Source organism: Sphingomonas metalli (assembly GCF_014641735.1).
In the GTDB taxonomy this organism is placed as follows: Bacteria; Pseudomonadota; Alphaproteobacteria; order Sphingomonadales; family Sphingomonadaceae; genus Sphingomonas; species Sphingomonas metalli.
Map to the genome: position 1 here is coordinate 813,124 of NZ_BMIH01000001.1, position 54,340 is coordinate 867,463.

Here is a 54,340-nt window from a genome sequence, read left to right on the forward strand (position 1 = left end):
TGCGCCTGACGCCGGAAGGCGCCGCGCTGGAGGCGGCCTTGTTCGACGAGATCCGCCAGCGCATGTCGGCCGCCTATGTGGCCGCCGGCCCGGATGCGGTCGCGGGCTATTGGGCAGTCTTGGAGGGGATGATTCCCCAGTCGGAACGCTCGCAGGTCGTCTCGCTGCGCGACTGAAGCCCGGGCGCCGCCAACGAAAAAGGGGCGCCCGACCAGACGCCCCTTCCGCTCCGCAGCGAAGGCTTATTTGCCGCGCAGCGTGTTGATCACCGCGATGCCGAGCACGCCGCCCAGCGCCGCGGCGGCGAAGGGCCGCTCGTGGATGAACTGGCGCGCATAGTCGATCACCGGGCGGATCGTGCCTTCGACCGCATCGCGGGCCTCGCCGAAGCCCTTCTGCACCTTGCCGTCGAGCTGGTCGGCCTTGCCCTCGCCCTGCAGCGATTTGTCGCCAAGCGCGGCGCCGAGACCTTCCTTCAGCTTGCCGCCGAGATCGGTGGTGGTGCCGGTGAGCGTATCGGTGTTCATCGATAATCTCCTTCGTTGAAGGTGTCGGTGGAATGGATCACGGGCGAAACGTCGCTGGCGCGCGTCGTATCCGTGGCCGGGGTGGTGGCGGCGGTCGCGTCGCGGTCGAGCAGCCTTGCCACCGCGCGGCGGGCCGGCTCGCGCCCGCCCAGCCCGAAGGCGAGGGCGAAGGCGACCGCGACCGCGCCGAGCAGCAGCCCGAACGCCATGGTGATGATGTCGTCGGCCAGGCCCATGAAGCGCAGGCCGATGGCGGTGCCCAGGATGATGATCGCGATCCGTACCGCCGGCGCGGCGATGCGGGTGCCCGGCTGGCCGCTGCTCGCGATCGCCCGTCCGATCAGCCGGGCGATGACCACCGCGGCGAAGATGATGATCGCGCCGAACACCACCTGGCCGAACAGCGCCAGCACCTCGGCCATGATGCGCGAGCCATAGGCGAAATTGAGCTGGCGGAACGCCTCCATCAGGCCGAAGATCAGGATCGCGACGAAAACGCCGGTCCCCGCGACCTTCGACGGCGTGGCCGGCGTACCGGCCGCGCTCGCGGTCTGCTGCCAGATGCCGGTCGCCCCGATCGCCCGGTCGAACCCGGTGGTCGCGAGGAACTGGCTGAGCAGTCGCGCGGCGAAGCGGCCGATCGCATAGGCGACCGCGATGATCAGCCCTGCGGCAATGACGTGCGGGATCGCGTCGAGGATGATCCGCAGCATGGCGGTGGCCGGCTGCGAGATCGCGGCGATGTTGAGCGTGTCGAGCGCCGCGATCGCGACCGGGATGATGATCAGGGCGAAGACGATCGCGCCCAGGGTGCGCGACAGCATCGTCGGGTCGGCCGGGCTGTCGCCGCCGATCCGCGCCGAGAAGCGCTCGACATGGCTGGCGGTGACCACCGCCTCGACCGCCTTGCGCGCGACCTTGGCGAGGACATAGCCCAGGAAGAAGATCAGGCTGGCGCCGATGATGTGCGGCACCGCCTGGCCGAAGCCGCGCAGCATCTCGCCGAGCGGACCGGTCGCGCCGGCCAGCCCCAGCGGCTGGGTGGCGAGGAACAGCGCGATCAGCAGCACGACCCAATAGGCCGCGTCGCCCACCTGCGCGCCGATCGTGTCCGGATGGCGGGCGTCGAGCCCCGGCGCATTGGCATGGGCGGCCAGCGGCGTGCGGTTGACGAGCTTCGCCACGCCCCATTTGGCGCCGCGCGCGATCAGCCAGCCGATTCCGAGAATCACCAGCGCCGCGACGATCCGCGGCCCCCATTGCTCGACATAGAGGAGCAGCTGGCTCCCGAATTCGCGGGTGTTCGACACGACGGTGTCGCCCGCATAGGTCACGTCATCCATGATCTGATCTGGTCCCTGTTGGTAGATCGGGTGCGGCCGTCCGGGTCGCACCCGCGCGAATGTTCACAATGCGGGAGGCGTGCCGGTGATGATGCCGCAGCCCGCGGCCGCCTTGGCGACCTCGATCGGCACCTTGGGATCCTTGACCTGCCCGGCGACGCGGATGAAGTCGCTCGCGGTCAGCCGGCCGGGCGTCGTGTCGCCTTCGCGCGCCGCCCGGGCGGCGCGGCCGAGCTGCTGGAGCTGCCCGATGGACAGGTTCGCCTCCAGCCGATCGCCGACGCATTGCGACTGGTCCGGCTGGAAGCCATAGCCCTCGAGGGCGCCGGCGATCCGGGCCGAGGGGTTGACGCACCCGCTGGTGGCCGCACCGAGCATCAACGCCGCCATCGCGGCCACCTTACCAGTCGTCACTGCGCATCTCCCTGTTCGAGGAGACATGAACCCGTGGCGCAGCATGGATTTCCTGGTATTTTTGCACCAAAAAGCGCCGAACTTGCACTGTATCCGACGGGATTTCGTGGTCGAGGACTTGCCGCTCGGCTGCACAGTCCCGGCGGATTGGCCGCAAATGTGCCGAGCGGCGTTGTTCCGGCGCGCCGACCTTTGGCGAGACCGACAAGAACAGGTGCCGATGCCGACACTCGAGATGATCCTGCTGCTGATCGCCGCCTCGCTGCTGCTGACGCTGGCCGCGAACCGGCTGCGCGTGCCGCCGGCGGTCATGCTGGTGCTGGGCGGCATGGCCCTCGCCTTCATCCCCGGCCTGCCGACGGTCGAGCTGGAGCCCGAACTGGCGCTTGCCCTGTTCCTACCGCCGCTGCTCCAGGCGAGCGCGCTGCGCACCGACTGGGGCGAGTTCCGGTCGAACATCGTCTTCATCATCCTGCTCGCCTTCGGCGCGGTGCTCTTCACCGCGGCGGCGGTGGCCGTCGTCGCGCGCGAGCTGATCCCGGGGCTCGGCTGGCCGGCGGCGGTGACGCTGGGCGCGATCGTCGCCCCGCCGGATGCGGTCGCGGCGACCTCGGTCCTCAAGCGGTTCAAGCTGCCCAAGCGGATCGTCGCGGTGCTCGAAGGCGAGAGCCTGATCAACGACGCGTCGGCGCTGGTCCTCTACCGGATCGCCGTCGCCGCGACGCTGGCGGGAGCCTTCCGGCTCGACGGTTTGCTCGCCTCCTTCCTGCTCCCCGCCGTCCTCGGCATAGGCGTCGGCCTGGCCGCGGGCATGGCCGCGAACTGGGCCATGCTGCATCTGGAAGATCGTTTCCTGGAAATCGTCGCCTCCTTCCTCGCGGCCTTTCTCAGCTACCTGGCCGCGGAATGGCTGGGGGGATCGGGCGTGCTGGGGGCGGTGGCCTGCGGCGGTCTGATCGGACGCGCGCAGCTGAAACTCGCGGCGCGCACCCGGCTGGAGACGAACAGCGCCTGGGAGCTGGTCGAGTTCGTGCTGTCGAGCCTCGTCTTCCTGATCGTCGGCCTGCAATTGCGCGGCATCGTCAGCCGGCTCACGGATTACCCGACGACCGAGCTGCTGGTGCTCGCGGGGGCGGTATCGGCGGTGCTGATCGTCTCGCGCTTCGCCTGGGTCTTCCTCACCTTCTATCCGGCCTCCGCGCTGGTCGCGGTGATCCGCGGGGGCAGCTTCACCCCGCCCCTCAGCTATCCGACGATCATCTCATGGTCGGGCATGCGCGGCGTCGTCAGCCTTGCGGCCGCGCTGGCGCTGCCCGCGGCCTTTGCGGAGCGCGACATCATCATCTTCCTCGCCTTCTGCGCGATCTTCTCGACGCTGGTGGTGCAGGGCACGACGCTCAAGCTGCTGATCGGCTGGTTCGACATCCGCGACCCCGCCATCGCGGCGGTCACGCCCGAGACCGTCGCGGCGCGCGAGATGGTCGCCGCGGCGATCGCCGGGGTCATACCGGGCGCGGACGGCGTCGATGCGGCGGTGGCGCGATACCGCCAGCGCCAGGCGGCCTCGATCGGCGACGCCCTGGCCGACCGCGCGCTGCTCGAAGCCTTTCTCGACGCCAAGCTGCGCGCGATCCATCAGGCACGCGAGGGGCTGAAGGCGCAGCGCAGCGATCTCGACGGCGAGACCCTGGCGACGCTGACGCAGGAGCTGGATCTGGAGGAGGAGCAGATCCGCCTGGCGATGAGCCGGACCACCGAAGACGCGGTCTAGGACCCTAGCGCCGCGCGGCTGCCGCCATCTCGGCGTTGCGCCGCGCCGACGCGGCCAGCGTCCGCGCCATCAGCTCGACCAGCGCGTGATCGGCATCGAGCACGTTCAGCCCTTCGCGCGTCGAGCCGCCGGGGCTCGCCACCCGGTCGGCGAGGGTCGCCGGCGAGGCTTCGGCATCCCGCGCCATCGCCGCCGATCCGTCGAGCGTCGCCAGCGCCAGCCGCAGCGCCTGGTCCGCCGGCAGGCCCAGCCGCACCCCGGCCTCGGCCAGCGCATCGGCGAAGCGGAAGACGAAGCCCGGGCCGCAGCCCGCCAGCGCGGTGACCGCGCCGAATGCCTCCTCGTCCGCCACCCATTCCACCAGCCCCAGCGGCGCGGCCAGCGCCTCGGCGACGGCACGCGCCTCCCGATCGGCGCTGCTGGTGTAGAGCGCCGTCACGCCGCGGCCGATCGCGACCGGCAGGTTGGGCATCGCGCGCACGATCGCCCGCGCGCCCGGCATCCGCACCGCGAGCGCCGCTTCCTCGACCCCCGCCAGGATCGAGACGAGCAGCGCCGGGCGCAGATGCGCGACGTCGATCTGGTCGATCTGCTGCGGCTTGAGCGCGAGCACCAGCGTGGCCGGCTCCTCGTCGGCCGGCAGCGCGGTCTGCGAGCGGACGCCCGGCAAGGGCTCGCGGCCCGACCGCGTGATCACCGTGACCCGTGCGGGATCGAGCCCGGCCGCGACCCAGCGCCGCAGCATCGCGCCGCCCATATTGCCGCACCCGATCATCCAGAGCGGCCCGGCGGGAAAGCTCATGCCTCGCCCTGCGTCTCGACCAGCGCGGCGGCCAGCGCCTCGCGCGGCGACTTGCCGCCCCACAGCACGAACTGGAACACCGGATAGAAGCGCTCGCACTCCTCGATCGCGGATTCGACCAGCAGCTCCGCACCGCCGAGCGACAGGATCCGGTCCTCGTCGCCATCGATCATCGCCGCATGGCGGAACAGGAGGATGCCGGAGGACGACCACAGCTCGAAATGGCCGATCCACAGCTGCTCGTTGACCAGCCCGATCGCCTCGTAGATCGCCGCGCGCCGGTCTTCGGGCACCTTGATGTCCGGAAAGGCGAGGAACTGCAGCACGCTGTCTTCCTCGCGCCAGAGCGCACGCAGCTCATAGGTCGCCCAGCTGCCCTTGACCGAGGCGACGATCTCCTCGTCCTGCCGCTCATGGTCCCAGCCATGTGCGGCATAATAGGATTCGAGCATGTCGATCGGGGCGGCGTCTTCCTGATCGGGATCGTGGGGGTCGAGTATGGCCATGGCTCCTTTTCGCACAGGACGCGACCATGCGAAAGTTTCGGCGAAACGGCGGACGCGACGGGGCAGCGATACTGCGCCCCTTGGCGCGACGTCAGGCGGCCGGGGCGCTCCCGGCGTTCGCCTTCGCCTCCAGGGCATCCAGCCGCGCCCGCAGCGCGTCCGCCTCGTCGCGGGCGGCGACCGCCATCGCCTTTACCGTCTCGAACTCGTCGCGGCTGACGAAGTCGAGCCCGCCGACCCATTCGCGCACCCGCTCGCGCGCACCGGCCTCGGCCTCGCGGCCCATCCCTGCGACGGTGCCGGCGAAGCCGTTGATGACCTTGGCGATGTCGTCGAGGATGCGGTTGTCGGTCTGCATGGGATGTCCGTTCGAAGTCTCTTTTACAGCATCTGGGACGTGCGCGAGGGCGGCGCAACCCCTTGCCCGCCCGGATTGAGCTGGCCGATTGACCAGGTCAGCACCCCGGCGAAGCTGATCCAGACGAGATAGGGCACCATCAGCCACGCCGCCGCGCGGCGCACCCGGCCGAACAGCACGGTCGCGACGATCCCGGTCGCCAGCATCGCACCGATCAGCGCCAGCGCCGCGTCGATCTTGTGTGCGCCGAAGAACAGCGGCGTCCAGGCCAGCGACAGCGCGAAGGCGAGCACGAACATGCCGACGGCCGGCCACCGCCCCCGCGCGCCGCGCGCATGCAGCACGATGGCGAGCGCCAGGCCCAGCAGCACGTACAGCGTCGTCCATACGACCGGGAACACCCAGTCGGGCGGGTTCACCGACGGCTTGGCGAGCGACAGGTACCAGCCATTCTCGCTGCCGGCGGCGACCGAGCGGCCCGAGGCGAAACCCAGAAGCAGGATCAGCGGCACGGTGACGACCGCCCACCGCAGGAACGACATCCTGAGCTGACCCTTCGACGCCAATTCCGCCACAGTTGCTCCCATCGTCATGCGCCCGGCCAGCGGGCGGCGCATCTCTGCCCGAACACCTGCAACGCGGCAACGGCCAGCATGGCCGCAAAACGGGACAGGTGGAGCAACTTTATGCTGCTGCCGCTTCCGATCGGGACATTTTTGCGGCGGCGGGATCGTTGCACGGGCGGGTTCGCCATGCCGGCGAAACCTCTGCAAGCGTCGCTCCGTCATGCCGGACCTGTTCCGGCACTCACGGCACTGCAAGCGCCCGCGCCGGTGACCGCGCGGAACGGCGGATCCTGGAACTCGTCCGGGATCACCGTCGAACATCGGGCAACATCGCGACGTTCGCAGAAGCTTCGCGACGGCGACGGAAGGGGCAGGTAAGACGCCCCGCCAGTGCCGCCTTTGCCGCCCTCAATACACCACCACGCTCCGGATGCTCTCGCCCGCGTGCATCAGGTCGAAGCCCTTGTTGATCTCGTCGAGGCTGAGGCGATGCGTGATCATCGGGTCGATTGCGATCAGCCCGTCCATATACCAGTCGACGATCTTCGGCACGTCGGTCCGCCCGCGTGCGCCGCCGAACGCAGTGCCCTTCCAGACGCGCCCGGTGACGAGCTGGAAGGGGCGGGTCGCGATCTCCTTGCCCGCCTCGGCGACGCCGATGATGATCGACTCGCCCCAGCCGCGATGCGCCGCCTCCAGCGCCTGCCGCATCACCACGGTATTGCCCGTGCAGTCGAACGTATAGTCGCCGCCGCCATCGGTCAGCGCGACCAGATGCGGCACGATCTCCCCCACATCCTTCGGGTTGACGAAGTCGGTCATGCCGAAGCGGCGGCCCCATTCCTCGCGATCGGGGTTGATGTCGACGCCGATGATGCGGTGCGCGCCCGCCAGCCTGGCACCCTGGATCACGTTGAGCCCGATCCCGCCCAGCCCGAACACGATCACCGTCGCGCCCGGCTCCACCTTGGCCGTGTTGACCACCGCCCCCACGCCGGTGGTGACGCCGCATCCGATATAGCAGCTGGTGTCGAACGGCGCGTCGGGGCGGATCTTCGCCACCGCGATCTCGGGCAGCACGGTGAAGTTCGAGAAGGTCGAGCAGCCCATATAGTGGAAGATCGGCTGCCCCTTGTAGCTGAAGCGGCTGGTGCCGTCGGGCATCAGCCCCTTGCCCTGCGTGGCGCGGATCGCGGTGCACAGGTTGGTCTTCTGGCTGAGGCACGACTTACACTGGCGGCATTCGGGCGTGTAGAGCGGGATGACATGGTCGCCCGGCACGACGCTGGTCACGCCCGCGCCCACCTCGCGCACCACGCCGCAGCCCTCGTGCCCGAGCACGCTGGGGAACAGCCCCTCGGAGTCGAAGCCGTCGAGCGTATAGGCGTCGGTGTGGCAGATGCCGGTCGCCATGATCTCGACCAGCACCTCGCCGGCCTTCGGACCTTCGAGGTCGAGTTCGACGATCTCGAGCGGTTGTTTCGCCTCGAATGCAACGGCGGCGCGGGTCTTCATCGGGATTGTCCTTGTCCGGATTTGCGTCGGTCGCCCGATAACCGGGGCACGACGGCGGCTTCAACCGGCCAGCACCGCGGAACGATCCGGGTGCTGACCCATTGTGCATCGCAGCAATCGTCTATTATGTGTCCATGCCTTCTGTTGCGGGGCGGCGTTCGGTGGCACGATCGCGCGAAAAGGAGCTTCCATGCGGCGCGTCTCGGATACCATCGCCCGGCTGGCGGCCGCGCATCAGCCCGCCTCGTCCCTGCCCGACGGGGCCGACCGGCTGACGGACCTGACCGAATTCGGCAGCGATCCGGGCCAGTTGCGTGGCCTCTGCTACGTCCCCGCCGGGCTGGAGGACGGCGCGGCTCTGGTCGTGGCGCTGCACGGCTGCACCCAGACCGCCGCGGGCTACGACCATGGCACCGGCTGGTCGGCTCTGGCCGACCGGGCCGGATTCGCGCTGCTGGTGCCCGAGCAGCGTCAGGCGAACAACGCCAATCGCTGCTTCAACTGGTTCGAGCCCGGCGACATGGCGCGGCTGGGCGGCGAGCCCGAATCGATCGCGCAGATGGTCCAGGCGATGCTGGTCCGCCACCGGCTCGATCCGGCGCGGGTCTTCATCACCGGCCTGTCGGCGGGCGGGGCCATGACCGCGGTGATGCTGGCGACCTGGCCCGAACTGTTCGCCGCGGGTGCGATCATCGGCGGCCTCCCCTATCGCGCCGCCAGCGGCGTGCCGCAGGCGCTCGACCGGATGCGCGGCCATGGCTGGAGCGACGATGCCGCTGCCGCCGCCGCCGTGCGCGCCGCCCCGGGCCACGATCCCGCGCGCTGGCCGCGCGTCGCGATCTGGCACGGCACCGACGACCGCACCGTGGTCGACGGCAATATGGAGCGGCTGGCGGCGCAATGGCGGACCGTCCACGGCCTGCCCCTCGCACCGAACCATAGCGAGCATGGCCGCAACTGGCATCATCGCCGCTGGGAGGATGCGTCGGGTGAGCCGCTGGTCGAGACCTGGAGCGTCGAGGGCATGGGCCATGGCGTCCCGATCGACCCGAACGGCACCGACCGGCTGGGCGCGGCCGGGCCGTTCATGCTCGACGTCGGCATCGCAAGCAGCGCGATCATCGCGCGCGGCTGGGGGCTCGCGCCCCTTGCCGCGACCGCGCCCGCCCCGCGCAAACCAACGGCCGCGCCGCCGCCTCCTCGGCCGGCCGCCGCGGCCCAGGGACTGCAGGACGTTATCGAGAAGGCCCTGCGCGCCGCCGGCCTGATGCGGTAGCCGGCCGCTCCGGTGCGGGACCGCACGGAGCCTTTTCCGACACAAGACATTGATCCACCGTCCAGGTCGATAGTCGGACGGTGCCGTCAGGGCTTTTCCTGTTCGCGCGAACGCGCGACAAGGAACGCCTTCGCAAAGGAATTCGTGACATGATGGAGGAGAGCGATGGTGCTCAGGTGTCCCGCCGCGGCGTGCTCGCGGGCGGCGCGGCGACGGTCGCGGTAAGCGGCATGGACGCCGGCGAGGCGGAGGCGCAGCGGCGCGCGGCGGCGACGATCCCGCAGCCGACGACGATGCCGGTGACGCTGGAGGTCAACGGCAAGCGGCGGACGCTGGAGCTCGACACCCGCACCACCCTGCTCGATGCGCTGCGCGAGCATCTGCACCTGACTGGCAGCAAGAAGGGCTGCGACCATGGCCAGTGCGGCGCGTGCACGGTGCTGGTCGACGGCAAGCGGATCAACAGCTGCCTGTCGCTCGCGGTTATGCACGAGGGCGATTCGATCACCACGATCGAGGGGCTCGGCCGGCCGGGCGCGCTGCACCCGATGCAGGCCGCCTTCGTCAAGCATGACGGCTATCAGTGCGGCTATTGCACCCCCGGCCAGATCTGTTCCGCGGTGGCGGTGCTGGGCGAGATCAAGGCGGGCGTTCCCAGCCACGTCACCACGGACATCGCCGGCAAGCCCCCGCTGTCGGCGGGCGAGATGCGCGAGCGGATGAGCGGCAATATCTGCCGCTGCGGCGCCTATTCCAACATCATCGAGGCGATGAGCGACGTCGCCGGTCTTCCGTCGGAAGGGGTCGACGCATGAAGCCCTTCACCTACGAACGCGCTACGACCCCGGCCGACGCGGCCCGCGCGGCGCTGCGCACGCCCGGCGCGAAGTTCATCGCCGGGGGCACCAACCTGCTCGACCTGATGAAGCTCGAGATCGAGGTGCCGCGCCACCTGATCGACGTCAACGGCACCGGGCTCGACCGGATCGAGGCGACGCCGCAGGGCGGCCTGCGGATCGGCGCGCTCGTGTCCAACACCGATTGCGCCAGCGACGCGCGTGTCCGCCGCGACTATGCGGTGCTCAGCCGCGCCATCGTCGCGGGGGCGAGCGGCCAGTTGCGCAACAAGGCCACCACCGCGGGCAACCTCCTCCAGCGGACGCGTTGTCCCTATTTCTACGACACCAACCAGGCGTGCAACAAGCGGCGGCCCGGCTCGGGTTGCGCGGCGATCGGCGGGTACAGCCGCCAGCTGGCGGTGATCGGGTCGAGCGAGGCCTGCATCGCCACCTATCCCGGCGACATGGCCGTCGCGCTGCGCGTCCTCGATGCCACGGTCGAGACGGTGAAGGCGGACGGCACGACCCGCGCCATTCCGATGGCCGAGTTCCACCGCCTGCCCGGCACCACTCCGCATGTCGAGACCGCGCTGGTGCCCGGCGAATTCATCACCGCCGTCACCCTGCCCGCCCCGCTCGGCGGCCAGCATGTCTATCGCAAGGTGCGCGACCGCGCCTCCTATGCCTTTGCACTCGTCTCGGTCGCGGCAGTGATCCAGCCCGACGGGCGCGGCCGGGCCGCGATCGGCGGCATCGCGCACAAGCCCTGGCGGGTCGAGGCCGCCGAAGCGGCGATGCCCCGCGGCAGCAAGGCGGTCGCCGACCATATGCTCGCCGGCGCGAGGCCGACGCGCGACAATGCGTTCAAGGTGCCGCTGGTCGAGCGCACGCTCGCCGCGGCGATGGCAGAGGCGAAGGCCGGGAAGGCAGCGGCATGAAGTTCGATACGCCCGCGGGCACCAATCCGATCGACCAGCTCAAGGTGGTCGGCCGCCCGACCCCGCGGATCGACGGGCCGCTCAAGACCAGCGGCACCGCGCCCTATGCCTATGAACGGCACGACGTCGCGCCCAATGCCGCCTATGGCTATGTCGTCGGCGCCGGCATCGCCAAGGGCCGCATCCGCAGCATCGACCTCGCCGAGGCGAAGGCCGCGCCGGGCGTGCTCGCGATCGTCACCGCGGACAATGCCGGCAAGCTCGGCAAGGGGCGGATGAACACCGCCAGGCTGCTCGGCGGGCCGGAGATCGAGCATTATCACCAGGCGGTCGCGGTCGTGGTCGCCGAGACCTTCGAACAGGCGCGCGCCGCCGCCAACCTCATCCGCATCGACTATGCCCGCGCCAAGGGGCGGTTCGACCTCGATAGCGCGCTCAAGGCCGCGCCGCTCAAGGGCGACAGCAGCGGCGAGGGCAGCAGCGCCCCGCCGATCGACCGGGTCGGCGACTTCGACGCCGCCTTCGCCGCCGCGCCGGTGAAGCTCGACGCGCGCTACACCACGCCCGACCAGAGCCACATGATGATGGAGCCGCACGCCTCCACCGCGGCATGGGACGGCGACCGGCTGACGCTCTGGACCTCGAACCAGATGATCGCCTGGGGCAAGGGCGATGTCGCGCGCACGCTCAACATCCCGGCAGAGAATGTCCGCCTCGTCTCGCCCTATGTCGGCGGCGGGTTCGGTGGAAAGCTGTTCGTCCGCGCCGACGCGATCATGGCGGCGCTGGGCGCCAAGGCGGCCGGACGCCCGGTCAAGGTCGCGCTGACCCGGCCGATGATGCCCAACAACACCACGCATCGCCCGGCGACGGTGCAGCGCATCCGCATCGGCTGCGGGCGCGACGGCCGGATCACCGCGATCGCGCATGAAAGCGGCTCGGGCGACCTGCCCGGCGGCGGGCCGGAGACGGCGGTGTCGCAGACCAAGCTCCTCTATGCCGGCGCCAACCGGCTGACCGCGATGCGGCTCGCCGTGCTCGACCTGCCCGAGGGCAATGCGATGCGCGCGCCGGGCGAGGCGCCCGGGCTGATGGCGCTCGAAGTCGCGATGGACGAGATGGCGGAGAAGCTGGGCATGGACCCGGTCGAGTTCCGCATCCGCAACGATACGCAGGTCGATCCGGAAAAGCCCGATCGCAAATTCTCGCAGCGCCAGCTGGTCGAATGCCTGCGCCTCGGCGCCACCCGTTTCGGCTGGGACAGGCGGCAGGCGAAGCCGGGCCAGGTGCGCGACGGCCAGTGGCTGATCGGCATGGGCGTCGCGGCGGGCTTCCGCAACAATCTGCTGATGAAGTCCGCCGCGCGGGTCGGCATCGACCGCAAGGGCGTGGTGACGGTCGCGACCGACATGACCGACATCGGCACCGGCACCTATACGATCATCGCCCAGACCGCGGCGGAGACGATGGGCGTGCCGCTCGACAAGGTCGTCGTGCTGCTCGGCGACAGCGACTTTCCCGCATCCGCCGGGTCGGGCGGGCAATGGGGCGCCAACAACTCGACCGCCGGCGTCTATGCCGCCTGCATGAAGCTGCGCGAGAGCGTCGCGCAGCGGCTCGGCTTCAACTCGGGCGACGTGACGTTCGAGGGCGGCAAGGTGCGCAGCGGCAACCGCAGCGTGTCGCTGGCCGAGGCGGCGGGCGAGAACGGCCTCTCGGCGGAAGACGGAATCGAATATGGCGATCTCGCCAAGCGCTACCAGCAGTCGACCTTCGCCGGCCATTTCGTCGAGGTCGGCGTCGACCGCTGGACCGGCGAGGTGCGTGTCCGCCGCATGCTCGCGGTCTGCGCGGCCGGGCGCATCCTCAACCCGATCGCCGCGCGCAGCCAGGTCATCGGCGCGATGACGATGGGCGTCGGCGCCGCGCTGATGGAAGAGCTGGCGGTCGACACCCGCTTCGGCTTCTTCGTCAATCACGACCTCGCCGGCTACGAAGTGCCGGTCCATGCCGACATCCCGCATCAGGAGGTGATCTTCCTCGACGAGACGGACCCGATCTCCTCGCCGATGAAGGCCAAGGGCGTCGGCGAACTGGGTCTGTGCGGGGTCGGCGGCGCGATCGCCAACGCCATCTACAACGCCACCGGCGTGCGCATCCGCGACTATCCGATCACGCTCGACAAGCATCTGGCAAAGCTCGCTGCGATTCAGACGCAGGTCTGATCAATGAAGATGCTTGGACCGCCGAGAACTTGCTAACGTTAACAGCAGTTCGCATTCGCGCAAGGGACGGGTTTTCATGACGAAAGCGCGTCCCTTTCCGTATCCGACCCAAACACCGCAATTGTCACTGTGCCATTTTGACGTTCGCACGGGCCGACGTCCGGTTGCCGCCCGCGAAGCTGGTAGTTAGATACTATAGCAGTTCGCCGATCCTCGTCGGCGTCGCATGAAGCGCTAAGGGATGTTACTGCTGCCAATGTTTGCGGACGATCGGACCTTTCCCGGCCGTAAGACCCTGCGTTTCGGAGACTCGATCCGGCAATTAGATGTTCACCATAACTATTCGGGCGTCCGGCAGAACATGAGGAATTTCGGTAACCGTACGGAAACCTCGAACGCTATTGTCGACGACGAGGTCGGCGAGCATCGCGGGCCCGGCAGCCTGCGGGCGCAATGTCATCGCGACGAGCGGAAAGCCGCTGGATGATGCCGGGCGCGGCGGTGCACATCCTTGATCGGGACGCCGCCTTCTTCGGGGTGCTGGCCGACATTCTGGCCCCGCATGGGGTGAAAACCATCGTGTTCCCGCCGGAATCGGATCTGGATCGGGTCGCGACGCCCGCTGCCGAATGCATCGTCGTCGAGACCGGACTGGCGGACTTCGACGGCGTCGCGGCGATCCGGCGCCTCGTTGCGCCCCCCGCCGCGATGACCGTCGTGGCGACCGCACGGAACGCGGCGGTCGAACAGGCCGTCGCCAGTCTCAAGGCGGGCGCCATCGATTTCGTGCCCAAGCCGGATGACGGCGAACGCTGGGCGAGTTCCATCCTTCGTGCGATCGAGCAGGGGCGTGCCCGGCGCCGCCATCAGATCGCGATTCGCAAGGCGTGCGCCGCCGTCGCCTTGCTGCCGCCGCGCGAGCAGCAGGTACTCACCGCGATGATCGACGGCCTGTCGAACAAGGAGGCAGCGACGCGCATGGCCATCTCCGTCCGCACCGTCGAGATCCACCGGGCGCGGGTGATGGACAAGCTGGAAGCGCCCTCGCTCGCCATGGCGATCCGCATGGGCATCGCGGCAGGCCTGACCCCGGTTCTCATATGAATCATTAACTTAGCGTGCGATTAGGCAATCTTACGTATATCACCATTTCGGACTTACCGGTAACAGTGTAGACATTATGCTGTATAACCGCGAGCACCGAGCCGAAGCCGCCACCCGCCATCCGGCGTTTCCACGCGTGGGCAAATGGTCGTTGCAGTCGCTGAACGCCACAGCGCCCACGCCCGATCCGGCCTCCGGCTTCGGCATCCTCTGGCCCGATCAGGCGATCGAGGTCACCCAGGCGGGCCGCACCGCATCGCTGCGCGCCGGGGACCTGACGATCATCGACCGCTCGCACCCGGTCGAGATCCGGCGCGATGGCCCGTGGAGCGCCTCCCTCCTCGATCTCGGCGATCGCCGCGTCGGATCGCGCGTCGACGATCGCCTCCGCTTCGTCTGCGTGGCCCTCGACGGATCGACCGATCTGGCCCAGGCGGTGAAGCGGCTGTGGTTGCTGCTGGTCGATATCGGGCGGCTCGACCTGGGGCGTCGCGACACCGGCGACGAACTGATCGAAGCGCAACTGGCCGAGGTCATGACGGAGCTCGCCACCCGGCTGGCGGCGCAGGTCATCGATCCCCGGATCACCAGCCACGACGCCGCGATGATCGATCGCGCCCAGCTGCTCATCGCCGCGAACCTCGCCGATCCCCGCTTCGGGGTGGCCGAGCTGGCGGTGCAGATGCGCGTCTCCCCGCGCCACCTGTCCTCGCTCTTCGCCCGGCTCGGCACGACGACGTCGCAGGCGATCCTCGACGCGCGCATCGTGCAGGCCCGGCGGATGCTGACCGACCCGGTCAATGCCCGTCGCCAGATCGCCAGCATCGCACTGGCCTGCGGCTTCGACGACCAGAGCTACTTCGCGCGCTGCTTCCGCAAGGCGAGCGGGGTGACGCCCCGCGCCTATCGCGGCGGCCGCGGCCAATGATGATCGACTAGTTTCGTAGTTTCCGGATCATACTTTAAGACAAACCTGCCAGTTCTTTCTTCCTTTCGTTCTCCTTTACCTTTTCACGCCGAAGACCCGGTGGTGACGAAATCCCGGACCCGATCGCTAAGGCCCGGTTCGACAAGGAGAAGACGACGTGATCGGCTGGTTTGAAAAGGATGCTCCGATCCGCACCAAGTTCAGGGTGCTGTTCATCACCTATTCGGTTCTGTCGGCGTCTTCGCTGGCCGCGGTCGCGCTGGCCGGCACGGGCGCCCCGACGCCCGCCCTCGCGCTCGCCGCCACGGCCACCGTCCTGACGGTGATCGTCGCCGCGGTCAGCGCCCGGCTCATCACCAGCGGCTATGTCGCGACCGTGGTCCGCATGGAGGCGCTCGCCGCCGGCGACCTCCACGCCCCGATCGGCTATGGCGACTATCGGGACTGTGTCGGGCGGATGGCGCGGGCGATGCAGGTCTTCCGCGACAATGCGGAGCGCGTCGCCACCGCCGGCTCCACCCAGCAGCTCGTGGTCACCGCGCTCGGCATGGGCCTCGGCAAGCTCGCCCAGGGCGACCTGACCGGCCATATCGAGGAACCCTTCCCGAGCGAGTATGAGCCGCTGCGCCTCGACTACAACATGGCCTTGCGGGCGCTGAACGACGCGCTGGCCGCGGTCACCCGCTCGACGGCGAGCATCCGCACCGCCTCGTCGGAGATCAGCGCCGCGTCGGACGACCTGTCGCACCGGACCGAGCAACAGGCCGCCAGCCTCGAAGAGACGGCCGCGTCGATGGACCAGATCACCTCCACGGTGAAGCAGACCGCCGAAAGCGCGGCGCGGGTCAACGCCGTCGTCGGCGAGACCAAGCACGATGCCGAGGAGAGCGGCCGGGTCGTCCGCGACGCCGTCACCGCCATGGGCGGGATCGAACGGTCGAGCCAGGAGATTTCCGAGATCATCTCGGTGATCGACGGCATCGCCTTCCAGACCAACCTCCTCGCCCTCAATGCGGGGGTCGAGGCGGCGCGGGCGGGTGACGCCGGCAAGGGCTTCGCGGTCGTCGCCTCAGAGGTACGGGCGCTCGCCCAGCGTTCGGCCGACGCCGCCAAGGACGTCAAGACCCGCATCCTCGCCAGCTCCGAGCAGGTCGAGAACGGTGTCGAACTGGTCGGCGAGACCGGCAAGTCGCTGGAGCGCATCGTGGGCCGGATCGGCGAGATCAGCACGCTCGTCTCGCAGATCGCCGAATCCGCGCGCCAGCAGGCGTCCGGGCTTCAGGAAGTCCACACCGCCGTCGGCGAAATGGACAATGTGACGCAGCAGAATGCCGCGATGGTCGAGGAATCGACCGCCGCCGCGCGCAGCCTGGCCAGCGAGGCGGACGATCTGGCGCGCCATGTCGCCAAGTTCAGCCTCGCCGGCGAGGAGGCGGGCGCCGCGCTCCTCTCCGCGCCCCGTCCGGTCGCCCTGGCCGCGCCTGCCAAGATCGTCGCCCGTCCGCGCCCCCAGACCCGCGGCGCGCTCGCCCTCGCGGTCGAGCCGGACGAGGACGACTGGTCCAAATTCTGATGCGCCCCGCCGGGCCGGCGCGGCAGCGCCCCGCCGCCCGGCAGACCGAAGAGTTGATGTGAGGACATGCCGATGAACGCCATCGTGCTGCCGGCCGTGATCGACCTCGCGGCCGTCCACAGCCTCGCCGCCACGCTGCGCGGCGAGCCGGGTTCGATCCTGCTCGACGGCACGGCGGTCGAGCGGATCGGCGGGGCGGGCATCCAGCTGCTGCTGAGCGCCCATGCCACCGCCGCCGCCGCCGGCCATGTCGCCATGGTCGAACGGCCCAGCGAGGCCCTCGCCGCCGCGATCGCCACCGCCGGTGCCGGCATCCTCCTCGCCCCCGATCGCTGAAGGTAGAGCGACCATGGAACTCGACGAGATCCTCGCGATCTTCTTCCAGGAATGTGAGGAAGGACTGGCGCAGGTCGAGGCGAACCTCGCCACCGCCCGGGACACCGGTCCCGATGGCGAGACGATCAACACCATCTTTCGCGCGGTGCATTCGATCAAGGGCGGCGCCGGCGCGTTCGGCTTCGAGGCGCTGCAGGGCTTCTCGCATCATCTGGAGACGGTGCTCGACCTGATCCGCACCGGCGAGCGCACCGCCGACGCCGCGCTGACCGACCTGCTCTTCGCCGCGTTCGACGTGCTCAGCGACCATGTCGCCAGCGCGCAAAGCGGCGGCACGCCGCCGGCCGATACCGCGGTGCTGGCCCGGCTGGAGGCGGTCACCCATGGCGCGCCTGCGCCGGCTGCGGAGCCGGAGGCCGTGGACGAGGTCACGCCCGCGGTCGCCGACACGGCACCCGACGAAGAACCCATGGATTTCGACCTCGACGCGCTGCTCGCGTCGATCGACCTGCCGGCCGCGGGGGCGCCGGCAGGTCCACCCGATTGGCTGGTGCGCTTCAAGCCCGCGCGCGGCGCGTTCGACAATGGCGGCGATCCCCTGCCGCTGCTGCGCGAGCTGGAGCGGCTGGGCGGCCGTGCCGTGTCGGTCGACCTCGGCGAGCTGCCGATGCTCGACGCGCTGGTGGTCGACGAATGCTGGATCGCCTGGACCTATCGCCTGCCGGGCGAGGTGGCGCGCACCGATATCGAGGCGGTGTTCGACTTCGTGATCGACCAGTGCACGCTCGCCATTCAGAGCGAAGAGGATGCCGAGACGGCCCCCCCGCCGGCCGCCCCCGCCGTGGCATCGACCCCCGAGCCCGAGGCGGACCTACCGCCCGAAGCGGCCGCACCCGCCGCACCGCCGTCCGTCGTGCCGGCCGAGCCGCTGGCCGACCCCGTCGTGCCGCCGTCGCCGGTCGCCGCCGCCGAGCCCGCCGCGCGGGAACCGGCGGCCGCCGCGAACGCCGGCTCGGCGACCATCCGCGTCGAGCTCGACAAGCTCGACCGGCTCGTCAACCTGGTCGGCGAGCTGGTCATCACCCAGGCGATGCTGTCGCAGCGGCTGTCGATGCACGGCGTCGGCGCGATCGACGAGCTGTCCGACCTCGATCACCTGACCCGCGAACTGCAGGACAGCGCGATGTCGATCCGCGCGCAGCCGGTGAAGTCGGTGTTCAGCCGCGTGCCCCGCATCATCCGCGAACTGGAGGCCGGCACCGGCAAGCGCGTGCGGCTGGAGGTCGAGGGCGAGATGACCGAGGTCGACAAGACCGTGGTCGAGCGGATCGGCGAGCCGCTGACCCACATGATCCGCAATGCCGTCGACCACGGCCTCGAAAGCCCCGACGAGCGCGTCGCGATCGGCAAGCCGGCCGAGGGCGTGGTGCGGCTGTCGGCCGAGCATCGCTCCGGCCGGATCGTCATCTCCGTGTCCGATGACGGGCGCGGGATCGACCGGGCACGGGTGCGCGCCAAGGCGGTGGAGCGCGGCATCGTCGCGCCCGACGCGCACCTGACCGACGAGGACATCGACAATCTGATCTTCGCGCCCGGCTTCACGACCGCGGCGACGGTGTCGAACATCTCGGGCCGCGGCGTCGGCATGGACGTGGTGCGCAAGAATGTGCAGGCGCTGGGCGGCCGGATCGGCATATCCTCGCGCTTCGGCAAGGGGTCGACCTTCGCGCTCACCCTGCCGCTGACGCTCGCCATCCTCGACGGCATGGTCGTCAGCGTCGGCACCCAGACCTATGTCATCCCGCTCGCCCATGTGGTGGAGAGCCTGCGCCCCGAATCGCGCGAGGTTCGTGCCTTCGGTCCGGGCGAAGGCGTGCTCGACGTGCGCGGCACCTATCTGCCGATCCTGTCGATCGGCCGCCTGCTCGGCATCCCCGACGCCTGCACCGACCCGTCCAGCGCGGTGCTGGTCGTGGTCGAGACCGACACGGGCCAGTCGATCCTGATGGTCGACGGCATCCAGGACCAGCGCCAGGTGGTGGTGAAGAGCCTGGAGGCCAATTACGCCCCCGTCACCGGCCTGTCCGGCGCGACGGTGCTGGGCGACGGCCGCGTGGCGCTGATCCTCGACGTCGAGACGCTGGTCGCCCGCCAGCGGGCCGCCTCGCGCGATCTGGCGGCATGAGCAGCGCCGCCGCCCCGGTCGGCGACTATACGCTCGACACGGCCGAGTTCCAGGCGATCGCACGGATGACGTATGCGCATTCGGGCATCACCCTGCCCGACGGCAAGCGCAACCTCGTCTATTCGCGCCTGACCAAGCAGATCCGCCGGCGCGGGCTGCCCGGCTTCCCCGCCTATGTCGAGCTGATGCGCAACGATCCGGAGGTGCGCCGCGAGGCGATCTTCGCGCTCACCACCAATCACACCAAGCTGTTCCGCGAGAACCATCATTTCGAACATTTCGCGGCCGAGCTGCGCCCGCGCCTGATCGATGCGGCCGAACGCGGCCTGCCGGTGCGGCTCTGGTCCTCCGCCAGTTCGAGCGGCGAGGAGCCCTATTCGCTGGCGATGACGCTGCTCGGGACCGAGCGGAGCGCCGGCGCGCGCCTCGCCACGCGGGACGTCGCGATCCTCGCGACCGATCTTACGCCACACGTGCTCGGCATCGCCAAGGCGGGGCGCTACCCGGCCGAGATGGCGCGCGACATTCCGGAGCGCTACCGCCGCAGCTGGACGCGGATAGAGGGCGGCGAGCTGGTCATGGCGCCCGAGCTCCGGCGGATCGTCAGCAATCGCCAGCTCAACCTGCTCGATCCCTGGCCGATGCGCGGCAAGTTCGACGCGATCTTCTGTCGCAACGTCATGATCTATTTCGACGAGCCGACCAAGGAGCGGCTGATCGAACGCTTCGCCGAGCTGCTCGCGCCGGGCAGCTACCTCTATATCGGCCATTCGGAACGCGTGATCGGCCCGGCCGCGGCGCTGTTCGAGCCGGCCGGCAACACCATCTACCGGAGGCGCGGATGACCCGTCCCGTCCGCGTGCTGGTCGTCGACGACTCGGCGACGATGCGCAGCCTGATCGCCGCGATCCTGCGCCGCGAGCCGCAGATCGAGGTGGTTGGCGAGGCCGCCGATGCGCAGGAGGCGCGCGCCAAGATCAAGGCGCTCGATCCCGACGTGCTGACGCTCGACATCGAGATGCCGGGCATGAACGGGCTCGACTTCCTCGACAAGATCATGGCGCTCAGGCCCATGCCCGTGGTCATCGTCTCGGCGATGACCGAAAAGGGCGCGGCGGCCACCGTGCGCGCGCTTGCCGCCGGTGCGTTCGACTGTTTTCCCAAGCCCGCCTCGATCGCCGCGATCCGCGAGGATACGGTGCTGGCGCAGATCGTGCTGGCCGCGGCCCGCGGTCCCGCCCGCGCCAGCCGCCCGGCGACGCGGGCGGCGATCGGCGCCGTCGCCTCGCCCGGCGCGGCCGCGGCCGGCCGCTACATCATCGGCATCGGCGCCTCGACCGGCGGGGTCGAGACGCTGCTGGAAGTCATCGGCGGCTTTCCCGTCGACTGTCCGCCGACCGTGATCGTCCAGCACATGCCGGCGATGTTCACCGCCAGCTTCGCCGACCGGCTCGACCGCTTCTGCCCGCCCAAGGTGGCGGAAGCGGTGAGCGGCACCATCCTGCGTCCGGGCCATGTCTATCTAGCCCCCGGCGGGCGGCAGCATCTCGAGGTGGTCGGCGCGTCCGCCCCGCGCATCCGGCTGTATGAAGGGGAAACGGTCAGCGGCCACCGGCCATCGGTCGACGTGATGTTCCGCTCGCTCGCCCGGCTCGGCCGGCCCGCGGTCGGCATCCTCCTCACCGGCATGGGAGCGGACGGCGCGCAGGGCCTGCTGGAGATGCGCCGCGCCGGCATGCGCACGATCGGCCAGGACGAGGCCACCAGCGTCGTCTACGGCATGCCGGGCGTCGCGCGGGATCTCGGCGCGGTCGAGCACCAGCTGCCCGTCCACCGCGTCGCGCAGGTCGCGATGGAGCTGGCGGTATGAGGGTCGCCATCACCCAGGTCGACGGCGTGCCGCGACGGGGCAACCGGCGCGCCGACGGCCTGCGCCATATCGGGGTGATCCAGGGCGAGCGCGGCGTGTCCGGTGAGGACGACGTGATGTTCACGACCATCCTCGGCAGCTGCGTCGCGGCCTGCCTGTTCGATCCGGACGCGCAGGTCGGCGGCATCAACCACTTCCTCCTCGCCGAGCCGCAGCCGGGCCAGCGCGTCGATACCGCCACCGCGCACCGCTACGGCGTCCATGCGATGGAGCTGCTGATCAACGACATGCTCCGGCTGGGCGCGCGGCGCGACCGGCTGCGTGCGCATCTCTATGGCGGCGCCAACATCCTCGCCGGCATGCGCTCGATCGGCAGCGACAACGGCGCGTTCGCCACCCGCTTCCTCGCGCAGGAGCATATCCCGCTGATCCTCAGCGATCTCGGCGGCCGCTCCGCCCGCCGCGTCGATTTCCGGCCGGCGCTCGGCCGGTCGCGCGCCCGTCTCGTCGTCGACGCCGTCGTCGCGGCCAGCCCATCGCCCCGCCCCGCAACCCCCGCCGTCGTCAGCGGCGAACTCGATCTGTTCTGAAGGAAGGCCCCATGACCCGCACGATCATGACCGTGGACGATTCGCCCAGCATGCGCGCGCTCCTCCAGCATGCGCTGGCCGGCGAGGGCTATCGCGTCGCCAGCGCCGAGGACGGCGTCGACGCGCTCGAGCGGATCGACGCCGCCTCGCCCGACCTCGTCATCACCGACATCAACATGCCGCGCATGGACGGGTTCGAGCTGATCGAGGCGGTGCGCGGCCACAGCCGGTGGAACAACGTGCCGATCCTCGTCCTGTCGACTGAATTCTCGGACGACAAGAAGCAGCGCGCGCGCCGCGCCGGGGCGACCGGCTGGATCGTCAAGCCCTTCGACCCCGTGAAGCTGTCCGCGGCGATCCGCCGCGTCCTCGTCTGAACCTTCCTTGCCGCATCACCCGACGGAGCCCGTACGATGACCAACCGCCAGCTCATCACCTTCGAACTCTGCGACCAGTCGCTGGGGATCGACATCATGGCGATCCGCGAGATCCGCGCCTGGTCGCCGGCCACCCCCTTGCCCAACGTGCCGTCGCACATCCGCGGCGTGGTCAACCTGCGCGGCGTGGTGCTGCCGGTGCTCGACCTCAGCATGCGGCTGGGCTGGGGACTGACCGAGCCGACCACCCGCCATGTCATCATCGTCGTGCGGATCGGCGAGCAGCTGCAGGGCGTCATCGTCGATGCGGTCAACGACATCGTCACCATCCGCCCGGAGGACATGCAGCCCCTGCCCGATGTCGGATCGTCCCAGGCCGCCGCGCTGCTCGAAGGACTGGCGACGGTCGACGACCGGATGATCCTGATCCTCGATCTCGACCGGCTGGCGCCGCCCATGGCCGAGGCGGCCTGACCGGCATCGCACACGATTCTCAAGGGTGGTTGAAGGAATAGCGTCATGGCGAAGGCGAAGGTGCTGGTGGTGGACGACTCGCTGACGATGCGGGCGCTCGTCTCGGGCATGTTGGAGAAGGACAAGGACATCCAGGTCGTCGGCCTTGCCGATGGCGCCGAGGAGGCGCGACGGATGGTCAAGGATCTGAAGCCCACCGTGATGACGCTCGACGTCGAGATGCCCGGGATGAGCGGGCTCGAATATCTCGCCGAGATCATGGAGCAGAACCCGATGCCGGTGGTGATGTTCTCGACGCTCACGGCCAAGGGGGCGGAAAGCTCGATCGAGGCGCTGCGGCTCGGCGCGCTCGACTGCTATCCCAAGCCGACCCGCGCCACGCCCGACGAGGTGCAGGCGGCGATCGGCAAGCTCGCCAAGACGGTGAAGGAGGCCCCCGCCCGCTTCCGCGCGCTGCACGACGCCACCGCCAAGCCCGCCGCCAAGACCAGCAGCGAGCCGTTCACGTGGAACGGCAAGCTCGTCGCGATCGGCTGCGACGTCGCCAGCACCAAGGCGCTGTTCGACGTGCTCGGCAGCTGGCCCGCGGACGGGCCGCCGGTGATCGTGATTCAGCACATGCGCCCCGAGCTCGCCGACGGGATGATCGCCAAGCTCTCCGCCGCGGTTGCGCCGCGCGTGGTCGAGGCGAGCGAGGGACTCCGGCCCGAACCGGGCATGATCGTCTTCGCCCGCCCCGGCGAGCGACATGTCTATGTCGACCAGTGGCCCGGCGGCAGCATCCGCCTGCTCGACAAGCCGCCCTTCGCGGGCGCGCGCCCGTCCATCTCGCTGATGCTGGCCACGCTCGCCAAGACCGCGGCGGACAAGACGATCGGCGTGATGCTGGCGGGCGGCGACGATGGCGGACAGGGCGCCGCCGCGCTGCGCGGCGCGCGCGGCTTCGCGGTCGCACCGGCGGAGGACGGCTCGGGCACGCTGGAGCTCGGCCGCGGCATGGCGCTCCAGCCGATCAGGATCGGCGAGATCGCCAAGACGGTGCTGGACATGTGCCGTGGCTGATCCGGCCCCGCTCAGCCTGCATGGGGCGCTCGCCGCCGAGCTCGAGGCGGTGCGGCGCGAACTGGAGGCGACGGCGCTGCGCCTCTGCCTCGATCCCGTCGTGTTCCTGAAACATGCCGACGCGCTGCAGGGCTTCGACCGGCTCGCCCAGACCATCGCCGAGGCCGCCGGCGTCCTGCGCAGCGAGGCCGATCCCGACACGACGCTCGCCGCCATCCGGCTGGAGGCCATGCGGGCGCGGCTGGTGCTGGCGACGGGGGCGTATTGAGCCACCTCCCGTAATGAGGGGGAAGAATGTTCCACGTGGAACATTCGTGGAACAAATGCCCCGGTTCCGCCCTGAGTGCGGCGACCCCCCACTCCACCTCCCGTCATCCCAGCGAAGGCTGGGATCTCCCGGTTCCAGGGCGAGGCAGGAGCCGCGGGAGGCCCCAGCCTGCGCTGGGGCGACGATCGAGCAGATGGATCGAAGTCTAGAAAAATAGCTTCCGCACCGACACCCGCACCGTCCGCCCCAGCGGGTCGAGATAGGCGGGCTGGTATCCCACCGGCGTCGCACCCGTCGCATCGGTCACCTGCTGGCGCTGGTTGAAGACGTTGTCGACCGACAGCGACAGCCGCGCACCGCGCAGCCAGGGATGCGCGCGCACCCAGTCGAGCCGGCCGCCGAAATCGGCGAACAGCCGCACGCTCGCCGTCGTCAGCGATCCGAAGCGCAGCGATTGGGCGCTGGTCAGCCCGTTGACCTCGGTGGCCTGCCGCCAGTTGGCCGACAGCCGCGCCCCCAGCCCGTTATTGGTATAGCCCGCCTGCACCTCTACCGCGTTGCGCGGCTGTCCGCCCGAGGAGCCGATCGCGTCGCCGCGGAGCAGGTCGAGCACCGGCCCGCCTTCCGCCACCGTCACCCGGTTGGTGAAGACGACGGTATGATAGACCGCGAATTGCAGCCGTCCCCCGCCCTGCCCGCCGCCGCGCCCGCCAAAGCCGCCGCCGCCGAAACCGCCACCCCCGAAGCCGCGGCCACCGCCGCCCGGACCCCCACCGCCCGGACCCCCACCGCCCGGACCGCCACCCGGCCCGCCCTCGCCGCCACCGGGCCGTCCTTCGCGCGGCGAACCGTCACCACCCGGCCCTCCCGGACCGCGCCGGCCGCCCGGCGGCACGAGCCCGGCGAACGGGTTGGGCCCCGTCCCGGCACGGAAGGCCTCCAACTCGCGCTGGATGCGCGACTTCAGCGGCTTGGAGAAATTGATCCCCCAGCGCAGCTGCGACTGGTCGGTGCGCGCGAAATTGACCGCGCGCGTATCGATCCGCACCAGATCGCCGTCCTCGTTGCGCACGAACCGCCCCGGAAAGGACGCCTCGATCGCCGCCGTCGCGGCCGGAAACCCCGCGACCGGATTGTCGACCGCGGTGCGGACGTAATTGGCGGTCAGCACCAGGTCGCGCTGGTCCCAGGGCTTCAGCGTCAGCCCCAGCTTCTCGACATGCCGGTCGCTGGAGGTCAGCAGCGGGTTGCCGCCGGTGATCGTCGTCACCGTCGCGGTCGTGCCGCGGACATAGTCGAACACGCGCACGCCCGGCGTCACCACCGTCGCCGCGCCCAGCTGGCTGGCGCTCGGCGCCTGCTCCTCGTCGGTGACCGATCCGATCAGCCGCACCCCCTCGATCGGCGACCAGTTGAGCCCATAGCCCGTCTCGACCAGCGTGCCGAAGTCCGACAACCGGTCGATGCCGAGGTTGAGATTGGCGCTGAGCTGGCCCAGCGCCTCCAGCCCGCCGCGCGTGCGGTTGGCGATCGGCAGATCGAGATTGGCCTGCATGCTGGCGATGTCGCGGGCGATATCGGCATTCTGGACGATCCCCAGCCGCTCCGACCGGCTGGCGAAGTCGCTGGTGGTGGCGCCGATCCGCAGACTGGCATTGGCGCTGCCCGCCGGCAGGGAGAAGGGCGAACCGGTGACGAGGAAGTCGCCGCCCCCGACGCTCGACACCGATCGCGCGCGATTGACGTTGAGCGGGCCGAGCTGGGACGGGGTCAGCAGGCCGTTGGGATCGGCAGTCGGGTCGCCGGCATCGATCCGCGCCTGGAAACCGCTGGTATCGACTCCCGTCTGCGTCGCGGTGCGGGTCCGATCGCGGTCGTAATTGCCGGTGAAGGTCCAGCGCCAGTTGCTGCCGAAATCGCCGTTGATGCCGGCGCCCAGATGCACCGTCAGCTCGCTGCGGTCCTGGCCCAGCGGCGAGAAGCCCGCGCCATCGAGCAGGCGGCTGACCGTGCCGGCGCCCGTATCGAAACTCGCCACCGGCAGGCCGTAGGCGCCGTTCGTGTCGGTCGCCTCGACCCGCGCGTTGAAGCTGGCCGAGGTGCCGAGCAGCGGCCGGGCATAGACGGCGTTGGCGCTCAGCTGCCGGCTGGACGGTAGCAGCGTTCGATAGGCGCGCTGGTCGAAACCGGGTGCGGTGGGATCGTCGCTCGCCGCCGGGCGGATGTCGCGCTCCGCCTCGTAGAGTGCGGTCGCGCCCTCATATTCCAGATGGAGGTTCGCCCGCCCGTCGCGCTGGATGCGCAGCACGTCGAGATCCGCCTCGGGCAGATGCCGGCCGCCTTCGGTGGCAATGCGGTCTTCCAGCTCGGCGGTCACGGCGCGGAAGCGGCGGCGCAGCACGATGTTCACCACCCGGCTGTCGGCGCGATAGCCGTATTTCAGCGCGACCTCCTCGGGCAGGATCTCGACCCGCTGGATCGCCTCGGTCGGGATGTCGCGGATCTCCTGGAAGCCGGAGATGCGCTTGCCGTTGAGCAATACCACCGGCGCACCGCCACGTCCGCTGGTGGTCTGCGGCGCGAGTTCGGTGAGCAGGTCGTTGATCGAGCTGACGCCATAGGAGCGGATGTCCGCCGGGCTCAGCGTCTGGTCGGGCGGGATGTCGCCGATCACCGATCCCGGCTGGGTGCGCGAGCCGGTGACGACGATGTCGCCCGCCTCGTCGCCGGCATCCTCCTCGGCACTGCCGGCGCTCGGCGCATCGCGGGGCGCGGACGGCGCCGCTGCAGGCGGCTGTTGCGCCATCGCCGCGGTCGGCATCGCCACAGCCGCCATCCACCAGCCCAAACCGCGCATCGTCCTCTCCGCCCTGATCATGGCGAGCGGGTAACAGCCGAATGTCGCGAAAGTATGCCGCGGGGGTTTGATCTGGGTGAGGCAAGTCCTCCCCTCCCCTTCAGGGGAGGGGTTGGGGGTGGGGTGCCTCCGCAAACGCAACGACCGTGGAAGCGCCCCACCCCAACCCCTCCCCTGAAGGGGAGGGGCTTTGAGCCGTTACCGCGTGTACGCCTTCGGCAGCGCCCCGTCCGCGGGAGTGAGATACCGGTCGCGCAGCCGGTTCTGGCGCGAGCGCATCGGCTGGGGCTTGCCGTCGATCCACAGCCGCTCGGGCAGCGACGACAGCTCCAGCGGGTCGCCGCTCCACAGCACCACGTCCGCGCGCCGGCCGGGGCGGAGCGAGCCGATCTCGCCGCCGATGCCCATCACCTCGGCCGGGCCGGAGGTGATCGCCGCCAGCGCCTGCCCCCAGCTCAGCCCCGCCGCACCGGGGATCTTGCCGATCGCCACCAGATTGCCGGCGAACTGCTTGAGGTTGTGCTCGCCGCCGCTGCCGTCGAACAGCACGCCCACGGTCACACCCGCGCGCTGGAGCCGGCCGACATTGCTCTCGGTCGCGGCCAGCTGCTCGAACGAGGCGGGCAGGTCGGCGATCGCGGAGGCCATCACCGGCACCCGCGCCGCAGCGATCTCGCGCGCGACCATCCAGCCCTCGGCCGCGCCGGCCAGCACCAGCTTCAGCTTGGGATAGCGGCGCGGCAGGGTCAGGACCTGGCGGATATCGCTCGCCCGCTCGACATGGACGACCAGCGGCATGGTACCGTCGAGCACCGGCAGCAGCGCTTGCGCATCCGCCCGCTTCAGCAGCGCATCGCGCCCCCGCCCGTCGAAGGCGACCGGGTTGCGGCGATAGTCGGCCGCCTGTTCGAAGGCGTCGGCGAGCATGACATAGGCGGCCGGGCGGCTGCCGCCCGCCCGCTCGGCCCCGCCCTCGCCCAGCTCGACATATTGGAAGGCGCGCGGCCGGGTGACCGGCTGGGCATCGTCGCCCAGATCGATGATCGCGCCCTGCCCGGCGAAGATCGAGCCCGCCGCATCGGCCGAGACGATCGCCCGCGTCACGCCGCCCGCGCGCTCGTTGCCGATCACCACGCCATCGGGATTGATCGCCGTGGAGACGTCGATCGCCGCGTTGTATGGCGAATTGCGCGCGCTCGAATCATTGCTGTCGCTGACGCCCGAGGCATCGACCAGCCCCATGCTGCCGATTCCGGCGACGATGCCGGGCGACACCCATTTGCCGGTCGCGTCGATCGTCTCGGCCCCCGCGGGCACGGCAACGCCGCGGCCCGCTGCGACGATGCGGCCGTCGCGGATCACGACCGTGCCCCCTTCGACGGGCGCGGAGCCGTCGCCGATCGCGACGGTGCCGCCGGTGATCGCGATCGTCTGGGCGGCGGCGGGCGCGGCGATCAGCGCCGCGGCGGCGAGGAGCAGCGCCCTCACTTCACGTCTCCTTCGCCGGGCTGGCCGAGTTCAAAATCGCTGACCGGTCGCCGGTTGGGATCAGTCGCGTCGTAGAGCAGCGCGCCGTCGACCCAGACCTTTTCGGGGCGGGTATAGACGCTGAGCGGATCGCCGTTCCACAGCACCACATCGGCCATCTTGCCCGGCTTGAGGCTGCCGGTCCGATCCTCGATCCCCAGCGCCTTGGCGGGATTGTACGACAGCCAGCGCCACGCCGCCGCGTCGGAGATGTTCACGCCCGCGCGCCGCCCCGCCGCCAGCGCCTTGGCGACCTCCTGGTTGAGCCGCTGGATGCCGTTGGCGTCGTCCGAATGGATCATCGCGCAGGCCCCCTCCTTCTCGAGGAGCGCGAGATTGGCGCCGATCCCGTCATAGCTTTCCATCTTGAAGCCGTACCAGTCGGCCCACACCGCCGCGCAGGTGTCGTTCTGCTTCAGCAGATCGCCGATCTTGTACGCCTCGACCGCGTGGTGGAAGGCGGTGACCTTGTAGCCGAACTCCTTGGCCATATCCATGACGATGGCCATCTCGTCGGCGCGATAGCAGTGGTTCTGGACGCGGATCTCGCCCGCCAGCACGCCGCGCAGCGTATCCATCGCGATGTCGCGCTCGGGCGGATCGCCGCCCTCGTCCTCGTACCGATCCCATTTGCGCTTGTAGCTGACCGCGCGCGCCCAGGTGGCGCGATCGACCGCGATATTGCCCATGCGGGTCGCGGGCTTGCGGTTGCGGCCGCCATAGACGCGCTTGGGGTTCTCGCCGCACGCCATCTTCAGGCCATAGGGCGCGCCGGGGAACTTCATCGCCTGCATCGTGCGGGCATAGACGTTCTTGAGCACCACCGAACGGCCACCGAACAGATTGGCCGAGCCGGGCAGGATCTGCAGCGTCGTGACGCCGCCATTGGCCAGCGCGCGGCTGAAGCCCGGGTCCTGCGGCCAGACGCTGTGCTCCGCCCAGACGTCCGGCGTCACCGGATCGGTCGCCTCGTTTCCGTCCGACAGCGCCTGGACCGAGGGGCTGGGATAGTCGCCCAGATGGCTGTGGATGTCGATCACGCCCGGCGTCACCCACTTGCCGGTGCCGTCGATCACCGTGGCGCCCGCCGGCGCCTCCACCGTCTGGCCGAGCGCCACCACCTTGCCGTCGGCGAACAGCACCGACCCGCGATCGATCCGGCCGCCCTCGCCGTCATAGATGGTGACGTTGGTCACCAGCGTCGGCACGCCGGGATAGGCGTGATAGGTCGAGGGGAAGGGATCATGGGCATAGCCCTTGTCCCGCCCCGGGGCCGGGGCGCGGGCCTTGGCCGGCTGCGCGGAGGCGCTTTGCGGCCGACCGCCATCGCCCGCGCATCCCGCGAGCACCAGCGCGAGCGCCGTCGCGCCCGCCCAACCCCGTCGCGTCATCAAATCCCCCGTTTCCGCTGTCGTCGTGCCCGAGCCTACGACCGAAAAGCGATCCCGAACAAGGCCCGCGCCGCCGTTGCGCCGCGGTTTTCCGTCGCGACAGGGTTAACAAAGCAGAGCGTTAACCATTTTCTGTTCCGATGAGAGAAAAAGGCAATGATTTCAGCTGTTGATTGCAAGGCGGCCATCCCCGATCAGGACTTCATCAGCACAAATCGGAACAAGTTCTTTAAAGGGGTAGCCAGAATGAAGACGATCATCACCGCCGCCGCGGCCCTGACCGCCATCGCTGTTGCCGCGCCGGCCTCGGCGACCAGCTTTACTTTCAACACCACCACGGGCGGCACGCTGTCGGGTGGCGACACCTATGGCAACAGCCGCACCTACACCACCACGAGCGGCAAGGAATCGCTGAGCGTCAAGGCGACCGCCTGGACCGTCAACGACGGCAAGGTCACCTCGTCGAACCTGACCAGCTACAGCGCGGGTCTCGGCGCAATCGGCCGCAACGAGAGCGGCGCCTATGGCACGCACACCGTCGACAATCTCAACGGCGACGATTTCATCCTGCTCCAGTTCAGCCAGGCCGTGAACCTGGCCAGCGCGACGCTGAACGCCTACACCGTGGCGTCGAACTCGCTCGGCTATGCGATCAGCCAGTACTTCATCACGCCGGACAATGACTCCACGGTCAAGGTCGGCAACATCACCGGCGCGTGGAACCAGGCGCTGGCGCTGAACGGCATCAGCGAAAGCTCGCTCAACGGCATGTTCACCGGCACGCTGAACGTCACGAGCAACGGCGGCGCGACCCAGACCTTTTCGCTGAAGGGCGCCGGCAACCTGTGGATGATCGGCGCCTCGCAGGCGAACCCCGACTGTTTCGTCGACGGCTTCAAGCTGGCCGGCCTGTCGGTTTCGACCGTCGCCGCGGTGCCGGAACCGGCGACCTGGGCGATGATGCTGGTCGGCTTCGGCATGGTCGGCGCCGCCTCGCGCTACCGCCGCCGCGCCACCGCGGTGAAGGTCACCATGGCCTGATCCCATTCCCCTCCCCGCCACCCCGGGGAGGGGAAACCGGAGAAGGCGTCGCCGGCCCCCACCGGCGGCGCCTTTTCGTGCGTCAGCGCCCCTCGAACCGCGGCGGGCGCTTTTCGGCGAAGGCGCGGACCGCCTCGGCGAAGTCCTGCGTCCGGCCCGCGCGCGCCTGGTGATCGCGCTCGATCATCAGGGTTTCGTCGAGCGTCGCGGTGAGTGCGGCGGCGACCTGGCGGCGGATCAGCGACACCGCCACGGTCGGTCCTGCCGCCAGCCTCGCTGCGATCGCCTGCGCCTCGGCGAGGCAATCCTCATCCGCGGCGATGCGGGTGACGAGACCCGCCTGATGCGCCGCCTCCGCCGACAGCCGCTCGCCGAGCAGCGCCATCTCCAGCGCGCGCGCGCGGCCGACCGCCTGCGCCACCAGCCAGGTCGATCCCGCATCGGGCACCAGCCCGATATTGACGAAGGCGAGCAGGCCATAGGCGGATCGCGCCATGACCGTGATGTCGCCGAGCAGCGCCAGCCCCAGTCCCGCCCCCACGGCCGGGCCGTTGATCGCGGTGACGAGCGGCACGTCGAGCGCGGCGATGCGGCGGACGAGCGGATTGTAATAGCGGTCGAGCATCGCGCCGGTGTCGCGGATCGGCGGCTCGCCCCGGTCGGTCAGATCCGCGCCCGAGCAGAAGGCCCGGCCCGCCCCGGTCAGCACCAGCGCCCGCGCGCCGTCCGCCGCGGCGCGGTCGAGCCCGTCCTGCAGCTCCTCGAACAGCTGCGGCACCAGCGCGTTCATCCGGTCGGGACGGTTGAGCGTCAGCGTCGCGACGCGGTCGCCAAGGGCATAGTCGAGCGTCTGATAGGTCATGGTTATCCTCTCCACCCCCGGAATAGCGCGCCGCGACCGGCCTGCCTATCTCGCCGCGCCATCGGTCGGCGGGGTGGCATCGCCCCGCCCTGCAATGGCGGTCAGCGCCGTCGCCAGCGTCTGCAGGGCCGCGCTGTCGCCTGCCCGCGCCACCGCATCGGGCGCGATCGCAAGGCCGATCGTCCGCCGCGCCGCGAAGCCCTCCAACGGTACGATCGCGACGCCCAGCGCCGCATAGCTCGCCGGCATGACCGTGATCGCCAGCCCGGCGCGGACATAGGCGATGGCCCGATCCTCGCTCACCGTGCGCGCCGCCATGAACGGCCGCACGCCGCGGGCGGTGAAGAAGCGGCTGGTCTCCGCCAGCGCCTCGCACTGGCGCCGCACCAGCATGGCCTCGCCGGCCAGGTCGTCGGTGGTCAGGGCGGTCCGCGCCGCAAGGCGATGGCCGGGCGCCATCGCGATGCCATAGCCCTCGGCGAACAGCGGCGTCGCCTGCGCCACCCCGTCCACGCGCCCCAATATCGCATCGATCCGCCCGCGATCGAGCAGCGGCCGCAATTCGCTCGCCCGATGCTCGACGATCTCCAGCCGCTCGGACAGACCGGCGCGCATCACCGTGCCGAGCGCCTCTTCCAGCCACGCCGCGGGCAGCGTCGCGGTCACGCCCAGCCGGATCAGCCGCATGGCCCCGTCCGCCGGGCCGTTCGCCGTCTGCCGCTCCAGTTCGGCGAACTGCGCCTCGATCCGGCGCGCGACCGGCACCATGCGCGCGCCGGCCGGAGTCAGCTCGACCCGGCGGCTGGTGCGCAGGAACAGGGGCTCGCCGACCAGCTTCTCCAGCTTGCCGATCCCCACCGACAGGGTCGGCTGCGACACGCCGCATTGGCCCGCCGCGCGCGAGAAGCTGCCCTGCTCCACCACGGCGAGGAAATAGCGGATCAGGTAGCGGTCGATCATAGATGGGGTCTATGGATAGCCTTGCGGCTCCTGCCCTTCCACTCCCCTGTGGCGATCGGCTATCGCAGGGCAACGACATAAGGAGAGGCCCGATGGACGCCACGCTGGACTTCGCGCTGGGCGAGACGGCGGACATGATCCGCGAGACGACACGGCGCTTCGCCGCCGACCGGATCGCGCCGCTCGCCGCACGGATCGATGCGGAGGACTGGTTCCCCCGCCACGAACTGTGGCCGGCGATGGGCGAGCTGGGCCTGCATGGCATCACCGTGGACGAGGAATGGGGCGGCCTCGGCCTCGGCTATCTCGAACATGTCATCGCCTGCGAGGAGGTGAGCCGCGCCTCGGCGTCGATCGGCCTGTCCTATGGCGCGCATTCCAACCTCTGCATCAACCAGATCGGCCGCTGGGGCAGCGCGGCGCAGAAAGCGAAGTACCTGCCTCGCCTCGTCTCGGGCGAGCATGTCGGCAGCCTCGCCATGTCGGAAGTCTCGGCCGGGTCCGACGTCGTCTCGATGAAGCTCAAGGCGGAGCGGCAGGGCGACGCCTATATCCTCAACGGCACGAAGTTCTGGATCACCAATGCCCCCTATGCCGACGTCCTCGTCGTCTATGCCAAGACCCGCGAAGGCAGCCGCGGCATCACCACCTTCCTGATCGAGAAGGACATGCCGGGCTTCGCCATCGGGCAGAAGATCGACAAGATGGGGATGCGCGGTTCGCCCACCGCCGAGCTGGTCTTCACCGACTGCCGCGTCCCGGCGGAGAATGTGATGGGGCCGGAAAATGGCGGGGTCGGCGTGCTGATGAGCGGGCTGGACTATGAACGCACGGTGCTGGCGGGCATCCAGCTCGGCATCATGCAGGCCTGTCTCGACGTGGTGCTGCCTTACTTGCGCGAGCGCAAGCAGTTCGGCCAGCCGATCGGCGGGTTCCAGCTGATGCAGGCCAAGGTCGCCGACATGTATGTCGCGCTCAACTCGGCGCGCGCCTATGTCTATGCGGTCGCGCGGGCCTGCGATGCGGGCAAGACGACGCGCTTCGACGCGGCGGGCGCGATCCTGCTGGCGAGCGAGAATGCCTTCCGTGTGGCAGGAGAAGCGGTGCAGGCGCTGGGCGGGGCGGGCTATACCAAGGACTGGCCGGTGGAGCGGTTCCTGCGCGATGCCAAGCTGCTGGATATCGGCGCGGGGACGAACGAGATCCGGCGGATGCTGATCGGGCGGGAACTCGTCGGTGCAACCCAGCCGGTGGCGCAATGAGCGCGGCAAAGATCCTCCCCAGCTCGCTGGGGAGGGGGACCGCGCCCGCAGGGCGTGGTGGAGGGGGATCGCCGCGAGCGCTCCGCCTGCCGCTGCCCCCCTCCACCACCGCTTCGCGGCGGTCCCCCTCCCCGCTCGCGGGGAGGAGCTGATGTACGCAACCCTCGACACCCGCCTGTCGCGGGACGACGACAGCTTCCGCGCCAACGCCGCGCACAACCGCGCGCTCGCCGAGACGCTCCGCGCGCATGTCGCCCGCGCCGCTCTCGGCGGCGACGCGCGCGCCCGCGAGCGCCACGTCGCCCGCGGCAAGCTCCTCCCGCGCGACCGGGTGGAGCGACTGCTCGACCCCGGCGCACCGCTGCTGGAGATCGGCCAGCTCGCCGCCAACGGCCTCTACGACGATGCCGTGCCCGGCGCGGGCGTGATCGCGGGCATCGGGCGCGTCTCCGGGCGCGACTGCATGATCGTCGCCAATGATGCGACGGTGAAGGGCGGCACCTACTACCCCCTCACCGTCAAGAAGCATCTGCGCGCGCAGGAGATCGCGCGCGAGAACCGGCTGCCCTGCCTCTATCTGGTCGATTCGGGCGGCGCCAACCTGCCGCATCAGGCGGAGGTGTTCCCGGATCGCGATCATTTCGGCCGCATCTTCTTCAACCAGGCGCAGATGTCGGCCGAGGGGATCGCGCAGATCGCCTGCGTGATGGGCAGCTGCACCGCGGGCGGCGCCTATGTCCCCGCCATGTCGGACGAGACGGTGATCGTTCGCGGACAGGGCACGATCTTCCTCGCCGGCCCGCCGCTGGTGAAGGCCGCGACCGGCGAGGTGATCAGCGCCGAGGAGCTGGGCGGCGCGGACACGCATGGCCGCCGCTCGGGCGTGGTCGATCATGTCGCCGCCGACGACGACCACGCCCTATCGATCGTCCGCGACATCGTCGCCACCCTGCCTCCGCCGCTGGTGCAGCCGGTCAACACCGCCCCGCCCCTGCCGCCGCTCTTCCCGGCCGAGGACCTGTACGGCATCGTGCCCCAGGACGTGCGCGCGCCCTATGACGTGCATGAGGTGATCGCCCGGATCGTCGACGCCAGCCGCTTCCACGAGTTCAAGCCGCTCTATGGCACCACGCTCGTCTGCGGCTTTGCGCATATCCACGGCCTGCCGGTCGCGATACTCGCCAATAACGGCGTCCTCTTCTCCGAAAGTGCGCTGAAGGGCGCGCATTTCATCGAGCTCGCCTGCCAGCGCCGCGTGCCGCTCCTCTTCCTCCAGAACATCTCCGGCTTCATGGTCGGCGGCAAATACGAGGCGGAGGGGATCGCCAAGAACGGCGCGAAGCTGGTCACCGCCGTCGCCACCGCCTCCGTGCCCAAGATCACCGTGCTGATCGGCGGCAGCTTCGGCGCGGGCAATTACGGCATGTGCGGCCGCGCCTATTCGCCCCGCTTCCTGTTCAGCTGGCCGAATGCGCGGATCAGCGTGATGGGCGGCGAGCAGGCTGCCTCCGTCCTCGCCACCGTCCATCGCGACGCGGACAGCTGGACGCCCGAACAGGCCGAAGCCTTCAAGGCCCCGATCCGCGCGAAATATGAGGAGGAGGGCAATCCCCTCTACGCCACCGCGCGCCTGTGGGACGATGGCGTGATAGACCCGGTGCAGACCCGCGACGTGCTGGGCCTCGCGCTCGGCGCCTGCCTCAATGCCCCGATCCCGGAGGCGCCCCGGTTCGGGGTGTTCCGGATGTGAGCAAGGACGCGCCCATGATCGAATCGCTCCTCATCGCCAATCGCGGCGAGATCGCCTGCCGGATCATCCGCACCGCCCGCGCGCTCGGCATCCGCACCATCGCCGTCCATTCGGACGCCGACGCCGCCGCGCTGCACGTGCGCGAGGCGGACGAGGCGGTGCGGATCGGCCTCGCGCCCGCGCGCGAGAGCTATCTGGTCGCCGACGCGATCCTCGCCGCCGCGCGGGAAAGCGGCGCTGCGGCGATCCATCCCGGCTATGGCTTCCTGTCGGAGAATGCCGACTTCGCCGAGGCGGTGATCGCCGCCGGGCTGGTCTGGGTCGGCCCCGATCCCGCCAGCATCCGCGCCATGGGGCTGAAGGACGCGGCCAAGGAACGGATGATCGCCGCGGGCGTGCCCGTCACCCCCGGCTATCTGGGCGACGACCAGTCCGACGCGCGGCTGTTCGCGGAGGCGGAGGCGATCGGCTGGCCCGTCCTGATCAAGGCGGTGGCCGGTGGCGGCGGCAAGGGGATGCGCCGGGTCGATGCCGCGGCCGACTTCGCCGACGCGCTCGCCTCCTGCCGGCGCGAGGCGGCGGCGGCGTTCGGCGACGAGCGGGTGCTGCTGGAGAAGTACATCCTCTCGCCCCGCCATATCGAGGTACAGGTGTTCGGCGACCGGCACGGCCAGGTCGTCCACCTGTTCGAGCGCGACTGCTCGCTCCAGCGCCGCCACCAGAAGGTGATCGAGGAGGCCCCTGCCCCCGGCATGGACGACGCCACCCGCGCCGCGGTCTGCGAGGCGGCGGTGCGCGCCGCCCGCGCGGTCGACTATGTCGGCGCGGGCACGATCGAGTTCATCGCCGATGCCAGCACCGGCCTGTCCGCCGACTGCATCTGGTTCATGGAGATGAACACCCGGCTCCAGGTCGAGCATCCGGTCACCGAGGCGATTACCGGGGTCGATCTGGTCGAATGGCAGTTGCGCATCGCCGCGGGCGAGCCGCTGCCGCTGGCGCAGGAGGCGCTGGCGATCCACGGCCATGCGATCGAGGCGCGCCTCTATGCCGAGGACCCTGCGAAGGGCTTCCTCCCCTCGACCGGGACGCTCACGGCCTTTTCGCTGGGCGACGGCGTGCGCGTCGACAGCGGCGTGGAGGAAGGCGACGCCATCTCGCCCTGGTACGATCCGATGATCGCCAAGCTGATCGCGCATGGCGACACGCGCGAGGAGGCGCGCGCGGCGCTGGCCGGAGCGCTCGACGCGACCGTGGTCTGGCCGGTGCGCAGCAATGCCGGCTTCCTCGTCGAGGCGCTCGACCACCCCGATTTCGTCGCGGGCCGCGTCGATACCGGCCTGATCGCACGCGAGGGGGAGGCGCTGATGCCGCCCGCCCGGCCGAGCGAGGAGGCGCTGGGGGCCGCCGCGGCGCTGCTCGCCCCGCCGGGGCCGCTGTCCGGCTTCCGCCTCAACGCGCCGCGGCGCGCCGAGAGCCTGTTCCTGCTCGACGGTCAGCCGATCGGCATCGCGTCGGCGCGGCACGGTCACGCCGCCCGCACCCTGCCCGACGGCCGGCTGCTGGTAGCGGAGGGCGGGCAGAGCTGGGTCCTCTCGCCGTGGCGCGCCGATGGCGGAGCCGAGGGCGCGGGGAGCGACGGGGCGATCCTGTCGCCCATGCCCGGCCGCGTGATCGCGGTCGACGTCGCCGCCGGCCAGCCGGTAATTAAGGGCCAGCGGCTCGTCACCATCGAGGCGATGAAGATGGAACATGCGCTCACCGCGCCGTTCGACGGCACCGTCGCCGAGCTGCCCGTCGCCACCGGCGCGCAGGTGGCCGAGGGCGCGCTCTTGGTGCGCATCGCGACGGAGGATCAGTGATGGCGGGACGCGTCTTCGAGGACTGGCAGGTCGGCGACCGGATCGCGCACGAGATCCGCCGGACGGTGACCGAGACCGACAATCTCCTCTTCTCGACCATGACCCACAATCCCCAGCCGCTGCACATTGATGCGGAGGCGGCGCGGGCGAGCGAGTTCGGCCGGATCCTCGTCAACGGCACCTTCACCTTTGCGCTGATGGTCGGCCTGTCGGTGGCGGACACGACGCTCGGCGTGCTGGTCGCGAACCTCGGCTACGACAAGCTGGTGATGCCGAAACCGGTGTTCCTGGGCGACACGCTGCATGCGACGAGCGAGGTGGTGGAACTGCGCGAGAGCCGCTCGCGGCCCGAGGCGGGGCTGGTGACGTTCCGGCACGAGATGGGGAACCAGCGGGGGGAGATCGTCTGCCAGTGCCTGCGGACGGCGCTGGTGAAGCGGCGGGGGTGAGCGGCGGGCATCGCGCCTTTCCTCCGACTGGTCGGAGCCTGATCCACTCGACCGGAACCGTCGCCCCAGCGCAGGCTGGGGCCTCTTGCGGCTCTTGCTGCGCACCAAACGGGAGATCCCAGCCTTCGCTGGGATGACGCTGGCGGGACCAGAGCCAAATCCGCGCACGTCCCGGAGGGGAGGGATGGGTTACATCTCCACCGCCTCCCCGATCGCCGCCCACACGCGATCCAGATCCGCCGCGTCGATGCAGTAAGGCGGCATCACGTAGATCGTGTCGCCCAGCGGCCTCACCAGCAGGTCGTGCTCGCGGAAGAAGCGCAGGAGCCGCGGCCCGGCGTCCGACAGATAGCCCTCGCCCCCCACATCCAGCGCCGCGATCGTCCCCAGCTGCCGCGCGCTCCGCACGCGCGGATGCTCCGCCAGCTCCGCCAGCCGCTCGGCCTGCCGAGCCGCCAGCGTATCGATTTGCGCCTGCACCGGCTCGTCGCGCCAGATAGCGAGGTTGGCGTTCGCCGCGGCACAGGCGATCGGATTGGCGGTGTAGCTGGAGGAGTGAAAGAACATCCGCGCCCGGTCGGTCGACCAGTGCGCCGCGAACAGCGGCTCGCTCGCCAGCGTCACCGCGAGCGGGATCGCGCCGCCGGTCAGCCCCTTGGACAGGCAGAGGATATCGGGCACCACATCCGCCTGTTCGCAGGCGAGCAGCGTGCCCGTCCGGCCCCAGCCGGTCATCACCTCGTCAGCGATGAACAGCACGCCCGTGGCCGCGCAGATCGCGCGCATCTCCGCCAGCACCCAGGGCGGATAGATCAGCATGCCCCCCGCGCCGAGGATCAGCGGTTCGACGATGAACGCCGCCGCGCCCCTCGTACAGGCCCGCTCCAGTGCGTCGAGGGTGGCCTGCTCGGCCCCGGCATGTGGAAAAGGGATGGTGCCAACATCGAACAGCAGCGGCGCATAGGGGCGGTTGAACACGCCCCGCTCGCCTACCGACATCGCGCCGATCGTGTCGCCATGATAGCTGTGCTCGAGCACCAGGATGCGATGCCGCGCCTCGCCCCGCGCCGCCCAATAGCCCAGCGCCATCTTCAGCGCGACCTCGACGCTGGTCGAGCCGGAATCGCTGAAGAACACGCGGGTCAGCGGCTCGGGAGTGATCGCGATCAGCGCGCGCGCCAGATCCTCGGCCGGCTGGTGCGTCCAGCCGGCGAAGATGATCTGGTCGAGCCGCCCCGCCTGCTCGCGAATTGCCGCGACGATGCGAGGGTGATTATGGCCGTGCGTCGTCACCCACCAGCTCGAGATCGCATCGACGATCCGCCGCCCGTCGGCGGTGTGGAGCGCCGCGCCCTCGCCATGCGTCACCAGCGGGATCGGCTCGCCCAGCCCATGCTGGGTAAAGGGGTGCCAGACGGGCGAGCCGCTCACCGGAAGTCCGCCGGATCGAAGGCGCCGGCAAAGGCGCGGGCCAGCGTGTCCGCGTCCAGCGGCGCCAGCAGCGGCAGCCGCCCCAGCCGCCGCACGCCCCCAATCGCCGCGATCGTCGCCTCGCTGTCCTCGACCGGACCGCCGATGAAGGCGATGCCGCGGATCGGCACGCCGCGGCTGCGCAACGCCTCCAGGGTGAGCAGGCTGTGGTTGATCGTGCCCAGCGCCGTCCGCGCGACCACCACCACCGGCTGCCCCCAGTGCGCGAACAGGTCGGCGAACAGCAGATGGCGCGTCACCGGCACCAGCGCCCCGCCCGCGCCCTCCACCACCAGCGGGCCGTCGCCCGGCGGCAGCGCCAGCCGGGCAGGATCGATCGCCACGCCGTCGATCTCCGCGGCGCGGTGCGGTGAGCAGGGCGTGGCCAGCCGATAGGCTTCGGGCAGGACCTGCGCCGGGGCGACGCCCAGACCGGTGACGGTGGCGGCGTCGCTGCCGTCCGCCAGCCCCGCCTGCACCGGCTTCCAGTAACGCGCGCCCAGCATCGCCGCGAGGCCCGCCGCGAACACGGTCTTGCCGATATCGGTATCGGTCCCCGTCACCACTGTCACGCTCATGCCCGCGCCTCCGCGATCGCAGACGCGAGCGCGGCCAGGTCATCCTCCGTCGCATGCAGGGTCAGCGAGATGCGCAGGCGCGCCGTTCCGCTGGGCACGGTCGGCGGCCGGATGCCGCGCACGTCGAAGCCCCGGGCCTGGAGGGCGCCGGCGACCCGCATCGCCTCGCCATCGTTGCCGAGGATCAGCGGCACGATCTGCGTCCCTTCGATCGAGGCGCCGAGCGGCCCGAGCCGCCGCCCCGCCGCCGCGATCAGCGCGTGGAGCCGTGCCCGCCGCTCCGGCTCGGCATCGAGCAGCCTCAGGCTCTCCTGCGCGGCGACCGCCATCAGCGGCGACGGCGCGGTGGAGAAGATGAAGCCGCGGCCGCGCGTCACCAGGAAATCGCGGACGATCCGCGGCCCGCAGACCAATGCGCCCTCGCAGCCCAGCGCCTTGCCGAAGGTCTTGAGCGTGATGACGTTGCCGCGCCCGTCCAGTTCCGCCGCCAGGCCGCGGCCGCCCGTGCCCCACACGCCCGTCGCATGCGCCTCGTCGACGATCAGCACCGCATCGTGCCGATCGGCGATGGCGGCCAGCGCGGCGAGCGGGGCGCAGTCGCCGTCCATGCTGTACAGGCTCTCGACCACGATCCACGGCGTCCCCGTGCCGCCGCGCGTACGCCAGCCGGCGATCGCATCGGCAAAGGCATCGGCATCGTTGTGCGCCGCCGCCACCGCCTCCGCCCGGCCCAGCCGCATTCCGTCATGCGCGCTGGCATGGACCAGCGCGTCGTGGACGATCAGGTCGCCCCGCTGGGGCAGCGCCGACAGCATCGCGACATTGGCGGCATAGCCGCTGCCGAAGAACAGGGTCGCCTCGACGCCGAAGGTCGCTGCGCCCGCCGCCTCCAGCGCCTCATGCTCGGGCGCATTGCCGCGCAGCAGCCGCGAGCCGCCCGATCCGATCCCCACGCCCGCCGCCAGGGCCCGCGCCACCGCGTCGCGGACGGGGCGCGCGTCGGCCAGCGCCAGATAGTCGTTGGATGCGAAATCGCGCCCCCGGCGCGGCACCAGCCGCCGCAGTCGACCGCGCGATTCGAGGGCGGCGAGGTCCGCATGATGGGCGGCGAAGGTCATGCCGGACGCCTTACGGACCGGCCCCGATCCCGACAAGCGGACGGACCGGTGCTCCTCCGGGACCGGCGGCTGCGGAACATGGTTAATTTTTGACGGCGGACTTGAACAATCGCGCGGCTTGCCCATTTATGCCCTGTACGGTTTCGTGTCCCCCCTTTCGCGAGGCCGTACGACACGCTTTCAGCGTGTCTCCTCCCTGAACCTAGGCCACCCCGTGCGGACTACCCGCGGGGTGGTTTTTTTTGGCCGCTATTCCGCCGCCATCGGCAGGGCGCTGGCCAGCGCCTCGTCGGCGAGCGCGTCGATCACGTCGCGCACCAGCGCCGCCGTCGGGGCCAGCCCCGCCCCCGGCCTGTCGAGCGCGGCATCGAGATAGAGCGAGCGGTCGATCTCCAGTTGCAGCGCATGGATGCGCCGGGCTGGCCGCCCATGCCGCTCGACGATATGCCCGCCCGCATAGGGCAGGTTGATCGCCGGCGCGCACCCTCCGCCCGCCAGCGCCGCCTCCGCCCGCGCGACGAAGCGCGGCGCCGCGGTGCGACCGAAACGGTCGCCGATCACCATGCGCGCGCCGTCTTCGCCCAGCGGGGGCATCGAATGGAGGTCGAGCAGCACCGCCGTCCCGAACCGCGCACGCGCCGCCGCCAGCGCCGCCTCCACCGCCATATGATAGGGGCGATGGGCCGCGGCGATCCGCGCCGCGATATCCGCCGCCGCGAACCGCCCGCGCCAGAGCGTCTGGTTGCCCGACGCGCGCCGCGGCACCAGCCCCAGCCCGCTGCGCACCCGCGCGCTGTGGTGCATGTGGCCGGGGATCGCGCCGACGTCGATCCGCGGATCGCGCTCGCGCTCGCTGCGGTTCAGGTCGATCCAGGCGCGCGCATGCCGCTGGATCAGCATCGTCTCGCCGCGCCACGCCGCCCGCGCCACGGCATCGACATGGCGGTCCTCGAGCGGCCGCAGCGCCGCCTCCGGCACCGCCAGCGCGGCGAGCAGCGCATCCGGATAGAGGCGCCCGGCGTGCGGCACCGACACCACGACCGGCGATGCCGGCACGGCCGCACCCAGCCGTTCGAGTGTCTCTGGCTGTTCCACCCGTATCAGCGTAGGACGGATGCGCGCCGGTTTCGACTGGAAATCCGCGCCGCCGCGGACATAGGTGGCGCATGAACATTCGCGAGGCACGGTCATGACACGGATATTGCTGGCCGAGGACGATCAGGTGATGCGCACGTATCTGACGCGCGCGCTCGAAAAGGCGGGCTATCTGGTCGACGCGGTCGATCGCGGCACCGCGGCGCTGCCGCTGCTCGAGGCGCATCGCTTCGACCTGCTGCTCACCGATATCGTCATGCCCGAGATGGACGGGATCGAGCTCGCCCAGCGCGCCGCCGAGCTGGCGCCGGCGATGCGGGTGATGTTCATCACCGGCTTCGCCGCCGTGACGCTGCGCGCCGGCGAGGCGATGCCCAATGCCCGCATCCTGTCCAAGCCCTTCCACCTGCGCGAGCTGGTGGCGGAGGTGGACCGCATGTTCGCCCCCGATCTGGCGAGCGGACACAACTGACCGCTTGCGCCGGCCGATTTGCGCGGCTAGAGGCGACCACCTTACGGGCGTGTAGCTCAGTGGTAGAGCACTGTGTTGACATCGCAGGGGTCGCAAGTTCAATCCTTGCCACGCCCACCACCGAAGTCGGTGTTATCCGGTCATTTTTGCCTCCTCGGCGAGAGGACCGGATAGCCCGACTTCGGCGCTTCTTCGGCGCAAAGCGCCCGGCGCCTTGGCGTCGACCTCACCCAGAATATCGTTGAGAGCATTCGCGACCGTCGCGAATCGGCCGATGGCGTAGACCTCGGTCGACCCGGTCACATCGTGACCCATAAAGCCTTCGAGATCCCACTTCGCCACACCGCGATTGCGCAGAAGCGTCGCGAGGCTGTGCCGCAGAAGATAAGGCTTCCACTCCCTCCCCTTGGGCAGCTTCAGCTCGGTCAGCATGGTCGACCATGCGCGATCGACGTCCTGGACGCCTCGCCCGAAGTAATTGACCAGGAAGCCGGCGCCGGCCCGCTTGTCCTTGTCGAGCCTCTCATAGGCGGCCAGCTCCGCCTTCAGCCAGTTCGCCAGCACCGGCACGACCGGAATCACCGGACGATATTTGTTCGTCTGGGCGCGCCCGAACGGGTTGAGGTCCAGCGTGGGCGATCCGGGAAACCACTGCTCGCGGTGCGGGGCGACGCTGATGTCGACCACGCTATCCGGCCGCGCGACGGTGCAGAGCGACGCAACGATGAAGGCATGCAGCGACACGCGCTTCTTGTCGGTCTCGGCTGCGTAGGCGAGCATGTCGGCGAGGACCGGCACATCGACGCGTACCCGCCGCGGCCGCGAGACCTGCTTGCGCGGGAGCGGCTTGTAGATCGGCCGGCGCTCCGATCGCGGTGGATCCGCATCGGCGGCGTGATTGAGAGCAGCCGCGACCTGCAGCACGGATTCCTCAGTAGTGGCGGCCGACCGCGGGCGCGACGCCGTGACTTCGCCAGCCTTGTTCCGCCATGTGACCGGCTGATCCTTCGACCAGGCGCGGAAGGCGGTGATGAACGGCATGCCGCATGCAACCGCGCAGCTCGTCTCGAGGCCGAACGACCCGCCGCGCCCCTCCTCCGCCTCAATGAAGTCGAGGACGTGCTTCAGGCGCGCCTGGATGCTGTCGGCCGAGTCCTTCAGGTCGCCATGTTCCAGGCGATAATCGGCGATCGCGTCGGTCAGCAGATACGCCTCCGCCGAGGCGAGCGGCTGCCCGCACGCATAGCAATAGGCAGGCGCCTCACTGGCATCGCCTAGGTACCGACGGTCGAGCGCGAGGATGGCTTGGTCGACATCCTCCGTGCCCGTTGATGCGCTTGCTTCACGTCGCGCAACGGGATCGTACCAGAAGACGTACCAGCGGGGCGACCGCTCCCCGCCGTCGGCGCGTCGGAGCTTGTCGAGCCAGTATTTCCCCCGTCGATAGACCGGCGCCGCATTGCCCTGCACGTTGATTGCTCCCTGAGATATTTGGCCTTGGCGGCGGTCAGTATTTCCATGAGCCCGAGGCTGACGAGCATCTCGAGATCCGCGGCGGTCAGATCCACGCCTCGGCCGACTTCGGCCGCGCGGCTGACTCGCTTGTCCAAATGGACGATCGAAGGGGCGTTCATGCCTGCTCCTCTCGAGCTATATTGTCGGTGGAATCTGCGGACCGCGGAGGTGAGCAGACGTCGCAACGGCGGGTGCAAAGGTCGCAGCCCTCGTCTGGATACAGGCACGCGTATTCTGAGAAGCACGACGACACGGAACCCTCGCCGCCGCAGTTCCAGCAATCATCTTGCTCTTCATAGTCCCAATAGGGATCGGGATCGTCAGCCACGGGCGGCCTCCGAATTGCGGGAAGAGTGCCACGCAAAGAAGGCTGCTTTGTGCTCTCGGCACAGATCCTTGCCGGTCGCTGGCGAGAAGGCGCAGGCATGGCAGATCGGCGCGTCGCAGGTGCCGCTTGTCTTTCCGGGCACCTTCCAGTCGCAGAGCAGGAAGGCGTCGCGGCCGCACTTGCAGCGCTGGCGCTTGTGCGAGGAGCAGACGATCGCCCGCCCGCCGCCCGGCATGGTGACCGTTTCGCAGACCATCAGCTTTCCTCGAGCATGGCGTCGATCGCCTGCAGCTGGCGGATGAAGGCGCGCAGGCCGGCGCGATCGAGGGCGGCAACGAAGCCCTCCTCCTCGAATTCGCGCTTGTCCTGATCGGTGCGGTCAGCGCTCCCGAGCAGCTGCAAGACGATGCGATCGGGCTGGTCGAGCGGCAGCCAGGCAGAGCGCAGGCCCTCATGCAGGTGCCAGATGGACGATCCATCCTCGTCAGGGATGTGCAGCCCGCCGCGTTCGTCCAGGACCGCCACGTCGGCGAGCTGCGGCGGAAGATCCGCGTTCGTGCTTTCGAGGATCAATGCGGCGTCTGTCATGCGACCTGCTCCAGCTGGTCGACGGCGCGCGCCTTGGTAACCGCATCGGTGATCCGCCGGACGGCCGTCTGGAAATAGTCGGGATTGCGCTCGATCCCGGTGAAGCGCTTGCCCGCGCGGATCGCGGCGACGCCCGTTGAGCCCGTCCCCATGAAGGGATCGCACACGCTGTCGCCGGCGACGTTCGCGAGGATCTTCGCCATCAGCGCGTCGGGCTTCGTCGTCGGATGGTCGAAGCGCGCGGAACCGCGCGGCGAGGTGATGCGGCTGACCCGAAACAGGTCGCATATAGCGCCGGCCGGGTGATAGCCGCGATTCCACGCGTGGACGTAAAATTCGACGTCCGGCCGGTAGTGCTTGTTCGCAATCGGCTGCGGATTTGTCTTCTGCCAGACGCACAGCGCGTGGCGATGAAACTGCCCCTGCGCGAGCGACAGCAGCTCGGCGAGCTGGTCATTGTGCGCGAATACGATGGCCGCGCCGCAGAGCAGCGGGTTGACGATCGCCATGTCGAAGCCGCTGTGCAGCTCCTCGTCCATGATGCGATCCATCATCGGCCGCCGGGCACGATATCGGCCGGCGCCCGTCGCGCGAATGAGGTAGGGCGGATCCATCACGTCGGCGTCGTGGAAGCCTAGCGCCGGGCGGATTACGTAGGCGTCCCCCATGTAAAGGGTTGCCGCGCCGATGCGGACGGTCGCGATCATGCGGACACCATCGACGCCGGCCAGGCGAGCTTGAGCGAACCGATAACCCCCCGGCCGGGGTTGATAGTCAGACCGAAGTCGTCGGCCACTGCAGGGCCACCGATGATTGCCGACAGAACGCTATAGCCGCCCGGCATCCGCTCGAGGTCCGCGCCCCGCTCCCGGAGATGCGGGCAAACGGTCAAAGCATAGTCTGCGCAGGCCCGATGGACCGGCGCCTCGGTGCTCATGAACCAGCCCTCTTGCATGCGGCCGAGCTTGAACCACCAGCGATCGTTCGCCGGCGCCCGCTCTCCGCAAACGGTGCACCGCATCTCCGCAATCGACCGACGCTGGCGAACCATGTGGGGGCGCGCGAAAATGGGCTTGCCCTGCCCCGGCTGATGGGGGCTCCACAGCGCCAGCTTGCCGCCAACCCAGCGACAAGGCCGAACCTCATAACGGGCTTCGGCCGACCATGCGGCATTCCAAGGAACGCGGGGAAGCGTGGTCATCAGAGCTGCCTCCATACGAAGTCGACAAGCAGCGCCGCGCCGGTGATGCCAATCGCCTGCACCAGGTTGCGGATGAACCGCGTGGCTGACGCGGCGCGGACCGGGCGGATCATGACCGCGTCCCCCATTCGGCCTTGATGCAGACGCCCTGCGCCATGCGCCGGCGGTGCGCCTCGGGAAGCTGCTCGAGCACTTCTCGGATGCCAGCGTCTTGCTGGTCCGCGGGCAGAAGAGAGATGCCGTAGCTCGCCAAGCGGACGGCGAGCTCGATTGGGAAGGCTGTCCCGAACGGCATCGCGTCGGTGGTGACGGCCTGCATGCAGGTCGACAGAACGCCTTGCGCGACGAGAGCCTTCTGCCGGTCGGTCGGCTCCTGCGATATGTGCGCCTCGCCGTTGCGACGAATGCGCATGCACTCGGCGTACAACGCGTCGATCAGCCGGCTCTTCGTGCGATGGGGCTCGCTGTTCATCAGAGCATCCCCAGCGCGTTCATGTAGGTCTCGAGGATGGCCTCCTCTTCCTGGTACTCCTCGCGCTTCTTCTTGCGGATCGCGATGATCGTCCGAATGGCCTTCGGGTCGTATCCGCGGCCCTTGGCCTCGGCGAACACGTCCTTGATGTCGTCCTGGATGCCCTTCTTCTCTTCCTCGAGGCGCTCGGCGCGCTCGATCAGGAGGCGCAGCTCTTCCGCTGCGACCTGGCCGCCGCCCATCCCCTCGCCGCGCTCGTCGGCCGCGCTCACGACGCGGCCTCCGCCAGCGCGAGGAGCGCCGCGATCGTCGTCGCCGGCTTGGCGGCCAGCGCCAGCATCAGCGCGCCGGTCGCGCCGGTGAAAAAGGCGGCAGCGCCGAGGTCGGCCAGCCGGGTCGCGCCGGTGCGCGGCTCGCAGCGCGCGCAGTCGCAGGCGAGCGGATGGAGCGCCGAGATCGGCATGGGCTGCGCGCGCTTCACGCGGCACCGACCTGGGCGGCGACGCAACCCGTGCAGGTGTGGGGGGCGGTCCAGCTCACCAGCACGTGCTCGGCACCGCGCTGGGTATCCCAATAGCTGGAGCCGCAGCCGCGGCAGACCGCCGGGTGCTGCTCGGGCGGCAGGTCGGCGAGTTGGCGGTAGACCGAGGGATCGAGAGGATAGGCGCTGGCCAGCCGCAGAATGGGCTTGTTGTGGAGGGCGCGATAGCCGCGGGTCTCGAGCAGCTCCGCCAAGCGCGCCGCTTCGGAACGGGTCGCGAGCTTCGGCGACATGCGGCGCGCGACCTCGTCGATCGACAGGCCCGCCGCCTCCCGGCGGAGGCGGAGATATTCCCATGGCTTCATGGGAGGCATCATGGGCGGCGGGGCCGGCGTGGCGCTGGCGAAGCTGGCAGCAGAGGCGTGGAACATGGTGCGATCCTTCCGGGCAAGCCGGTGGCGTCACCGGAAGCAGGACCGCCGGAACGCCGCGTGTTGATGGTGCTGAGCGAGGCCCGCGCGTCAGCTGGTGTCGGGCGCGGTTGCCGTGCCCGCCCCGCGATCGAGATACGCGCGCAGGCAAGCCATGGTGGAGGTCGCCTCGCGATGGACATCCTCGGTCTGGCGTAGCGCCTCTTCGACCCGCTTGCGGTCACCTGTCACCAGCGCCGCCTCGAGCAGCGCGGTGACGGCCTCGCCGTTCTCACGCGCAAGCGCGGCGCCGCGCCGGCCGATCTCGGCCGCATCGGCGAAACGCTCCGCGCGCGACGTCGCCAGCCGGCGGCCCAGCGCCTCATAGAGCGGAAAGCCCAGCCCGAATTTCGCATGGTGCGCGAGGTCGAGCTGCTCGAGGTCACGAACGGACAGCTGCTCGCGCTTGTCGGGATCGGTCGTCGCCTGCAGATAGGCCGCCGACCGGCCGAGCAGCGCGGCCGCTTCCTTGATCTTCAGTTGACCGAGGACGGTCATCAACGTGTCCTCGATTGTGGCGGGCTCCCGGACCTTGGTCATGCCGCTGCCCCGAAAGGGGGCGCCGATCGATGCAGACGACCGGCGCCCAGGGGGTCAACAAGGGAGTCCAGCAGACAGGGGGGGGCTTGCCGGGCGCGCGGGTTCGATTGCGCGTTCGGCAGGTTTCGACCGGTCTGCCAGCGGCCGAAGGGGGAAAGGGGTGCAGCGATCACTGGGGCAGCTCCGCCGGTTCGGCGACTGTGCTTTCGCTTTCGAGGGGATAGAGGTCAGGCCGCAGAACATGACGGCTCACACCGGTTTCACGTTCGACATGCAGGACGTGTTCAGCGGGGAGGTGCTTACCTTCGCTTACCCAGCGCCAAACTGCTCTCTGAGTGACCTTCAAGAGCCGCGCCAAGGCCGACTGCGATCCTGCAATGCGGACCGCCTCCAACAAGGCTTCGTTTTGGGGTGACCGATTCACATCCATGTCGGCTTGCTAAACCCATTGGTTTAGAGCCGTCAATACCCAAAGTTTGGTCGCGCGTTAAACCTGTGGGTTTAGACACCCAGCGTATGGTTGATGCCGCTCGCCTTCGCCAGCTCATGAATGACCGCGGCTTGACACAGTCTGAGCTGGCGCGGCGTGTAGGCATATCGCAAACTTCGATCGCGAAGCTAGTAACGGGATCCGGATACGGCTCCAAGTTTCTCCACCGCATCGCCCAGGAGCTTGGGACATCACCAGGCTACTTGGAGGGGCTGACTGACGACCCGAAGGCGGACGCCATCCCGTTGCCTTCCGTCGAAGACGCAGCTGAGCAGCTCGACCTAGTCAGCGTTCAGCAGATCGACCTCGCTTATGGGCTCGGCGCAACTTTCGTCGACAATCACGTCAACGTAGACGTGATCAGGTTCCCACGCTTGTGGATGGAGGCCATCACCAGTTCTCCACCCGCGCTTCTCACCTGGGCCCGGGGCCGCGGCGATTCGATGGAGCCGACGATCCATGATGGAGACGTGGTGCTGATCGATCGATCGCAGCGCGTCGTCGTCGAACAGGACGCAGTTTGGGCGTACACGGTTGGCGATCTAGGAGCGATCAAGCGGCTGCGTATCAAGGGCGATCGGGTCGTAATCCATTCCGATAATCAGTCCGTCCGGCCGGACGAAGAATCGATCGATCAGGTGAATATCGTTGGCCGGGTGATCTTCGTGGGTAAGCGGCTCTAGGTGTTCCAGATTGGGAAGCTCCCTCGCCGCGAGGCCCTCGAGTCGCTCTCTTGCCGACTCGCGAAATCTCGATTTATGTTCGCATAATGTTCTACTCCCCCAGCCTCCGCCCGTCGTCGCCGTATGAGCTGAGCTTAGCCGTAGTGGGCCTCGACTATCTGAACAGCGACAAGAGCCACCGCCGATTCGAAATGGCGCTCTGCGCCCACGGCGAGCCGGTGAAGCTCATCCGCGAGCCGAAGAACAAAGCTGACAAGCGGGCCATCGCTGTGTTCAGCGTGCGTGACATACAGCTCGGTTACCTGACAGCTGAGCGCGCCGCATTGCTCGCGCCATGGATGGACGCCGGCGTGGAGCACGAAGCGGCGTTCCAGGCTCCGGGTCGAACAGCGGCGATCATCCGCGCACGGTTCGGCGGGGGGCAGCTGTACGTGCCGCCTGAGCGTGATGACGTCGAACACGATTGGAGTGAGGTGGGCGGCGACTATTTCGATTGGGGGTGCTGAGCCAATAAGGTGCAGTGCGATAGAGTGGTTGACAGGGGGAACAAAGATGAAGCTCGATCTGACTAGGCTTTCGTGGAAGCGCAAGATTTTCAATGTGTGGTTGAGCCTTGCAGGCTTGCTGGTCGCGCATTCAACAGCCGATGCGCAGGCGGTCCGTAGCGAGGTGACAGCGAGCAACGGTGTCCCGATCGTCGTCTACTCAGACGACTTTGCACAACGGTATGAATACACCTCGCCATCTATTAAGGCTGGTGACGGACAGATAAGTGTGGCCGCTGTTCGAAAAGCAGGCGTCACAACTCCAATCGAGCTTAGCGGATTCTTTGTTTATACCGGTGATTGGCGCAGGTATTCGTCAGCGATTTTTAAAGGCGGCGACCCTGCAAAGTTTATTGTTCGGGGTCGGGATGTCGGTCGTTGCTTCTCATCACGCTATTCGCGGCCGTCCTGCACTCTAAGCGAAAGTTTTGCGATTGTTCTCAGCCCCGTTGAGCTTAAGGCACATGACGATGGAGGCACGATCGCGGTCCAACTTCGCGCCGACGACACGACCACCGTCATCTTCCAGGTGCCGGTAAGCTATTTCAAAGCCGTAGCAGAATTGTCGAAGGCCGATATCGACCCGCCAGCGCCAACGCCAACCCCGACGGTGACGACAAAGCCAGCAGAACATGTTGTAGCGAAACCGCCGATCAAGTCGGCAACCCGCTCTGCCGCTCCTACGAAACGGAAGCGCTAAAGCATGCAGTTGCCGACGGTCATAGTATTGTGACCTTCGGCGCTGCCGGGTGGGGTATCACCGGGGTACAGAACGGGATTCTCGGCAATTTTCCTCTCGGCATTGACGCTGCGAGGCGGAGGCCACCTCCGCCCGCACAATGTCAGCTTTTGGTGGGGAGCGAACATTCGAGGTAGATCCACTCATTACGGGGCGGAAGGTAGAGCGATGGCATCGCGTTCAACATGGCTACAGCGTGGTTTCGTCCTGTTCTCTGCCGCTGTGATAGTGCGAGGTCTGGTAGAGCGACGACCTGAAAAGCTCATTATGATCGCTGCACTGGGAGCTTCGTTCATCGCAGTTGTCGGAGTGGGATGGCTCTTCGCGGTTCGACGCGAACGCTAGGCTGAAGGTCCGTTATCGGGCGTAAGCGGTATTTCCGCTTCTAGGCGGAAGCAGACATCAACGGGGGTATGAGTGGGGTACGGCCATGCTCGCCAAACCCCTGCCCCCTCGGTGAGCTGGCACCGCGGCGGAGGTTGCCTCCGCCCCAAACGTTCGCTTCTGGTAGAAAGCGGTTATTCTGCTAAGCTTGATTGAGGATGAGTCAGCAGTCTCACTTCTTAGATCGGCCGGCCCTGATTTTGGCCGTGACCGGGACCTTGATCAGCCTGCTTGTTCACGTCGGTGTCTGGGCATATTCCGGGTCTATTGTTCCCAAATGTGCACCATCTGATTCCACGGCCGACTGTGCCTCGATCTGGGCACTCGAAGCGCTAACGCTGGTGCCTCCGGCTATTCTGTTGCTCATCTTCGTACGCGATAAGCGATCGAGCTGAACGTCCGCTATTGGGCGTAAGCGGACATACGTTGGGGTACCTGCCGGGGTACTCGCGTCGCGGTCGAAGCCGTTTCCCCTCGGCTACCTGGCGGCGCGGCGGAGGATACCTCCGCCACGTCCTACTTAAGCTCGCCTGCCACTACCTCCAATTTACATCCAAAAATATGAGCAAATAGCTCAATTTCGACAACAACGAGCTTTCGCATCGCGCCTGGCAACCGTGGGTCAGGGTTACACTCCCTCTCAACGATGGATGAGGTCAGGCGGTGCAAAGGGGAGTGCTCAATTATTGGGCTATTCGAGCTTCCAATAAGATGGCCGTTATCTACATAGTCGCCGGATACTATCATGTCATTTAGGTATGGCTTGAAGGCCTCTGGACCCAGCACTGCCATGGCATAACCGTGAGCGATTTTGGCCGTAAATTGATCTGTAGCACCAAAAAACGTCTGAATGCTGATAGACCGATCCTTTGGCCACTTATCGGTGTTGTGCAGAGATCCGAATGGGTACCGCGGCGGGCTCATGCCAACGAAATTATCCGTCAGTATAGAAGGTCTCAAACCCGTCCGATCTAGCGCAACGACATAAACCATATCGCTGTTTACCGGGTGATGCATAGTATCATCATCCCCGCCATCATAGCTGCCAGAGTACCAAAAGCGAGAATACCCCCGATATTTGGAGCCTCGCCTTTTTCTTGATTTTATGTCGTAGAACTGTCTCGCTTGACCAAAATTACCATTTATAATCTTTGACTCCCACCGCTGTATTATTTTAGCACATGACAAACAACTAGCTGACTGCAACACGTAGTCGCCCGCGATACCGTCAGGTATTATGTGTTCATCAGTAAGCTTTTGATCCGAGCCTAGTATTCCGCAATATATACATCGTCCAAAACCCGGAACACGTATCAATGGTCCCCGTACGTGTGGAACTTCGTGAGTCGACATAAGCCTTCCTCAATCCGGCGAATCGTTCATCGAATTAGGGTACTATCGCTCGCATGTCATTCACGATACGTTCTCCGATTAAGGGGTACATCATGAACGTCATGTCGGGAGCGCTTCATCCCACAGCCGGGCCCCGACGCATCGAGGCGCTGGCCTACATTATCGAGCGGCTGCGGCGGGGATCGAGCCCGAGCTATGCCGAGATCGGCCGCAACATGAAGCCTGCGGTCGGCGAGGGACGCGCGCGTCAGCTCGTCGACCAGCTGGTGAAGCTGGGCGTGATCGAGCGCGACGCCGGGTCGCATCGCGGCATCAGTGTGCGCGACCTGACCGCCTGCCGCATACTTATCGATGAGGCGCTGGGGCAGAGCGGATGGTGGCACGCGGCCCCGCTTGCCCCGCTTGAGGCCCCTGCCCCCTGCAGCTTTCTGCAGCTGCCTGTCCTGCCCCTGATGGAGCTACCTCCCGATCTAGACTGAGCGGGATCTCCATGGCGATCGACACGAATGGCATGCGGCAAGTGATGGACCTGGCAGCGGGCGACCGCATGGCCATGGACAAGCAGCACCTGCATGCCCTGATCGACGCGACGCCGGGCACCGTGATGGCGATCGAGAAGCGGCAGGTGCGCACCATGCTGGACGCGATCGACCTTGGCCGCGTGGCCGACCAGCTCGCCGGGATCAGCGAAATCGTCCGCGGCATGGCGATCGCCGCATGAGCGACAAGCCGCACCCCGCCGCGATCGACGTTGCCGGCATCTGGTACCTGCGCGATGCCAAGGGCAGCCTGGTCCCGCTCACCGCGGTGAAGCCTGTGGATCTGCTGATCGACGAGCTGGTCCGGCTCGAGCTGACCGAAGCCCGTGAGATCTCGGCCGATCTCGCCTCGTTCAAGCAGCGCAGCTTCAGCCGCGTGGGCGAGTTGCAGGCGCTGCTGGCGCAGGAGTATGGCGCGACGATCGGCGGGGCGAAGGGCAACATCACCCTCCCCGCCTTCGACGGGTGTGGCAAGGTGCAGGTCGCCTCGGCCGATCTGCGCGAGCTCGGCCCCGAGCTGCAGGTCGCCAAGCAGCTGATCGACGAATGTCTGCTGGAATGGTCGGCCGAGAGCCACGAGGCGATCCGCGCGCTGGTCAACCGTGTCTTTTCCGTCGACAAGGAAGGGCAGATTAGCCACGCCGGGCTGTTCATGCTGCTCCGCGTGGAAATCCACGACGAGCGCTGGCAACGCGCGATGGACGCAATCCGCGACAGCATCCGCGTGATCGGGTCGCGCACCTACATCCGCTTCTATGACCGCAACGCGCCCGACGCCGGATGGGTAGCGATCCCGCTGGATCTCGCCTCGGCGTGAGCCGGTGGCTCATCCTGCGGACGAGCGGCGGGCAGACCCTGCCGCTGGCGGCGTCGCTCGGTGCGGCCGGCTTCGCCGTCTGGACGCCGGCGCGCGTGCTGCGACGGTCGATCCCGGCAAAGACGCCGAGCGGCAAGCGGCTGATCGCGACGGACGCGCCCATCCTACCGACCTTCGTTTTCGCGGCCGAGGCCGATCTTCTGCGGCTGGCGGCTGCGGCCGTGGAGCTGCCCAGCCCGCATCCGGCGTTCTCGATATATCGTCATGGCGGCCGCGTGCCACTGGTCGGCGATAGCGAGATCGCCGGGCTGCGCGAGGAAGAGGCGCGGGAAGCAGCGGTGATCAGGGCGATGCGCGAGGCGGAGAGCCACGCCGCAGCCGAGGCGATCCGGATCGCCGCGATCAAGTCTGAGGCGGCGCGACGCCGGGCAACCCGGGAGCTGGAGCGCAAACAGCGCGCCGCCTTGCGCGCCAAGCCCTGCCAGCTCGCGCCCGGAACGGTGGTCGAGGTGGCAGAGATGCCGGCTTTGATCGGCGTGCCCGGTGTGGTGGAGAGCGTCGATGGCGCGCACGCACATGTGCGCTTCGGCACGCAGTCATGGAAAATTGAGGGTTGGCGGGTATACCCGTCCACCTTGAGCACAATCGCCGCCT

General features: G+C 68.9%; 60 protein-coding genes and 1 tRNA gene (2 of these 61 running past the window's edge). 33 read left to right on the plus strand and 28 right to left on the minus strand.

From position 1 onward, the window contains the following. On the plus strand, positions 1 to 176 hold the final stretch of the coding sequence (locus IEX18_RS04100; RefSeq protein ID WP_188657345.1) for a MarR family winged helix-turn-helix transcriptional regulator. The gene continues 313 nt to the left of window position 1, outside the view; 176 of the gene's 489 nt are visible here — the last part of the coding sequence; its start codon lies beyond the left edge, outside the window; the stop codon is at positions 174 to 176. Positions 177 to 242: 66 nt separating this feature from the next. On the opposite strand, the gene IEX18_RS04105 is transcribed toward IEX18_RS04100, so the two are convergent. From IEX18_RS04105 to IEX18_RS04115, 3 genes are all read right to left on the minus strand, one after another. After that, on the minus strand, positions 243 to 527 hold the full coding sequence (locus tag IEX18_RS04105) for a CsbD family protein (RefSeq protein ID WP_188657346.1): 285 nt from the start codon (positions 525 to 527) through the stop codon (positions 243 to 245). Further along, complete coding sequence (locus IEX18_RS04110) at positions 524 to 1,870, minus strand: mechanosensitive ion channel (protein WP_188657347.1); 1,347 nt, start codon at positions 1,868 to 1,870, stop codon at positions 524 to 526. The genes IEX18_RS04105 and IEX18_RS04110 overlap by 4 nt, the downstream gene beginning before the upstream one ends. 63 nt (positions 1,871 to 1,933) lie before the next feature. Next, positions 1,934 to 2,284 carry a hypothetical protein gene (locus tag IEX18_RS04115; RefSeq protein ID WP_229664353.1) on the minus strand — a complete coding sequence of 117 codons (351 nt, stop codon included), beginning with the start codon at positions 2,282 to 2,284 and terminating at the stop codon, positions 1,934 to 1,936. A 220-nt stretch (positions 2,285 to 2,504) separates the two neighbouring features. Between IEX18_RS04115 and IEX18_RS04120 the strand changes: the two genes are divergently transcribed. Beyond that, positions 2,505 to 4,055 carry a cation:proton antiporter gene (locus IEX18_RS04120; protein WP_188657348.1) on the plus strand — a complete coding sequence of 517 codons (1,551 nt, stop codon included), beginning with the start codon at positions 2,505 to 2,507 and terminating at the stop codon, positions 4,053 to 4,055. A 4-nt stretch (positions 4,056 to 4,059) separates the two neighbouring features. Here IEX18_RS04120 and proC read toward each other — a convergent pair whose 3' ends face one another. The 5 genes from proC to IEX18_RS04145 form a co-directional block, all read right to left on the minus strand. Continuing rightward, positions 4,060 to 4,857 carry a pyrroline-5-carboxylate reductase gene (gene proC / locus IEX18_RS04125; protein ID WP_188657349.1) on the minus strand — a complete coding sequence of 266 codons (798 nt, stop codon included), beginning with the start codon at positions 4,855 to 4,857 and terminating at the stop codon, positions 4,060 to 4,062. Then, the gene (locus IEX18_RS04130) at positions 4,854 to 5,363 is read right to left on the minus strand and encodes a type III secretion system chaperone family protein (RefSeq protein ID WP_188657350.1); all 510 of its coding nucleotides are present in this window, start codon (positions 5,361 to 5,363) and stop codon (positions 4,854 to 4,856) included. Before IEX18_RS04130 ends, proC begins: the two co-directional genes overlap by 4 nt. 91 nt (positions 5,364 to 5,454) lie before the next feature. Beyond that, complete coding sequence (locus IEX18_RS04135) at positions 5,455 to 5,721, minus strand: accessory factor UbiK family protein (protein WP_188657351.1); 267 nt, start codon at positions 5,719 to 5,721, stop codon at positions 5,455 to 5,457. 23 nt (positions 5,722 to 5,744) lie between these two features. Beyond that, the gene (locus tag IEX18_RS04140) at positions 5,745 to 6,263 is read right to left on the minus strand and encodes a TspO/MBR family protein (RefSeq protein ID WP_188657353.1); all 519 of its coding nucleotides are present in this window, start codon (positions 6,261 to 6,263) and stop codon (positions 5,745 to 5,747) included. 432 nt (positions 6,264 to 6,695) lie between these two features. Beyond that, positions 6,696 to 7,802: an S-(hydroxymethyl)glutathione dehydrogenase/class III alcohol dehydrogenase gene (locus tag IEX18_RS04145; RefSeq protein WP_188657355.1), complete on the minus strand. Its 1,107-nt coding sequence runs from the start codon at positions 7,800 to 7,802 to the stop codon at positions 6,696 to 6,698. A 190-nt stretch (positions 7,803 to 7,992) separates the two neighbouring features. On the opposite strand from IEX18_RS04145, the gene IEX18_RS04150 reads away from it, so the two are divergent. The 17 genes from IEX18_RS04150 (at position 7,993) to IEX18_RS04230 (ending at position 23,847) form a co-directional block, all read left to right on the plus strand. Further along, complete coding sequence (locus tag IEX18_RS04150) at positions 7,993 to 9,078, plus strand: extracellular catalytic domain type 1 short-chain-length polyhydroxyalkanoate depolymerase (protein WP_188657356.1); 1,086 nt, start codon at positions 7,993 to 7,995, stop codon at positions 9,076 to 9,078. 152 nt (positions 9,079 to 9,230) lie between these two features. Next, complete coding sequence (gene paoA, locus IEX18_RS04155) at positions 9,231 to 9,893, plus strand: aldehyde dehydrogenase iron-sulfur subunit PaoA (RefSeq protein WP_188657836.1); 663 nt, start codon at positions 9,231 to 9,233, stop codon at positions 9,891 to 9,893. Then, positions 9,890 to 10,855, plus strand: coding sequence for an FAD binding domain-containing protein (locus IEX18_RS04160; RefSeq protein ID WP_188657358.1), 966 nt, complete (start codon positions 9,890 to 9,892; stop codon positions 10,853 to 10,855). Before paoA ends, IEX18_RS04160 begins: the two co-directional genes overlap by 4 nt. Further along, positions 10,852 to 13,080, plus strand: coding sequence for an aldehyde oxidoreductase molybdenum-binding subunit PaoC (gene paoC, locus IEX18_RS04165; RefSeq protein ID WP_188657361.1), 2,229 nt, complete (start codon positions 10,852 to 10,854; stop codon positions 13,078 to 13,080). Before IEX18_RS04160 ends, paoC begins: the two co-directional genes overlap by 4 nt. A gap of 241 nt (positions 13,081 to 13,321) precedes the next feature. Next, a complete protein-coding gene (locus tag IEX18_RS04170; RefSeq protein ID WP_188657363.1) occupies positions 13,322 to 13,567 on the plus strand; it encodes a hypothetical protein in 246 nt (81 codons plus the stop codon). Next, positions 13,564 to 14,184 carry a response regulator transcription factor gene (locus tag IEX18_RS04175; RefSeq protein ID WP_188657365.1) on the plus strand — a complete coding sequence of 207 codons (621 nt, stop codon included), beginning with the start codon at positions 13,564 to 13,566 and terminating at the stop codon, positions 14,182 to 14,184. Before IEX18_RS04170 ends, IEX18_RS04175 begins: the two co-directional genes overlap by 4 nt. A 76-nt stretch (positions 14,185 to 14,260) precedes the next feature. Next, the gene (locus tag IEX18_RS04180; RefSeq protein ID WP_188657367.1) at positions 14,261 to 15,112 is read left to right on the plus strand and encodes a helix-turn-helix domain-containing protein; all 852 of its coding nucleotides are present in this window, start codon (positions 14,261 to 14,263) and stop codon (positions 15,110 to 15,112) included. A gap of 157 nt (positions 15,113 to 15,269) precedes the next feature. Beyond that, positions 15,270 to 16,685 carry a methyl-accepting chemotaxis protein gene (locus IEX18_RS04185; RefSeq protein ID WP_188657369.1) on the plus strand — a complete coding sequence of 472 codons (1,416 nt, stop codon included), beginning with the start codon at positions 15,270 to 15,272 and terminating at the stop codon, positions 16,683 to 16,685. A 72-nt stretch (positions 16,686 to 16,757) separates the two neighbouring features. Continuing rightward, complete coding sequence (locus IEX18_RS04190; RefSeq protein ID WP_188657371.1) at positions 16,758 to 17,021, plus strand: STAS domain-containing protein; 264 nt, start codon at positions 16,758 to 16,760, stop codon at positions 17,019 to 17,021. Between the two features lie 13 nt (positions 17,022 to 17,034). Next, positions 17,035 to 19,206, plus strand: coding sequence for a chemotaxis protein CheA (locus IEX18_RS04195; RefSeq protein ID WP_188657374.1), 2,172 nt, complete (start codon positions 17,035 to 17,037; stop codon positions 19,204 to 19,206). Beyond that, on the plus strand, positions 19,203 to 20,051 hold the full coding sequence (locus tag IEX18_RS04200) for a CheR family methyltransferase (protein WP_188657376.1): 849 nt from the start codon (positions 19,203 to 19,205) through the stop codon (positions 20,049 to 20,051). Before IEX18_RS04195 ends, IEX18_RS04200 begins: the two co-directional genes overlap by 4 nt. Next, the gene (locus tag IEX18_RS04205; protein WP_188657378.1) at positions 20,048 to 21,076 is read left to right on the plus strand and encodes a protein-glutamate methylesterase/protein-glutamine glutaminase; all 1,029 of its coding nucleotides are present in this window, start codon (positions 20,048 to 20,050) and stop codon (positions 21,074 to 21,076) included. Before IEX18_RS04200 ends, IEX18_RS04205 begins: the two co-directional genes overlap by 4 nt. After that, positions 21,073 to 21,666 carry a chemotaxis protein CheD gene (locus IEX18_RS04210; protein ID WP_188657380.1) on the plus strand — a complete coding sequence of 198 codons (594 nt, stop codon included), beginning with the start codon at positions 21,073 to 21,075 and terminating at the stop codon, positions 21,664 to 21,666. The genes IEX18_RS04205 and IEX18_RS04210 overlap by 4 nt, the downstream gene beginning before the upstream one ends. Positions 21,667 to 21,677: 11 nt before the next feature. Then, positions 21,678 to 22,043: a response regulator gene (locus IEX18_RS04215; RefSeq protein WP_188657382.1), complete on the plus strand. Its 366-nt coding sequence runs from the start codon at positions 21,678 to 21,680 to the stop codon at positions 22,041 to 22,043. 36 nt (positions 22,044 to 22,079) lie between these two features. Further along, on the plus strand, positions 22,080 to 22,517 hold the full coding sequence (locus IEX18_RS04220) for a chemotaxis protein CheW (protein ID WP_188657384.1): 438 nt from the start codon (positions 22,080 to 22,082) through the stop codon (positions 22,515 to 22,517). A 45-nt stretch (positions 22,518 to 22,562) separates the two neighbouring features. Next, entirely contained in the window at positions 22,563 to 23,579 is a 1,017-nt protein-coding gene (locus tag IEX18_RS04225; protein ID WP_188657386.1) for a chemotaxis protein CheB, read from the plus strand. Continuing rightward, positions 23,572 to 23,847 (plus strand): hypothetical protein, encoded by a 276-nt coding sequence (locus IEX18_RS04230; RefSeq protein ID WP_188657387.1) that lies wholly within the window; start codon positions 23,572 to 23,574, stop codon positions 23,845 to 23,847. Before IEX18_RS04225 ends, IEX18_RS04230 begins: the two co-directional genes overlap by 8 nt. Before the next feature lie 205 nt (positions 23,848 to 24,052). Here IEX18_RS04230 and IEX18_RS04235 read toward each other — a convergent pair whose 3' ends face one another. The 3 genes from IEX18_RS04235 to IEX18_RS04245 form a co-directional block, all read right to left on the minus strand. Next, entirely contained in the window at positions 24,053 to 26,704 is a 2,652-nt protein-coding gene (locus IEX18_RS04235) for a TonB-dependent receptor (RefSeq protein ID WP_188657389.1), read from the minus strand. 198 nt (positions 26,705 to 26,902) lie between these two features. Further along, the gene (locus IEX18_RS04240) at positions 26,903 to 28,192 is read right to left on the minus strand and encodes an amidohydrolase family protein (protein WP_188657390.1); all 1,290 of its coding nucleotides are present in this window, start codon (positions 28,190 to 28,192) and stop codon (positions 26,903 to 26,905) included. Then, a complete protein-coding gene (locus IEX18_RS04245; RefSeq protein ID WP_188657393.1) occupies positions 28,189 to 29,622 on the minus strand; it encodes an amidohydrolase in 1,434 nt (477 codons plus the stop codon). Before IEX18_RS04245 ends, IEX18_RS04240 begins: the two co-directional genes overlap by 4 nt. A 246-nt stretch (positions 29,623 to 29,868) precedes the next feature. Between IEX18_RS04245 and IEX18_RS18530 the strand changes: the two genes are divergently transcribed. Further along, positions 29,869 to 30,663, plus strand: coding sequence for a PEPxxWA-CTERM sorting domain-containing protein (locus IEX18_RS18530; protein WP_229664354.1), 795 nt, complete (start codon positions 29,869 to 29,871; stop codon positions 30,661 to 30,663). A gap of 82 nt (positions 30,664 to 30,745) precedes the next feature. Here the strand turns inward: IEX18_RS18530 and IEX18_RS04255 are convergent, their stop codons facing one another. Continuing rightward, positions 30,746 to 31,525 carry an enoyl-CoA hydratase-related protein gene (locus tag IEX18_RS04255; protein WP_188657394.1) on the minus strand — a complete coding sequence of 260 codons (780 nt, stop codon included), beginning with the start codon at positions 31,523 to 31,525 and terminating at the stop codon, positions 30,746 to 30,748. A 45-nt stretch (positions 31,526 to 31,570) separates the two neighbouring features. Continuing rightward, complete coding sequence (locus IEX18_RS04260; RefSeq protein WP_188657396.1) at positions 31,571 to 32,485, minus strand: LysR family transcriptional regulator; 915 nt, start codon at positions 32,483 to 32,485, stop codon at positions 31,571 to 31,573. Positions 32,486 to 32,577: 92 nt separating this feature from the next. Between IEX18_RS04260 and IEX18_RS04265 the strand changes: the two genes are divergently transcribed. From IEX18_RS04265 to IEX18_RS04280, 4 genes are all read left to right on the plus strand, one after another. Continuing rightward, positions 32,578 to 33,747 carry an isovaleryl-CoA dehydrogenase gene (locus tag IEX18_RS04265; RefSeq protein WP_188657398.1) on the plus strand — a complete coding sequence of 390 codons (1,170 nt, stop codon included), beginning with the start codon at positions 32,578 to 32,580 and terminating at the stop codon, positions 33,745 to 33,747. Positions 33,748 to 33,898: 151 nt separating this feature from the next. Further along, a complete protein-coding gene (locus IEX18_RS04270) occupies positions 33,899 to 35,497 on the plus strand; it encodes a carboxyl transferase domain-containing protein (protein WP_188657400.1) in 1,599 nt (532 codons plus the stop codon). Between the two features lie 14 nt (positions 35,498 to 35,511). Continuing rightward, positions 35,512 to 37,359, plus strand: a complete 1,848-nt coding sequence (locus IEX18_RS04275) for an acetyl/propionyl/methylcrotonyl-CoA carboxylase subunit alpha (RefSeq protein WP_188657403.1) — start codon at positions 35,512 to 35,514, stop codon at positions 37,357 to 37,359. Further along, entirely contained in the window at positions 37,359 to 37,808 is a 450-nt protein-coding gene (locus IEX18_RS04280; RefSeq protein WP_188657405.1) for a MaoC family dehydratase, read from the plus strand. The genes IEX18_RS04275 and IEX18_RS04280 overlap by 1 nt, the downstream gene beginning before the upstream one ends. Before the next feature lie 189 nt (positions 37,809 to 37,997). Here the strand turns inward: IEX18_RS04280 and IEX18_RS04285 are convergent, their stop codons facing one another. The 4 genes from IEX18_RS04285 to IEX18_RS04300 all read right to left on the minus strand — a co-directional run bounded on the left by IEX18_RS04285 (position 37,998) and on the right by IEX18_RS04300 (position 42,165). Further along, the gene (locus IEX18_RS04285) at positions 37,998 to 39,239 is read right to left on the minus strand and encodes an adenosylmethionine--8-amino-7-oxononanoate transaminase (protein ID WP_188657407.1); all 1,242 of its coding nucleotides are present in this window, start codon (positions 39,237 to 39,239) and stop codon (positions 37,998 to 38,000) included. Continuing rightward, on the minus strand, positions 39,236 to 39,856 hold the full coding sequence (gene bioD, locus IEX18_RS04290; protein ID WP_188657408.1) for a dethiobiotin synthase: 621 nt from the start codon (positions 39,854 to 39,856) through the stop codon (positions 39,236 to 39,238). Before bioD ends, IEX18_RS04285 begins: the two co-directional genes overlap by 4 nt. Next, a complete protein-coding gene (locus IEX18_RS04295) occupies positions 39,853 to 40,974 on the minus strand; it encodes an 8-amino-7-oxononanoate synthase (protein WP_188657411.1) in 1,122 nt (373 codons plus the stop codon). The genes bioD and IEX18_RS04295 overlap by 4 nt, the downstream gene beginning before the upstream one ends. Before the next feature lie 249 nt (positions 40,975 to 41,223). Beyond that, positions 41,224 to 42,165, minus strand: a complete 942-nt coding sequence (locus IEX18_RS04300) for an N-formylglutamate amidohydrolase (RefSeq protein ID WP_188657412.1) — start codon at positions 42,163 to 42,165, stop codon at positions 41,224 to 41,226. Between IEX18_RS04300 and cpdR the strand changes: the two genes are divergently transcribed. Together cpdR and IEX18_RS04310 are read left to right on the plus strand one after the other, a co-directional pair. Next, positions 42,164 to 42,541 (plus strand): cell cycle two-component system response regulator CpdR, encoded by a 378-nt coding sequence (gene cpdR / locus IEX18_RS04305; protein WP_188657413.1) that lies wholly within the window; start codon positions 42,164 to 42,166, stop codon positions 42,539 to 42,541. The genes IEX18_RS04300 and cpdR overlap by 2 nt on opposite strands. Before the next feature lie 45 nt (positions 42,542 to 42,586). Then, positions 42,587 to 42,661 (plus strand) — tRNA-Val (locus IEX18_RS04310). Between the two features lie 12 nt (positions 42,662 to 42,673). Here the strand turns inward: IEX18_RS04310 and IEX18_RS04315 are convergent. The 11 genes from IEX18_RS04315 to IEX18_RS04365 form a co-directional block, all read right to left on the minus strand. Then, positions 42,674 to 44,011, minus strand: a complete 1,338-nt coding sequence (locus IEX18_RS04315) for a site-specific integrase (RefSeq protein WP_188657415.1) — start codon at positions 44,009 to 44,011, stop codon at positions 42,674 to 42,676. Between the two features lie 365 nt (positions 44,012 to 44,376). Continuing rightward, positions 44,377 to 44,640 carry a hypothetical protein gene (locus IEX18_RS04320; protein WP_188657417.1) on the minus strand — a complete coding sequence of 88 codons (264 nt, stop codon included), beginning with the start codon at positions 44,638 to 44,640 and terminating at the stop codon, positions 44,377 to 44,379. Next, on the minus strand, positions 44,640 to 44,972 hold the full coding sequence (locus IEX18_RS04325) for a hypothetical protein (protein ID WP_188657419.1): 333 nt from the start codon (positions 44,970 to 44,972) through the stop codon (positions 44,640 to 44,642). Before IEX18_RS04325 ends, IEX18_RS04320 begins: the two co-directional genes overlap by 1 nt. Further along, positions 44,969 to 45,679: a DNA-methyltransferase gene (locus IEX18_RS04330; RefSeq protein WP_188657422.1), complete on the minus strand. Its 711-nt coding sequence runs from the start codon at positions 45,677 to 45,679 to the stop codon at positions 44,969 to 44,971. The genes IEX18_RS04325 and IEX18_RS04330 overlap by 4 nt, the downstream gene beginning before the upstream one ends. After that, entirely contained in the window at positions 45,676 to 46,173 is a 498-nt protein-coding gene (locus tag IEX18_RS04335; protein ID WP_188657423.1) for a hypothetical protein, read from the minus strand. Before IEX18_RS04335 ends, IEX18_RS04330 begins: the two co-directional genes overlap by 4 nt. Positions 46,174 to 46,282: 109 nt before the next feature. After that, positions 46,283 to 46,645, minus strand: a complete 363-nt coding sequence (locus tag IEX18_RS04340; RefSeq protein WP_188657425.1) for a hypothetical protein — start codon at positions 46,643 to 46,645, stop codon at positions 46,283 to 46,285. After that, complete coding sequence (locus tag IEX18_RS04345) at positions 46,645 to 46,887, minus strand: DUF2312 domain-containing protein (RefSeq protein ID WP_188657838.1); 243 nt, start codon at positions 46,885 to 46,887, stop codon at positions 46,645 to 46,647. Before IEX18_RS04345 ends, IEX18_RS04340 begins: the two co-directional genes overlap by 1 nt. 26 nt (positions 46,888 to 46,913) lie before the next feature. After that, a complete protein-coding gene (locus IEX18_RS04350) occupies positions 46,914 to 47,126 on the minus strand; it encodes a hypothetical protein (protein ID WP_188657427.1) in 213 nt (70 codons plus the stop codon). Beyond that, positions 47,123 to 47,557, minus strand: a complete 435-nt coding sequence (locus IEX18_RS04355) for a RodZ family helix-turn-helix domain-containing protein (protein WP_188657429.1) — start codon at positions 47,555 to 47,557, stop codon at positions 47,123 to 47,125. Before IEX18_RS04355 ends, IEX18_RS04350 begins: the two co-directional genes overlap by 4 nt. A 90-nt stretch (positions 47,558 to 47,647) precedes the next feature. Then, complete coding sequence (locus IEX18_RS04360) at positions 47,648 to 48,094, minus strand: hypothetical protein (protein ID WP_188657431.1); 447 nt, start codon at positions 48,092 to 48,094, stop codon at positions 47,648 to 47,650. Positions 48,095 to 48,305: 211 nt separating this feature from the next. Continuing rightward, positions 48,306 to 48,566 (minus strand): transcriptional regulator, encoded by a 261-nt coding sequence (locus IEX18_RS04365; RefSeq protein ID WP_188657433.1) that lies wholly within the window; start codon positions 48,564 to 48,566, stop codon positions 48,306 to 48,308. An 86-nt stretch (positions 48,567 to 48,652) separates the two neighbouring features. On the opposite strand from IEX18_RS04365, the gene IEX18_RS04370 reads away from it, so the two are divergent. The 7 genes from IEX18_RS04370 to IEX18_RS04400 form a co-directional block, all read left to right on the plus strand. Further along, positions 48,653 to 49,309: an XRE family transcriptional regulator gene (locus tag IEX18_RS04370; protein WP_188657434.1), complete on the plus strand. Its 657-nt coding sequence runs from the start codon at positions 48,653 to 48,655 to the stop codon at positions 49,307 to 49,309. Positions 49,310 to 49,395: 86 nt separating this feature from the next. Then, the gene (locus IEX18_RS04375; protein ID WP_188657436.1) at positions 49,396 to 49,815 is read left to right on the plus strand and encodes an HIRAN domain-containing protein; all 420 of its coding nucleotides are present in this window, start codon (positions 49,396 to 49,398) and stop codon (positions 49,813 to 49,815) included. A gap of 46 nt (positions 49,816 to 49,861) precedes the next feature. Beyond that, a complete protein-coding gene (locus tag IEX18_RS04380; RefSeq protein ID WP_188657438.1) occupies positions 49,862 to 50,554 on the plus strand; it encodes a hypothetical protein in 693 nt (230 codons plus the stop codon). A 1,868-nt stretch (positions 50,555 to 52,422) separates the two neighbouring features. Then, complete coding sequence (locus IEX18_RS04385) at positions 52,423 to 52,809, plus strand: LexA family transcriptional regulator (protein WP_188657440.1); 387 nt, start codon at positions 52,423 to 52,425, stop codon at positions 52,807 to 52,809. 11 nt (positions 52,810 to 52,820) lie between these two features. Then, entirely contained in the window at positions 52,821 to 53,051 is a 231-nt protein-coding gene (locus IEX18_RS04390; RefSeq protein WP_188657442.1) for a hypothetical protein, read from the plus strand. After that, the gene (locus IEX18_RS04395; protein WP_188657444.1) at positions 53,048 to 53,686 is read left to right on the plus strand and encodes a DUF3164 family protein; all 639 of its coding nucleotides are present in this window, start codon (positions 53,048 to 53,050) and stop codon (positions 53,684 to 53,686) included. The genes IEX18_RS04390 and IEX18_RS04395 overlap by 4 nt, the downstream gene beginning before the upstream one ends. After that, positions 53,683 to 54,340, plus strand: the 5' portion of a protein-coding gene (locus IEX18_RS04400; protein WP_188657446.1) for a hypothetical protein. It continues 2 nt past the right edge of the window; the window shows 658 of its 660 coding nt (coding positions 1–658); it begins with the start codon at positions 53,683 to 53,685; the stop codon is cut by the window's right edge — 1 of its three bases falls inside, at position 54,340. Before IEX18_RS04395 ends, IEX18_RS04400 begins: the two co-directional genes overlap by 4 nt.

Excerpts from the sequence above, each read along its gene's own strand:
- IEX18_RS04395 (WP_188657444.1), top strand. The coding sequence starts at position 53,048 with ATGAGCGACAAGCCGCACCCCGCCGCGATCGACGTTGCCGGCATCTGG.
- IEX18_RS04255 (WP_188657394.1), bottom strand. The coding sequence starts at position 31,525 with ATGACCTATCAGACGCTCGACTATGCCCTTGGCGACCGCGTCGCGACG.
- bioD (WP_188657408.1), bottom strand. The coding sequence starts at position 39,856 with ATGAGCGTGACAGTGGTGACGGGGACCGATACCGATATCGGCAAGACC.
- proC (WP_188657349.1), bottom strand. The coding sequence starts at position 4,857 with ATGAGCTTTCCCGCCGGGCCGCTCTGGATGATCGGGTGCGGCAATATG.
- IEX18_RS04180 (WP_188657367.1), top strand. The coding sequence starts at position 14,261 with ATGCTGTATAACCGCGAGCACCGAGCCGAAGCCGCCACCCGCCATCCG.
- IEX18_RS04130 (WP_188657350.1), bottom strand. The coding sequence starts at position 5,363 with ATGGCCATACTCGACCCCCACGATCCCGATCAGGAAGACGCCGCCCCG.
- IEX18_RS04260 (WP_188657396.1), bottom strand. The coding sequence starts at position 32,485 with ATGATCGACCGCTACCTGATCCGCTATTTCCTCGCCGTGGTGGAGCAG.
- IEX18_RS04300 (WP_188657412.1), bottom strand. The coding sequence starts at position 42,165 with ATGACCGTGCCTCGCGAATGTTCATGCGCCACCTATGTCCGCGGCGGC.
- IEX18_RS04150 (WP_188657356.1), top strand. The coding sequence starts at position 7,993 with ATGCGGCGCGTCTCGGATACCATCGCCCGGCTGGCGGCCGCGCATCAG.
- IEX18_RS04205 (WP_188657378.1), top strand. The coding sequence starts at position 20,048 with ATGACCCGTCCCGTCCGCGTGCTGGTCGTCGACGACTCGGCGACGATG.
- IEX18_RS04370 (WP_188657434.1), top strand. The coding sequence starts at position 48,653 with ATGGTTGATGCCGCTCGCCTTCGCCAGCTCATGAATGACCGCGGCTTG.
- IEX18_RS04270 (WP_188657400.1), top strand. The coding sequence starts at position 33,899 with ATGTACGCAACCCTCGACACCCGCCTGTCGCGGGACGACGACAGCTTC.
- IEX18_RS04385 (WP_188657440.1), top strand. The coding sequence starts at position 52,423 with ATGAACGTCATGTCGGGAGCGCTTCATCCCACAGCCGGGCCCCGACGC.
- IEX18_RS04295 (WP_188657411.1), bottom strand. The coding sequence starts at position 40,974 with ATGACCTTCGCCGCCCATCATGCGGACCTCGCCGCCCTCGAATCGCGC.
- IEX18_RS04190 (WP_188657371.1), top strand. The coding sequence starts at position 16,758 with ATGAACGCCATCGTGCTGCCGGCCGTGATCGACCTCGCGGCCGTCCAC.
- IEX18_RS04335 (WP_188657423.1), bottom strand. The coding sequence starts at position 46,173 with ATGACCACGCTTCCCCGCGTTCCTTGGAATGCCGCATGGTCGGCCGAA.
- IEX18_RS04390 (WP_188657442.1), top strand. The coding sequence starts at position 52,821 with ATGGCGATCGACACGAATGGCATGCGGCAAGTGATGGACCTGGCAGCG.
- IEX18_RS04200 (WP_188657376.1), top strand. The coding sequence starts at position 19,203 with ATGAGCAGCGCCGCCGCCCCGGTCGGCGACTATACGCTCGACACGGCC.
- IEX18_RS04215 (WP_188657382.1), top strand. The coding sequence starts at position 21,678 with ATGACCCGCACGATCATGACCGTGGACGATTCGCCCAGCATGCGCGCG.
- IEX18_RS04175 (WP_188657365.1), top strand. The coding sequence starts at position 13,564 with ATGATGCCGGGCGCGGCGGTGCACATCCTTGATCGGGACGCCGCCTTC.
- IEX18_RS04160 (WP_188657358.1), top strand. The coding sequence starts at position 9,890 with ATGAAGCCCTTCACCTACGAACGCGCTACGACCCCGGCCGACGCGGCC.
- IEX18_RS04275 (WP_188657403.1), top strand. The coding sequence starts at position 35,512 with ATGATCGAATCGCTCCTCATCGCCAATCGCGGCGAGATCGCCTGCCGG.
- IEX18_RS04140 (WP_188657353.1), bottom strand. The coding sequence starts at position 6,263 with ATGTCGTTCCTGCGGTGGGCGGTCGTCACCGTGCCGCTGATCCTGCTT.
- IEX18_RS04375 (WP_188657436.1), top strand. The coding sequence starts at position 49,396 with ATGTTCTACTCCCCCAGCCTCCGCCCGTCGTCGCCGTATGAGCTGAGC.
- IEX18_RS04355 (WP_188657429.1), bottom strand. The coding sequence starts at position 47,557 with ATGTTCCACGCCTCTGCTGCCAGCTTCGCCAGCGCCACGCCGGCCCCG.
- IEX18_RS04340 (WP_188657425.1), bottom strand. The coding sequence starts at position 46,645 with ATGAACAGCGAGCCCCATCGCACGAAGAGCCGGCTGATCGACGCGTTG.
- IEX18_RS04195 (WP_188657374.1), top strand. The coding sequence starts at position 17,035 with ATGGAACTCGACGAGATCCTCGCGATCTTCTTCCAGGAATGTGAGGAA.
- IEX18_RS04210 (WP_188657380.1), top strand. The coding sequence starts at position 21,073 with ATGAGGGTCGCCATCACCCAGGTCGACGGCGTGCCGCGACGGGGCAAC.
- paoA (WP_188657836.1), top strand. The coding sequence starts at position 9,231 with ATGGAGGAGAGCGATGGTGCTCAGGTGTCCCGCCGCGGCGTGCTCGCG.
- IEX18_RS04110 (WP_188657347.1), bottom strand. The coding sequence starts at position 1,870 with ATGGATGACGTGACCTATGCGGGCGACACCGTCGTGTCGAACACCCGC.
- IEX18_RS04170 (WP_188657363.1), top strand. The coding sequence starts at position 13,322 with ATGTTACTGCTGCCAATGTTTGCGGACGATCGGACCTTTCCCGGCCGT.
- cpdR (WP_188657413.1), top strand. The coding sequence starts at position 42,164 with ATGACACGGATATTGCTGGCCGAGGACGATCAGGTGATGCGCACGTAT.
- IEX18_RS04225 (WP_188657386.1), top strand. The coding sequence starts at position 22,563 with ATGGCGAAGGCGAAGGTGCTGGTGGTGGACGACTCGCTGACGATGCGG.
- IEX18_RS18530 (WP_229664354.1), top strand. The coding sequence starts at position 29,869 with ATGAAGACGATCATCACCGCCGCCGCGGCCCTGACCGCCATCGCTGTT.
- IEX18_RS04320 (WP_188657417.1), bottom strand. The coding sequence starts at position 44,640 with ATGGTCTGCGAAACGGTCACCATGCCGGGCGGCGGGCGGGCGATCGTC.
- IEX18_RS04360 (WP_188657431.1), bottom strand. The coding sequence starts at position 48,094 with ATGACCGTCCTCGGTCAACTGAAGATCAAGGAAGCGGCCGCGCTGCTC.
- IEX18_RS04245 (WP_188657393.1), bottom strand. The coding sequence starts at position 29,622 with ATGACGCGACGGGGTTGGGCGGGCGCGACGGCGCTCGCGCTGGTGCTC.
- IEX18_RS04365 (WP_188657433.1), bottom strand. The coding sequence starts at position 48,566 with ATGGATGTGAATCGGTCACCCCAAAACGAAGCCTTGTTGGAGGCGGTC.
- IEX18_RS04330 (WP_188657422.1), bottom strand. The coding sequence starts at position 45,679 with ATGATCGCGACCGTCCGCATCGGCGCGGCAACCCTTTACATGGGGGAC.
- paoC (WP_188657361.1), top strand. The coding sequence starts at position 10,852 with ATGAAGTTCGATACGCCCGCGGGCACCAATCCGATCGACCAGCTCAAG.
- IEX18_RS04135 (WP_188657351.1), bottom strand. The coding sequence starts at position 5,721 with ATGCAGACCGACAACCGCATCCTCGACGACATCGCCAAGGTCATCAAC.
- IEX18_RS04380 (WP_188657438.1), top strand. The coding sequence starts at position 49,862 with ATGAAGCTCGATCTGACTAGGCTTTCGTGGAAGCGCAAGATTTTCAAT.
- IEX18_RS04235 (WP_188657389.1), bottom strand. The coding sequence starts at position 26,704 with ATGCGCGGTTTGGGCTGGTGGATGGCGGCTGTGGCGATGCCGACCGCG.
- IEX18_RS04325 (WP_188657419.1), bottom strand. The coding sequence starts at position 44,972 with ATGACAGACGCCGCATTGATCCTCGAAAGCACGAACGCGGATCTTCCG.
- IEX18_RS04265 (WP_188657398.1), top strand. The coding sequence starts at position 32,578 with ATGGACGCCACGCTGGACTTCGCGCTGGGCGAGACGGCGGACATGATC.
- IEX18_RS04120 (WP_188657348.1), top strand. The coding sequence starts at position 2,505 with ATGCCGACACTCGAGATGATCCTGCTGCTGATCGCCGCCTCGCTGCTG.
- IEX18_RS04280 (WP_188657405.1), top strand. The coding sequence starts at position 37,359 with ATGGCGGGACGCGTCTTCGAGGACTGGCAGGTCGGCGACCGGATCGCG.
- IEX18_RS04145 (WP_188657355.1), bottom strand. The coding sequence starts at position 7,802 with ATGAAGACCCGCGCCGCCGTTGCATTCGAGGCGAAACAACCGCTCGAG.
- IEX18_RS04220 (WP_188657384.1), top strand. The coding sequence starts at position 22,080 with ATGACCAACCGCCAGCTCATCACCTTCGAACTCTGCGACCAGTCGCTG.
- IEX18_RS04345 (WP_188657838.1), bottom strand. The coding sequence starts at position 46,887 with ATGGGCGGCGGCCAGGTCGCAGCGGAAGAGCTGCGCCTCCTGATCGAG.
- IEX18_RS04105 (WP_188657346.1), bottom strand. The coding sequence starts at position 527 with ATGAACACCGATACGCTCACCGGCACCACCACCGATCTCGGCGGCAAG.